The organism is Photobacterium sp. DNB23_23_1 (genome assembly GCF_052873815.1).
Map to the genome: position 1 here is coordinate 1 of NZ_JBNNXT010000032.1, position 57,671 is coordinate 57,671.

Below are 57,671 nucleotides of genomic sequence, written 5' to 3' on the forward strand. Positions count from 1 at the left end.
GTTACTGCAATATCTGCCTTGATAACAACGATTTTTCCAGTGCAAATACTTGATCAACTACTTATCCAGATTGGTATCATCAGTAAGTCTTGCAGCTAACGGCTTCGGGGCGGCAAAACATATCATCATGATCACTGCTGCACTGATTAATCACATTGCTTACCGCATGGATTGGCGTAGTAATGATTAGGCTGAGTGCCAACAGGGGGAGTATTTTCTTGAACATAGGTAGCTACTCTTATTAACTAAACGATGTTTTATTTTATTCTTATGTAGAAAAATACCCCCTTGGTTTGCAATGTTAAACACCCTGATTAGGTAGGGTAACGGGGTAGGATTGACTCTAAATTGACAAAAATAGCTGCGAAAAAGATGTGTTAGATGGTATCTTGTGGCTTTTTCAGGTTGAGTAAAATCGGAGTCACCATGCCGCACCTGCGTTTTCGAGCTGTTGAATTTGATCATGTGAAGGCGTTGTCGACCAAATTGGTTGATGATTTGGAGCCGTTAATGGCTTGTCCGCGAGAGGATTTTACTCTCGAGCATGTTTCAACCACTTTTATTTTTGACGGTGAGGTGTCGGATGCTTACCCATTTGTGGAAGTGCTGTGGTTTGATCGTGGCCAAGAGGTTCAGGATCAAGTCGCTCAGTTGATCACCGAGGCAGTCCGCGCTGAATTTGAAGAACCAGAACAGGATGTTGCAGTGATTTTCACTGCGCTGACAGCGTCAGCATATTATGACAATGGTAGTCATTACTAATACTCAAAGCGGCCGAAAGGCCGCTTTCCTTCATATCGTATCTCGTTAGTAATTGTTGTCAGTTAGGTAAGTTTGATGTCGCGTTATACCAAGGTTGTAGCAGGATTGGGGGTTGTCGCAGGAGCGCTGGGGATCAGTACAGGGGCCCTGAACTGGTCGTTTGAAGTGTCTGAAGTGCCTGAAGTTAGTGCCAATGTGTTGGCACCGCAGTTCTCGTTCAACTGTATAAAAAGCGATGTTGCACTGCCGCTGGATCAAGACGGTAATTTTTCGGTTTCAGTCTGGAACATCTACAAGCAACAAAAAGAAAACTGGCGATCAGAGCTTGAGAGGTTCAGCCAAGGTAGCGGGTTGGTTTTATTGCAAGAGGCTAGCCTGACCACGGAGCTGAAAGAGTATTTAGATGATACTCAGTGGAAGGTAAGAATGGCCAATGCCTTCAAATTCCTTAACACGCCGGCAGGGGTGATGAATTTGTCTTCGGTTAATGCCAAGACTACCTGCGCCTATCTGGCAATGGAGCCTTGGTTGCGCTTGCCAAAGTCCGCTTTGTTGTCCGAGTTCAACCTTTCGAATGGCCAAACACTGGCGGTAGTTAACCTGCACGGGGTGAACTTTGCTCTGGGGCTGGAAGAGTACAAAGAGCAGTTCCGTACTCTGAAACGGGTATTGGACAAGCATATCGGCCCAGTGATTCTGGCCGGCGATTTCAATACTTGGCGTCAGGCGAGATTGGATGTGGTAGATGATTTTGCCCGTAGTCTTGGTTTGGAGGATGCCGTATTGCGTCGTGATCAGCGGGTAAAGGTGTTTGGCAAGCCGCTCGATCATGTCTATTACCGCGGGTTAGCGCTGGTAAGCGCGGAGGCACCGACAACCGATGCCTCCGATCATAACCCGATCATTGCCAACTTTAGGCTGCAATAATCATGATTGGCCAGACGATCAGGGTCATCAGCCAAGGTAAGGCTGCGACGATGATACATTTGGCTCTATCATAGTCTGTCCAAGCAGCGACGGCGGCATAGCTCAGGGCGATATACCACGGTGCCAGCAGTGGCGCTGTGGTCGCAAAGGCAGACCAAGGATGATTCAACGGTAGCTTCAGGAAGCCATTGAGGCTGTTTAGATCAGCCGCATTAGGCAAGAAGTTACCGGTGTTGAATACGGCATTCAGATAGCTAGCAAAGTCACCGATAACCGCTGGCAGCATGATAAAGCACGCCGCAGCAAGCCACTTGCCGAAATTGTGCTTATATTTACTGCTCTTGGTGGACAGGTTAAGCCAAAGCGCCAAAACAAAAATAGCGGCTGTCCGGCCGAAGAAATCACTGAATACCTCACCGGCTAACAAGACTTCCTTGGTTAGCCAGGCCTCTTGTACTTGCTGCTCCACATTAGGCAGCTGCATCATCAGCGTTTGCTGCAACCAGTTCATATCGACATGATTGAAGTATCCCCCCCAAAAGAAGAACGGGCCGATAATGATTATCAAGTACGGCAAGAACGCCCATTTGGGGCGTTCGTGAACGGCTGCAAAGCAGTCGATCGGTGAACGAAAGGTATCGAGAACCGCAATAAACGGGTTTTTGGAAGGTGTCATACACTTACCTTGGTAACATCAACATAAAGTTTTAATTGCTGTCCCGGCTTGAGGTACTTCTGGCTACTGATTTGGTTCCATTTTACCACATCGGCTACTTTTACCTTGTAACGCTGGGCAATAGAACTCAGGTTGTCCCCAGAGCGAACCTTGTAGAAAACCGTACGGATCACCCCACCAGTCTCACTTGACTTCCATAGGGTCAGTTTCTGGCCAACGCGAAGGGGAGAGTTTTTATTGATCCCATTCCATTTGGTGATTTCGTCGATTGAGACTTTTTGTTTGCGGGCAATGGTCCATAAGCTATCGCCGGACTGGACAGTATACGTTGTACGATAACCGCTGCCATGGCTTTGCTGGGTGTTGTTGGCCATACGGGCAGCAACAGTCTCCCCGTCCTGCATCGCGACGGGGATCAGAATATGGCGACCGACACGAATACTGGTACCGTTCATGTTGTTGGCACGCTGGATCTGCTTGGTTGTTGTTTTATGCTTATGGGCAAGTACACTCAGGGTATCGCCAGGTTTAACCTCGTAGCGGATCACTTTCATGCCACGGCGGCCATTTTCATCAAAGGCGTTGTTGAATTTGTCGACTTTACTGATCGGTAGCAGTAGGTGGCTTGGACCTTCCGGTGCGGTTGCCCAGCGGTTGTAGCCCGGGTTCAGGCGCTGCAGTTCATCCAGTGAAACATTGGCGAATTTGGCGGCCATCGCCAAATCCATCTGGGTCTTTGGCTTAACAAGTTTTACAGCTGGTTCATTGTCGATAGCAGGAATACTGATCCCATATTTATCACGGTTTTGAATCACGTCGGAAACTGCGAGTAACTTAGGTACGTAGTCACTGGTCTCTCGAGGTAGGTCCAGCGACCAGAAGTCGGTCGGTTTGCCAGCCGCTTTGTTATTTCTGATTGCACGGAATACTCTGCCTTCACCGGTGTTGTAGGCCGCAAGGGCGTGGAGCCAGTTACCATCAAATTTACGGTTGAGGTATTCAAGTAAGTCCAGCGCTGCGCGGGTAGATTCTACTACGTCACGGCGACCGTCATACCACCAGTTTTGCTCAAGGCCGAAACTGCGGCCAGTTGGCGCGGTGATCTGCCAAAGACCTGCCGCACGGCCGTGTGAATAGGCAAATTGGTCGAAAGAGCTTTCAACGACCGGAAGCAAAGCAAGTTCCAGTGGCAGATCGCGCTTTTCGATTTCCTCGGTGATCATATAGAGGAAAGGTTCGGCTCGTTGGGCGACGGTATTGAGGTGGCTTGGGTGACGGAGGTACCAGTCACGGTAGTGAATGACGCGTTGGTCATTGGGGATATCCGTCTTCAGCTGCATGCTGATGCGTTGCCACACATCCTGCTGTTCCTGAGGGGTAGGAACTTTCTTAGGAATAACCACCTGCGGCTCAGGTGTTGGTGTTTTAGTGGTTGTTGTCGGAGCAACTTGGGCCGCAGGGTTATTATTTGTTGTGTTTGTTTGTTCTTCTTCTACTGTATTTGTCGTTTTTGTAATTTGGCAACCAGCCAGAAGTAGCGCACTCGCCAAAAAAAATCGGGATTTCATGTGTCCAGCCTATAGCCAAAATAGTTGGAGATGATACTTGTCCAACCACCTTAGTGACAAGTGACACAGGTCAAAATTCGTCTTTCCAACGGCGCAGTGCTGCAAAGGTTTCGACATCGCTATCGTTAACTGCTTTATTTGCAACTGATTTTTTAATGCTTGGCTGGTCGCAGCGCAGGAATGGATTGATCAATTTTTCTTGTTTCAAAGTGCTAGGAATGGTGCTAATCCCTTGTGCTCTCATTCGGCCGACCTCTTCACGGTAACGCTGAAGGTGTGGGTTGTCTTGTTCGGCAACAAGGGCAAAGGCCAGATTGCTGCTGGTATATTCATGGGCACAGTAGACTTCAGTTTCATCGGGTAGGGCACTGAGCTTTTGCAGCGAGGCATACATTTGTCCGGCGGTGCCTTCGAATAAGCGGCCACAACCAGCAGAAAACAAGGTATCGCCACAGAATAGCTTGCCGTCCCCGACATAGGCAACATGGCCTGCAGTATGTCCCGGCACACCAAGGACCATGAAGCGCTCACCAAAAATTTCAACTTGGTCGCCGTCATCGACCGACTGTGACACGCCCGGGATTGGTTCGGCAGAAGGGGCGACAATATGGATATTCGGGTAGCGGCGCTTGAGTTCGCTGATCCCGCCTATATGGTCATTGTGATGGTGGGTGATCAGGATGGCGTCTAGTTCAAGCTCTTCCTTTTCGAGGAATGCCAGGACTGGAGTGGCATCGCCGGGATCCACCACGACGCAATGGTTATCCGGACTGTGAATCAGCCAGATGTAATTGTCATTGAATGCAGGTATGCTTTTAATGGTCAGCATCTTTGTTTCTCCGGCTTTTTTGCTATTGAGCATCGACTTAGTTTGGAATTGCTATGAAGCCAGCCCGCATATTAAAACATATCGAACCACCACATACCTGGTCACAAGTTGTCAACGGTGAGTGGGCAGCAGAGCTATTACAGGCCCAGCTTGATGAGTGGTGGCCCAAACTGTTTGGCTACCATATGCTAAAGCTGGGTGGGCTAAGCTGCGAATTGGCCAGTGGCCATTGTAACATCCAGCATCAGATTTGCATTGATAAGTTCAACCCTCTGCATAACGTAGTTGCTGATCCTTTTGCTTTGCCGTTTGTCGAAAAGGCGTTCGATGCCTGTGTTATTACCCATCAGTTGGACTACTGCAGTGATCCCCACCGGTTGCTGCGCGAGGTTGACCGGGTGATTGTCGATGATGGTTATATTCTTATCAGTGGCAATAATCCGGTCAGTGCCTTGGGGGTACGAGGGCTCTTGCCGTGGAACCGTAAGCGCTTTCCGTGGAAAGGGCGGATGTTCATGCCTATGCGGATAAAAGACTGGCTCGGGGTGCTTAACTACGAAGTGGTGTTTCACGAAAATTTTGCGATACTGCCTGCGACGCGTCACCAAGCTTGTTCGGCTTGGGTCGAGGGAATGGTGTCGGACAGCTTATCGTCTGTCGGCAGCATGTACTTGATTGTGGCGAGAAAGCGCACTGTCCCGCTAAAGCCGATAAAGCCAACCTGGAAACTCAGGCGACAGCTGACACCGCTGGGAGTGAACTGCCGCACCAAGGCTTCCCGTAAGCAGAAATGCTAGGCTTAGATACTAACTGGCCTGATAGCCGGTATCATCTTGGGTTGGTGATTCTGCCGCGGCACGAGCCAGCTCATCGCAGCGTTCGTTTTCAGGATGGCCTGCATGGCCTTTTACCCAGTGCCACCTGACTTGATGACGCTGGGTTTCATTGTCGAGCCGTTGCCATAAGTCAGCGTTTTTAACCGGTTTTTTATCGGCAGTTTTCCAGCCGCGCTTTTTCCAGTTATGGATCCATTGAGTGATCCCCTGGCGGACATACTGGCTATCGGTGGTGAGATCGACCTGGCAGGGTTCTTTCAGGCTCGCCAAACCGACAATCGCGGCCAGAAGCTCCATGCGGTTGTTGGTTGTCATGAAAAAGCCGCCGTTGAGTTCTTTTTCATGCTGTTTATAACGTAACACGGTACCATAGCCGCCCGGCCCCGGGTTACCGAGGCAAGAACCGTCCGTGAAAATTTCTACCTGCTTCGTCATATTTGGTAGTATTCGTCTTAGTTAAAACTTGAGTCTGACACAATCGTATCTATGAAAGCCACAAATGAACGCATAATCGTATTCGATACTGAAACAACGGGTATGAATATGACCGGCCCTCACTATGAAGGGCACTGTATTGTCGAGATCGGTGCTGTGGAAATTATTAACCGTAAGTTAACGGGCAATACTTTCCATGTATATATCAAGCCGGATCGCGAAATCGATGCCGAGGCGATTGATGTCCACGGTATTACCGATGAATTCTTGGTTGATAAGCCGACTTACGGTGAAATCCATCAGGAGTTCATGGATTTCATCCGTGGGGCCGAGCTGGTCGCGCACAACGCGTCGTTCGATACCGGCTTTATGGATTACGAGCTTAGGAAGCTCGATCCTTCAATCGGCAAGACAGAAGATTTTTGTAAGGTGACCGATACCCTTGCGATGGCCAAGCGGTTATTCCCGGGTAAACGTAATAACCTTGATGTGCTCTGTTCCCGTTATGGTATCGATAACTCGCACCGAACGCTCCACGGGGCATTGCTCGATGCCGAGATCCTGGCCGATGTTTATCTGATGATGACCGGTGGCCAGACGTCCTTGGCCCTAAGCAGCGGCAGTGAAGATAGTGATGTTGGTGCAGAAAATGCAATCCGTCGGTTAGCTTCTGGGCGAAAAGCACTAAAGGTTATCCGGGCTTCTGCCGATGAAATACAAGCGCATGAAGCGCGTTTGGATATTATCGACAAGAAGGGCGACGTTATGTGGCGTCAGTAAGGGTATGATGAAGCGATTATGGTTGCTAATGCTAGTTTGGCCGCAGCTGTTGTTATGGCCACTATTATCATGGGCTGACGACAGCACGGTAATGTCATGGCTGGATAATCGCTTCCGGGTTGACCCGACGGTGCAGCAAGTCTCTTTTATGGTCACGCGCGATCAGAAAAGTAATTCGGTGGTCTTGGTTCGCCCAGACGGCCACAAATATTATGCCTGGCGCCATCCTGAGAGCGTCTCTTGGTACGAAGAGGCGGGGATGGATATCATTTCTATTGAAAACCCTATGCCAGGCCCATGGCAAGCAGTGGGAAAGGTTAGCCCGAAAAACCATATTACCGTCCTGTCTGATTTAAAGCTCGATGTTGATAACCTGCCCGCCAGGCTCTATCAATCGGAAACCATCAAATTTACCGCTCGCTTGACCCAAGCAGGTCAGCCGCTGGCCTTGCGTGATTTTCTTGATCGCGTGAACTTGTCAGTGGTGTTCTACGAATATATCGAAAACCCTGATGACCTTCCGAAAGAAGCGTTACCTATGCCTATACCAATGGGGACCTTTGCCGATGATGGGTACGGGTTCGATGAGGTTGCTGGTGATGGGGAGTTTACTGTTGCCCTGCCGATAGAGCTCCAGCCGGGTAAGTACACGGTTAAGATTAGCTCTGGAAATGGTATTTTTCTTCGTACGGTCGAGCAGGAAGTGTTGGTTTATCCACCCCCGATCAACGCGAGTTTTATTCAAGGTCGAGGCCAAACGGAAGATCATCAAGTGGTCGTTGCTGGTGAGGAAGGCACATTGAAAACAGGCTCATTGGCTGCTCATATTGAGCAAGTGAGTTTTGAAGGAGAGACCAGTATCAGCCAGCAGGCTGCCTTGCCGGATGAAGAAACCTTGACGGTGTGGCTGTCAAATGGTGAGCTGCCCGGACGATACACATGGTCTGGTTGGATTTATGCCACCGATAATTTCAGTAATCGCGAGCTTATTTTTCAAATTCCTGAAAGCCATTTTGCCATTCAAGCTGAGCTACAGCTTGACCGGAATCTTGCGACTTTTCGCGAGCAGCAAGAAGCCAAGGAACGGCAGATTGAATTCGCGAGACTAGATGTGGAGCGACAAGCTGCCCGTGCCAGGGCCATGAAAATTATTGCCCTGGCCAATGTACTGGTAATAGTTCTTATCGTTGTGGTAGCGGTGCTGTGGCGTAAGCGTAAAGTGAAGAAGGCGATGGAAAGCGCCGAAATCAGTGTGCCAAGCAGTTAACCCAAGTAGCTAAAGACAAGTAAGCATCTCTGAGATAGCCATATATCAATTTTTATTCTGAGCAGATAACAAAAAGGGAAGCCAGATAGGCTCCCCTTTGTCGTGTTGCGCTGTGGTTAATTTAAGCCGCTATTACCTTTGGTGTCGGCTGGTAGGGCTTGGCCGCCAGCTCTTGCGAGTCGAAGTCATCGACATTGATAGTGCGTAGTCGGCCTTCTTCCGCCCGGCATAGTAGCTCGGCTTCTTCCGGGTTTATCACATTAAGCTCAAGCCCTTTTTCTGCCACTTTATCCAATTGCATGAACGGCATGCGCTTACCGGCTGCTTTACAGACGCGATCGTAGATCGGCTCAGCAGCAAGGATATCATTCAGCGTTGCTTCAATCATACCGACCGCATTGTTGGCTGTTGCTTCCAAATATTGGTTGCGGCCAATACGGCTACGGGTTTCGCTTGGGGTCTGGATGATTCGTGCGACTTTATGATCCAGCCTATCCGATGGACGTACACGGCCTAGCCCTAAAGGGAACACCATGGTGCGTAGCACGGCTGCAATTGGGCGATTCGGGAAGTTGCGCAGAAACTCGTCCAATGCTTCCTGAGTCTGGTAGAGCGCATCTTGTAGGCCCCAGTGAACTAAGGGGAGATCTTCAGCCTTTGCCCCTTCGTCCGTATAACGTTTGAGTGTCGCAGAGGCAAGGTAGAGTTGACTCAGCACATCACCCAGTCGAGCTGACAGGCGTTCTTTACGCTTGAGAGACCCACCCAGTACTGCCATTGATATGTCAGCAAGTAAAGCCAAGTTGGCACTGTAGCGGTTCAGTTGTTGGTAGTAGCGAGCCGTTGGATCTTTTCTCGGAGCAGAAGAGCCACGGCCATCAGTCAGGCCGAACCAGAATGAACGCACCATATTGCTGATCACAAACCCGACATGACCGAACAAGGATTGATCAAATTCACGCAGTGCTTTTTCGGTATCTTCGTTGTAGGCGGCGTTTATTTCGTTAAGGACATACGGGTGGCAGCGGATCGCCCCCTGACCAAAGATGATCATCGATCGGGTCAGGATATTCGCCCCTTCTACGGTGACGGCTATTGGCGCCCCTTGGTAGCCTCGAGCCAAGAAGTTGCTTGGACCCATACAGATCCCTTTCCCTCCGACAATGTCCATCGCGTCAATAACACTGCGTTGGCCACGGTGGGTACAGTGGTATTTTACAATCGCTGAAATAACCGAGGGTTTCTCGCCGAGATCAATACCGGCCACGGTCAGATTACTGGCCGCATCCATGACATAGGCATTGCCAGTAATGCGAGCCAATGGCTCCTCGATCCCTTCCATCTTGCCGATTGGTAGTTTGAACTGGCGGCGGATACGGGCATAGGCACCAGTGGCCATCGCCGCAGACTTCAGCCCGCCAGTTGAGTTGGACGGCAAGGTGATCCCACGGCCGACCGATAGACACTCAACCAGCATACGCCAGCCTTGACCTGCCATTTCCTGACCGCCAATAATAAATTCGATAGGGACAAAGACTTTGTCACCTTGGGTTGGACCATTTTGGAACGGGACATTGAGAGGGAAGTGACGGCGGCCGATGTTGACACCATCAATGTCGGTTGGGATCAGGGCGCAGGTAATTCCTAGCTCTTCTTCATCACCCAAGAGGTGGTCCGGGTCAAACAGCTTGAAAGCCAAGCCAAGTACAGTGGCAATTGGTGCCAAGGTGATATAGCGTTTGTTCCAGGTCAGCTCCATCCCGAGCACTTCTTCTCCCTGCCAATAGCCTTTTTTGACGATCCCGAAGTCCGGGATAGAGCCGGCGTCAGACCCCGCTTCTGGACTGGTCAAAGCAAAACAAGGGATCTCCTTACCTTCGGCAAGTCGAGGCAGGTAATGGTCTTTTTGATCTTGGGTACCGTAATGCTGCAGTAGCTCACCGGGACCGAGTGAATTCGGTACCCCGACAGTCGAGGAAAGCACGGCAGATACGCCAGTTAACTTTTGTAGTACCAGAGACTGGGCATAAGCGGAAAATTCAAGGCCGCCATATTTCTTCTTGATGATCATGGCAAAGAACTTGTGATCTTTGAGGTATTGCCATACATCCGGCGGTAGGTCAGCCAGTTCGTGGGTGACCTGGAAGTCGTTGACCATTCGGCAGACTTCATTGACCGGTCCATCAAGGAACGCTTTCTCTTCGGGGCTCAGGCGCGGGGCAGGAATATCGTGTAGCTTATTCCAATCGGGAGCACCACGGAACAAGTCGGCTTCCCACCAAACGGTACCAGCGTCAATGGCTTCTTTTTCCGTCCGTGACATTTCAGGTATGACTTTCTTGAACGCTTCCAGTGCGCGGCGGCTCACTAACGAGCGGCGCAGAGACGTTATATTGAGCGGTAAAGCGATGATCAAAAAAGCTAACCAGCTAAACTGGCCAGTAATATCGAGTAGGGTGCCCACAGCCAGTGTAGCAGCAATGGCGAGGGTGAAGGTGCGTAGGTTTGCCCGGTGGTAAGCGAGCACACCGGTTATACCAACCAGCCCCAGTAGGTACACAAGTGTAACCATGTTCAATCTCCTTATTTGGGCGTTGTTTTATTATATTTTAGGTACAATTTATGCAAGGTAAGAGGTCTAACCACTTGAGCTAAGTGTAATGTGATCTTTAATGAAATGTAAAATAAATTTCTGTTGTGATGGCGTGTGATTACGTAAACATGTCTTGTCACTTGTTGTAAAACAAGGGATTGATCGAGATTGGTGGGAAGGAAAAAACGCCTGAGTTAATTTGTCACATAATTAAGAACGCGTGATATAGTTCACGTATTACGACGAATGCGGCATTGACGCAGCATTTACGTGAATTTTTTGTAGTGCAAGCGAGGCCGTGCAGAGTGGCGTTCCCTCATTATTGCCTTTCCCTAACTCCGACTGACAATTGCCCGCCGGATCCCTATGTCGGGATGATGGTTACTTACAATTTGTTAACTTGATCTCACTAAATGATAACGATTGTGTTTGGCTTTTGTCGTTCCCGTTTGGTTTGTAAGGGGTTTACCGTGTTGTTATTTGATGCGCTCAGACAGGCGTGGCGCGAAGGCTTTTCTCTCCCGGTGTTGCGTGCTGATGTTGTCGCAGGCCTGCTGGCAGGGCGGTGGATAATGTTGCCTGTTATGCCTGTGCAGAGTCATTACGTGAGCATTTGGCAATAAAGACTCACAATGTTCAGCCGAAGGAGTCGACACTTCCAAGCGTTTCTTTGTACACTGCGAGTTGATAATAATTTTTGACAAGTCAGAGAAGGTCCTATGTATCAAGACAACATCCGCGCCGAGTTGACGGAAGCGGCAGAAGTCCTCAACCGTTTCTTAAATGATGATAAGAACATTGCTGATATCGAAGCAGCTGCCAAACTTCTGGCCGAGTCGTTTAAGCAAGGCGGCAAGGTATTGTCTTGTGGTAATGGTGGCTCTCACTGTGATGCGATGCATTTTGCTGAAGAGTTGACAGGTCGCTACCGTGAAAACCGTCCGGGTTACCCGGGGATTGCGATTTCCGATCCGAGCCATCTGTCTTGTGTCAGCAATGACTTTGGATATGAGTCGGTGTTTTCCCGCTACCTTGAAGCGGTAGGTTCAAAAGGTGATGTGTTGTTTGGCTTATCGACATCAGGCAATTCCGGTAATATCTTGAAGGCTATCGAGGCTGCCAAGGCGAAGGGGATGAAAGTCATTGCCCTGACCGGTAAAGATGGTGGCAAGATGGCGGGTCTTGCGGATGTGGAAATTCGTGTACCGCATTTCGGTTATGCTGATCGCATTCAGGAAGTGCATATCAAGATTATCCATATTTTGATTATGTTGATTGAAAAAGAAATGGCGAAATAACCCAGTGTTTTTTACTGGAACATAGAGGAAGGGCATAAAGGACTATGTGTGAATTACTTGGCATGAGTGCCAATGTGCCGACAGATATATGCTTTAGTTTTACCGGCCTGATGCAGCGTGGGGGCAATACTGGCCCACACCGCGATGGCTGGGGGATCACCTTTTACGAAGGCAAGGGATTTAGGACCTTCAAGGATCCGAACCCGAGCAGCAAATCACGTATTGCAGAGTTGGTACAGGAATACCCGATCAAAAGCTGTGCGGTAGTCAGCCATATCCGGCAGGCAAACCGTGGTGGCGTGAGTTTGGAGAATACCCACCCGTTTACCCGCGAACTGTGGGGACAATACTGGACGTTTGCCCATAATGGCCAGTTGACGGGTTACGATGAGCTCGATACCGGCCGATTCAAGGCGGTAGGTGATACTGACAGTGAAATCGCTTTTTGCTGGCTGCTCAAACAACTTGATGATCAGTTCCCTGATACCCCTGATGACTTGGATGCGGTGTGCCGAGTACTGGCGGAAAGCTGTGATACATTACGCCAGCTTGGTGTTTACAACATGTTGTTGAGTAATGGTGAGTATGTACTTACCTACTGTACTAACAACCTGCATTGGATCACCCGTCGCGCCCCATTTGGTAAAGCGTCATTAATTGACGAAGATGTGACGATTGATTTTCAGCAGGAAACGACACCTAATGATGTGGTAACCGTGATTGCAACTCAGCCTCTGACCAATGATGAAAATTGGCACAAAATGGAGGTCGGGGAATTCAATGTTTTCCATTTTGGTGAGCAGGTATTCAATCGAACGTTGTAATGCTTATCTGAATAAAAAACGCGACCTCAGGTCGCGTTTTTTAACGTTTTGATAGGGCTTCACGCCTTACTCATCAGTCGCATAGCCGGACAGAGGTAATGGCGAACCATCAAGTACCGCTTTTCCGCCGGTCATCACAACACGGCTTTGCAGGCACCAGTTGGCGACCATCGGATAGATACGGTGCTCTTGCTCTTGGACTCGGGCCATCACGTCATCGGCATTATCGCCGGCAAAGATTGGTACCTTGGCCTGGAGGATCACCGGTCCGCCGTCAAGCTCTTCAGTGACGAAATGGACACTGGTACCATGCTCCTCATCACCGGCATCGATAGCCCGCTGGTGGGTATTGAGCCCGGTGTACTTCGGCAGCAGGGACGGGTGGACATTGAGCATCCGCCCTTGGTAGTGGCGGACAAAGTCACCGCTGAGGATGCGCATGAAGCCGGCCAGGATCACCAGATCCGGCTGGTAGCTGTCGATGCGATCGGCCATGGCCTGGTCGAAGGCTGCACGGTCAGCATAGTCTGCTGCACAAAGGTGCAGGGCATCAATGCCAGCTTGGCGGGCACGCTCTAATCCGTAAGCGTCAGCCTTGTTGGACAGCACCGCACTGATGCGGGCGTCCTTGATGATGCCTGACTCGCAGGCATCAATCATCGCTTGAAGGTTAGAGCCGTTGCCTGAGATAAGAACAACGATATTCTTCATCGCTTACAGGATCTCCACCTGCTCTTCGCCTTCGTTGGCATTGGCAATGTGGCCCAGGAGCCAAGCCTGCTCGCCTTCGGCATTGAGGATGCTGATCGCTTGCTCTGCCTGTGCTTTTGGCAGGGCAATCACCAAGCCAACACCACAGTTGAAGGTACGGTACATCTCGTAGGTATCAACGTTACCGGCTTCTTGTAGCCAGTTGAACACAGCAGGCCACTGCCAGCTGTTACCGTCAACAACCGCTTTCGTGCCTTGTGGCAGAACGCGCGGGATGTTTTCCCAGAAACCACCGCCAGTGATGTGGGAAATAGCATGGACATCACAGCTTTCCATCATCTTAAGGGTCGATTTCACGTAGATTTTGGTTGGCTCTAGCAGGTGATCAGAAAGCGCTTTGCCTTCGATTTCCTGATTAAGGTCGGCATTTGAAACCTCAAGGATTTTACGGATCAGCGAGAAGCCGTTTGAGTGCGGGCCGCTAGAGGCAACAGCAATCAGGGCATCGCCTTCTGCTACTTTGCTGCCATCAATGATGTCAGCTTTTTCAACAACGCCAACGCAGAAGCCAGCAACGTCGTAGTCTTCGCCGTGGTACATGCCAGGCATTTCCGCCGTTTCACCACCGATCAGTGCACAACCTGACTGGATACAACCTTCACCAATACCGGCAACAACATCAGCTGCGGTATCAACATCCAGCTTGCCCGTTGCGTAGTAATCCAGGAAGAACAGTGGCTCGCCACCTTGTACGATTAAATCGTTGACACACATCGCAACTAGATCGATGCCAATCGTGTCGTGCTTGTTCAGATCCATCGCCAGGCGCAGTTTTGTACCCACACCGTCTGTACCAGATACCAAAACTGGCTCTTTGTACTTGGTCGGCAGGCTGCATAGTGCGCCAAAACCGCCAATACCGCCCATCACTTCAGGACGGTGGGTGCGTTTTACCACCCCTTTAATACGATCAACTAATGCATTACCTGCATCGATATCAACACCAGCATCTTTGTAGCTAAGAGAAGAGTTATTGCCGCTCACAGGAGTTTCCTCAACGTATTAAAGTAAAAAAAGCGGGGGTATGATAACAGCAGTCTGGGCGGAAAGGAAAACGTTTGCGTCAATATTTGTCACTGAGTATTTCCTGAGCAAATAACCGTTCCACCTCTACCAGAGCACAAATGGTCTAGTGTATAATGGTGCGATTTTTTGAATTTAATTTGCCTAGGAGTCAAAGATGAAAGTCGTTGAGGTTAAACACCCACTAGTAAAACATAAGATTGGTCTTATGCGCGAAGGTGACATCAGCACTAAGCGATTCCGTGAGCTAGCGACGGAAGTAGGCAGCTTGTTGACATATGAAGCGACTTCAGACTTCGAAACAGAAAAAGTTACCATTGACGGCTGGAATGGTCCAGTTGAAATTGACCAGCTAAAAGGCAAAAAAGTAACAGTCGTGCCAATCCTGCGTGCTGGTCTTGGCATGATGGACGGCGTGCTTGAGCACATGCCAAGTGCACGTATCAGTGTTGTTGGTATCTACCGTGACGAAGAAACGCTTGAGCCAGTTCCTTATTTCAACAAGCTAGCATCTAACATTGATGAGCGTATTGCGCTTGTTGTTGACCCGATGCTGGCAACTGGCGGCTCGATGATCGCTACCCTTGATTTGCTGAAAGAGCAAGGTTGTAAGCAATTCAAGGTATTGGTATTGGTTGCTGCGCCTGAAGGTATTGCAGCGCTTGAAAAAGCCCACCCAGACGTCGAACTTTACACGGCGGCAATCGATGAGAAGCTGAACGACAAAGGCTACATCGTACCGGGCCTAGGCGATGCGGGTGACAAGATCTTCGGTACTAAATAAGAACTGTACTGCTAGAGTGAGTATGAAAGCAAAAAGCCGGATAGTTATCCGGCTTTTTTTATGGGCCTACTTAAGTTGACTATTTGCTAGATGTCTCTTCCATCTGAGCATTATCGACCACATGGCTCTCGCCCAAGTCATCAGGCAAGATCAGATTCAGCAAGATAGCCACGATACCACACAGGCTAACGCCCTGTAGGCTGAATTCACCGATACCGAAAGCCATACCACCGATACCAAACACCAATGTTACCGCGACAATCACCAAGTTGCGTGCCTTGTGCAGGTCGACCTGGTTTTTGATCAAGGTGTTGAGGCCGACCGTGGCAATCGAGCCGAACAGCAAGATCATAATACCACCCATGACCGGAACCGGAATGGTTTGTAGCATGGCGCCCAGCTTACCAACAAAGGCCAGTACTAGTGCCGTAACGGCAGCGTAGGTCATGATCACCGGGTTGAATGCCTTGGTCAGCATAACGGCACCGGTGACTTCAGAGTATGTGGTATTTGGTGGTGCGCCAAACATTGAAGCGGCGATGGTTGCGACCCCATCACCCGCCATGGTGCGGTGCAGGCCGGGTTTTTTCAGGTAATCTTTACCCGTTACGTTGGAAATCGCCAACATATCGCCGACGTGCTCAACGGCTGGAGCAATGGCCACTGGGATCATAAACAACACCGCGTTGATGTTGAATTCCGGGAAGGTGAAGTTAGGAAGTGCTAACCAAGCAGCCTGTTGAACCGGGGTGAAGTCAACAACGCCAAAGCCTAGGCTGACCAGATAGCCAGTAACGATACCCGCCATAATAGGAATAAGCTTGAAAAAGCCCTTAGCAAATACGCTGAAGGCAATGGTGACCAATAGCGAGATGGCAGAAATCCATAACGCAGCATCGCCATTAACGAGCTGTACTGCACCGTCCCCGGTTTTACCCAACGCCATATTCACAGCGGCTGGAGCCAAGCCTAGGCCGATAACCATGATCACCGGGCCAACAACAACGGGTGGTAGCAGCTTATGGATAATCGCAACACCACGTACCTTGATAATCGCTCCCATACAGACGTAAATCACGCCGGCCATCATCAGGCCACCCATGGTTGCGGGGATCCCCCAAGTTTGTACGCCATACATAATAGGAGCAATAAAAGCAAAAGAGGAGGCGAGGAAGATAGGGACGGAGCATTTGGTGATGACTTGAAAGAGGAGGGTACCGATACCGGCACCGAAGAGGGCAACGTTGGGATCCAGTCCGGTAAGAAGCGGTACCAGAACCAATGCGCCAAATGCGACGAAAAGCATTTGAGCACCCTGTAATATCTGCATCATGGTTAAAATCCACCCTAGCTATAAAAAAAATCGCGGAATGTTAGCACAGAGGCAACCGTTTACCTAAAGGTTATAGGCAAAATAGTCCAAAAAGGGATCTCAGCATTATTTTGTGATGTATAAGATAAAAAAATTGCAGAACATTGACGTTGAATAGTGTCTATTGGCAAAGACTTATAAAGCGTTGGGAACAGAAAAATACAATTGAATGAATTTTTTGTGTGTGAAGCAGTTGCTCCGCGAGATACGTTCAATTTATGATCGGGTATTAACTTTAGTGATAACGAGTACTTTATGTTGCGTATTGCATTACTTTTCTTGGCACTATTGGCTCTTCCGCTGAAGGCTGCCACGGTGACCAACCTTTATCAGGCACAGGTGGCCCTGCCTGATACGGATCGCCAATCCGAGCAAGCAGCCAGGAAGCAGGCTCTGGAACAGGTACTGATAAAAGTATCGGGGCAGAGCAACATCGTAGAAAACGAAATCGTTGCCAAGGCGTTGGGAAGCAGTAACCAATATGTCAGCCAGTTCAGCTATGCCAACCGTGATGGTCAGCGTACTCTATTACTGACTTTTGACCGAAGCCGCATCCGTACTTTATTGACACAGGCCAACTCGACCTTCTGGAGCGAGCTGCGACCGAGTGTTTTGGTATGGCTGGTGGAAGATGCTAACCGCAGCCGTAATATTATCTGGGATCAGTCGAGTAACGATTTAGCTAACCGCATCAAAGATGATGGTGATCGCCGTGGAGTACCGGTATTGATCCCCATCGGTGACTTTGAAGATGTAACGGCTATCAGCACGCCGGATATCTGGGGGGGATTTGTCCAGCCTATAGCGACAGCAAGCCAGCGTTACCAGCCTCAAGCGGTATTGGTGGTGCGAGCCCGTCAGCAGGACAATGAGCAGGTTACCCTGAACTGGCAGCTTTATTCTGGAAATGTTGAACAGCTAGGTCGTAACAAGGTTGCACCGTCAGAAGGCCGCAATAGCGGCGAGACGGCCACGTCAGTCGCTCAGATGATAGATAGCGTGGCAGATATTCTTGCTGCCAAATATGCCGTGCAGCTTGGCGGTGACACCAGCGGTCAGCTGGCGGTGGTGGTTGAGAATATCCAATCGTCGAAAGATTTCTTTACCCTTGAACGTATGATCACTAACCTGACATCGGTTGCTGCGGTTAATGCTTACCGTATTCAAGGTGACCGGGTTGAATTTACCGTTCAGTTGCTTAGTACCGAAGATGTGTTCCAGCGTGAACTGAGCCAGGATAGCCGTTTGTCAGCCGTGACTACGCCGGTGACAGAGCAATATGAACCGGCCCCTCAGCCAGAAGGCATGATAAGAGCAACGGATGTGTCAGCTTCTGGTGAGCCTTCTGTTCAGCCTGCCGACCAAGTAAATCCGGTGGCTGGTGAGGCATCGGGTGTGGATGTTTCAGACACAGAGCAGCTTAACAGCGATGCGCCAGTTGAAACTAAGCCAGCCAAGCAAGCTGCTGTGTTCAGCTGGTCTGATACTACGTCAGCAGCCTTGTAAGTGGTTACTTACCAATACTGACAAGGCAATAAAAAAACGGTGGCTTAGGCCACCGTTTTTGTTTATATCCACATTAGGTTTATACGTCCTAGCCGTTATTGCCCTTCATGCTGGGCTTTTTCTTCTTTCTCTACCTGAGAGAGCTTTTTCAGCTTCAGTCCCAACTCCCTGCCGCGGTAGCGGGTAAATAAAATATTGGCTATAAAGGCACTCGTTGTCAGTATCAGCTCAATCAATGCCAGCCAGCGTTCACCATCGTCGATCCACAGAATGGTCAGGGCGTGGAGGAAGTAGAACATCAGGATGAAGTTGGCCCAGGCGTGGGTATAAGGTTTACCGGCCAAAATGCCTTTGAGTGGAAGCAGTAGCGGTATGACCCAGACCACAGCCATTGCCATGGGGTTAATATGTGGGTGCGGCGATAGGCTTGCTTGCCACAGTACCACCCAGGCCAATAGGCCAAGATTGGCCGATATGGCAAAGTAGCGCAACAAGCGCGTTTTTTTCTGCATGACAGTCATAGCGCTATCCTTGTAATTTGCAGGCAACCTCTGCCAGCCGCTTGCCACAAGCTTGTGCCAGTTCGCATTCTTCAGCGCTTAGTTGACGGCATTGTTCATGGTTGAGGTGGGAAGGGCCGTAAGGGGTCCCTCCTGTACTGGTGGTATGCAGTGCAGGCTCTGAATACGGTAACCCGACAATCAGCATTCCGTGGTGCAGCAGCGGCAGCATCATTGATTGCAAGGTGGTTTCCTGACCACCATGCATGGATGACGAAGCAGTAAAGACACAGGCCGGTTTTCCTATCAGACTACCACTTAGCCATTCAGCACTGGTTGAATCAATAAAGTGCTTAAGTGGCGCGGCCATGTTACCAAACCTTACCGGGCTGCCTAGGGCTAGCCCTGCGCACTGCTGGATATCAGCTTTGGTAACCAATGGGTCACCGAATGTTTCAGGTTTTAGCTGGCCATCAATACCGAGTTCGGCGACAGTACGTAATACCGCTTCGCAGCCGACGACCTGTTCAATGCCACGGGCAATTTGCCGGGCGAGCTGACGTGTTGAGCCATGGCGGCTGTAATACAGAACGAGAATGCTATGCATGGACAGGTATCCTGATCACAGGATGTCTAGCACTTTCTCGGGCGGGCGGCCCATTGCAGCACGTTCGCCATTGACGACGATTGGACGTTCGATCAGCTTCGGATTGGCTGCCATTGCGTTGATCAGTTGCTGTTCGGTAACCTCAGCACCACCCAGATCCAACTCCTTGTATAGCGCTTCTTTAGTACGCATCATGTCACGAGCAGTGGTATAACCAAGCTGGCTCAGCAAGACTTGGATCTGTTCGGCTGAAGGGGTGTCGTCAAGGTATTTGACAACAGTTGGGTTGATCCCTTTCTCTTCCAATAGAGCGAGGGTCTGGCGGCTTTTCGAGCAACGAGGGTTATGGTAGATGGTGACAGACATGTTACTTCCTTCTTAAATGTAACCGGCGAGGTGTCCACGCCGGTTACTAATTGTTTTAATGATGTTGCCCCATTGTAGAACACCTGTCATCAAGAAGGAATGCTATAACCTCGGTTCTTGCTAGCTCGATCAGAGATTGGCAAAGCGTTGTCTGGCAAGACGAAGTTGATCTATGCGGGCATCATAGCGAGCCTGATCCAGTGAGTTGACCTCGACAATTTGGCTTGCTTGGATATACATTTGAATCGCTTTTTCCCACGCACCGCGCAAGGCCATCAACTCTGCTCTGGCGGCTAGTTCCGCATCACGGCGACCATTGGCGGCTTGGGCCTGAGCCAGTAAGTGCCAGCCGTTCGGATCGTTCGGGTTGTCATAGGTATAGCGAGTCAGGATCGGGATACTGTCACTGTTACGGTTCGCTTCCTGCAGGGCATTCGCTAGATTCAAACGCAGTACCTTGTTGTTTGGGTTGGCTTTTTGCGCGCTTTCCAGGCGTGCAATTGCACGATCATATTGTTTTTGGTGCAGGTCGAGATCCGTGGCCGAATCGATGTAGAAGCGGTTGTTGGGCTCTTTGGCCAACAATGGGTCAAGCAAGGCATGGGCTTGGTCATACTTTTCGGAATCAATATACACCAGTGCCTTGCCGTAATTGAGCGCATCTTTCATTGTGCCATTACTGTTTTTCATTTGGCGCTCAAACCAATCCAGTGCCGCTTTGTTATCGATACCGGCGTAGCGGGCAACAATGCGGGCGCGGGCAAGCTGGTAGCGCTTTGACGTCTGCACACTGCTAGCCGGGAACTGGTTGGCTCGGCTGCGGCTGTCGGTGATACGCGATTCAGGCAAGGGGTGAGTCAGCAGCATCGGCGGCGGTGTGCTGACATAGCGGTATTGATCGGCGAGGCGGCCAAAGAAGCGCGGCATCGCTTGCACATCGAAGCCAGATTTTGACAAGGTGGCAATACCGATACGGTCAGCTTCTTTTTCGTTGCTACGGGTATAGTTGATTTGGCCCTGGGCTGAGGCGGCGGTGGTGGCATGAATCGCCGCGATCCCTGCTTCTGGTGAGGCTATCGCCAGCATCATCGAGCCGATAAGAGCCGCCAGTGTGGCCGGCGATTTCCTGGCTTGGTCTTCCATGCTTCTTGCTAGGTGGCGTTGGGTGACGTGGGCGATTTCGTGGGCAACGACCGAGGCTAGTTCACTTTCGGTTTTAGCATGGAGAAACAGTCCTGAATGGATAGCAACATGGCCACCGAAAAAGGCGAAGGCGTTGATATCCCGGTTCTGGATCATGAAGAAGCTGAACGGGGTACGGACGTCGTTGGCATTGGCAACCAGGCGGTGGCCGAGATCACTGATATATTCAGACAGCAGCGGATCGCTGATCACTGGCATACTGGCCCTGATCATCCGCATGTAGGCATCACCGTACTCCATTTCTTTTTCAATGCTGAGCGTCGATGCTGCTGCGGTCCCTATATCAGGTAGACTGCTTAGGTCATTGGCCGGAGCTGCAATGCTAGTGCCGAGTAATGCACTGATGAGAAGATAGGCTGGCGCCTTAGCAAATCGAAACATAGTAATAATTAATACCGCCCTCTGTTGCGTGTTCCTGCATTCGCACTACTGCGAGGCTAAATCTGTCCTGAATAATGCTGTGTTTCACCAAGGTCTGACAGCGAAACCTTTGACAGGTTTCTTTTTTGTCACTCTAATAACCTTTACAATAACCCGATGGATGATAATTGTCAGTATATCGGAATGGAACCTGCATTGCTTAATTTGACGACGGAACGCTGCCCAATGGCTCTGCTTATTGCCAAAAGGGCGGTGCATGCGTTGGAAGTTGGCGACAAGCTTGAAGTTCATATCACTGACACTGGGGCAAGGCAGGATATCCCCCGCTACCTCTCAAACCATGGCTTTCTTATTGATGTACGGTTGGACAACCAACAGGTACTTGAAATTATTGTGACCAAAAGGCAGTAAACATTTTATGCTGGACATGCTGACTCGCTGGTATCAGCGACGCTTTTCCGACCCCCATGCCGTGAGCTTGATTGCTATTCTACTGGGTGGCTTCCTGACCATATACTTCTTCGGCAACCTGATTGCGCCATTGCTGGTGGCAATTGTTCTCGCATACCTGCTGGAGTGGCCAGTAATGCAACTGACCCGGCTGGGGCTGCCTAGAATGCTGGCAGTCATGGGCGTGTTATTTATCTTTGCCGGTTTGATGGTCATGGCAGTCTTTGGTCTGGTGCCGACAATTTGGCATCAGGTCGGCAATTTGATTGCTGATGTACCTAATATGTTCAATGGCCTGCAGGAATATGTCTCCAGCTTGCCTGAGCGCTACCCAGACTTTGTTCAGCCACACCAAGTGTCCACATTCATGATCACCTTGCGCGAAAAAGTGCTGGGTATGGGTGAGAGTGTGGTGAAAGGTTCACTGGCTTCTTTGGTAAGTTTAGCCACCTTGGCCGTTTACCTGATCTTGGTCCCTCTTTTGGTATTCTTCCTGCTTAAAGACAAGGAAGAGATGATGGAGATGCTCAGTGGGCTGCTACCGAAGAACCGTCGTCTGACCAGCAAGGTGGGGGCGGAAATGAACCAACAGATCTCCAACTATATTCGTGGCAAGGTAACCGAAATCTTCATTGTCGGTATTGTCAGTTATGTCACCTTTGCGGTCATGGATCTGCGCTATGCGGTTTTGCTTGGTGTATTGGTGGGGTTCTCGGTACTGATCCCATATATTGGGGCGGCAGCGGTTACTTTACCGGTGGCGATGGTAGGTTTGTTCCAGTGGGGGATCAGCCCAGAGTTTTGGTGGCTGCTGGTTGCCTACGGTATTATTCAGGCCCTAGATGGTAACGTATTGGTGCCGATCTTGTTCTCGGAAGCGGTCAACCTTCACCCAGTGGCAATTATCGTGTCGGTGTTGGTATTTGGTGGTTTGTGGGGCTTTTGGGGGGTCTTTTTCGCCATCCCGTTGGCGACGCTGGTCAAGGCGGTATGGAATGCCCTCCCCTCTACGGAGTTGCAGTCGCAAGAGCAGATCGAAGAGTAGTGGGTGCCTGAATAAAACAGATGCAATATAGGAAAAAGCCGCGTTTGCGGCTTTTTTCATATTTGAAAATCTATTGTGTTTTCCTTGAGGTAAGCAAGCACTACTTCATGGTGATTCTTGGTCTTGAACTTATTGAAGACATGTTCAATCACACCATTTTCATCTATCAGGAAGCTAATACGGTGCAGGCCGTCGTATACTTTTCCCATAGAACTCCACCCTTGGAAAAAAATTATGAAGAAAATCTTGACTATTTTCAGAAAAGTCTTTCTTTAATAGTGGGTTAGATTAATATTTTCTCTTGTTCAACTACAAATATAGCAGTTGTCATAATTTTTTGTCAATTTGGCTCTATTTGCCGACTTTCCAAGTGAAAACCTGTCATAAAAACCTTAGGTAATGTATGACTTGATGCCACTAGTATATATGACAGAATCGCTTGGTGATCACACAAGTATGACTGAACCTGTAACTCATTTTTGGACATTTTCGCGTTAGAGTTGAGGCTCTAAGTCAGCAACTTTGGATAATCTGATCTTAGGTAAATATCCAATTCAAGCATGTCTAGCAAGTCGGAGGCTATTCATGCAGCAGGTTGACCCATATCTATATGAGGCAACTGTTGAAGACTTTAATTGAAGTTAAGCTTCATCAAGAGTAAATGGTATGACTTTGTTAGAGCCATCTAACACCTTTAATCAAGGAGTTAGGGTGAATACATCATGCCCAATTTCTCAATGCATTGTTTTGAAAGTTAAACTGCCAATGTACAGCCTCCCAAAAAAACTAACAACTCATGTTTACCAAACTAGGTACTCACTTCTGATGCAAATAATGCCCATTACGAAAGTCGTGCTTAGACCAAAGCAAAGGTTCTAAGCGTAATTGGCCCAGTATGAGAAAAGACAAATGTCGACCAAATACTCGCAAGTTATTGCTATATAAAGGCTTTTTACCGCTTCGCTTTGTGTGTTTTCATGCGTTATTCCATTATTTTCATGATCACGCTCATATGTCACTGGTTGCTGTTACTGTCTGGCTTTCTATACAATGCACACGGGGCGTAGCTCTTATTAAATAGTTAAATCAGTTGGCAAAATGCCACTACTGCTTCGAATAAAACAAGTAAAGGGAAATTAATAATAATGAAGTATTTAATTACAGCCGCAGGAGCAATGGTCTTGTTTGTCCTGTCAGGTTGCTCGTCGCTCATGAAGTCCGAGGGCGAAGTGCTCTATGAGCAATACAGGCAAGAACGAAACCCACAACAGAAGCACGTGTTGCTCAAACAATCGAGCGATGCGGGCTATCCGATGGGGCAAATCGAGTATGCCGAGTATATTTTCAAGGAAACATTCGACTTGGCCCTACACCAAGAGGCGATAGAAATTGGTAACGCACTGTATGGCCCCGAGTACCCCCGTGCGATGCGTATGCTCGATGCGAATAAGACCTACCTGAGCCAAAAAGGAAAAGCCTTAAATGGCGACAAGCCAATGGCCACTGAATTGTGTAGGCGTTATCTATCTTCTAGGGACAAACTTTCTGAAATAGCTTGTGACCATGCAATCGACATCGGCGCGGATGTTAACATGCAGGCGTATGGAACTTATCTGTATACGCGTGGAGGAAAACGCGACAAGGGCTTCAAGATATTAACCAAATCGGCTGAAGCAGGCGATGCAGGCTCACAATATGAACTTTACAATATTACCCGGCGCTCTGAAGGTTTCCTTGCGAATAAATGGTTAACAAAATCCGCAGAGAACGACTATGCCGATGCCCAGTACCAGCTCGGTATGAACTTGGTTAAAGGAAGGGGGGCAACATACCCAGAAGGAGTTGAGTGGTTGGAGAAAGCGGCAGCCAATGACCACAGAAAGGCGGCGGAGTATCTTAGGGAGAACGCACTATACATCAAGTTGCGCCCCAAAATTCAGGCAAATGATCCTGCGGCATTGTATGAGTATGGTAAGCATACTGTTAGAGCAAGTAATAACTACTCCCCGGCTGGTGGCGTGAAGCACATCAAAAAAGCCGCAGGGCTTGGCCACCAACCCGCGAAGGCGTTCCTCGCTGAACACCACCAAGAAATTAGTTATGACACTATCCTAAGTGGTAGTGATAGCGGGGCCCAGATCGACCTTGGTATACAATATTATCATGGAAGGGGCGTGTCCAAGAATGTTAACAAAGCGGAAGCATTGTTTAAGAAGGCATCGAAAGATGGCAACTCGATCGCAAGCCGAAACCTTGCCATCTTGTATGAAAAACGCGGGCAGTTCTCATCAGCCGTCGATCACTACCAGAAGGCGGGAAGACAAGGAGATGCTGATTCTTATAATGATGCAGCGGCCATGGTCTATGAGATCAAACACAATAGCTTTGGTTACAATGGTGCTTCCCGTGACATCCGTCAATATGTCGATAGAAACGGGGATAGATGGGTGGATTGGCTTCGTCAAGGGGCGAGAAGTGGCAGCCAAAAGGCAGCGGCTAACTTGAACTTATGGGCTAATTACCTCAATACGGCGTGTAGCAGCTTTACCTGTAGCATGACGGTTCCTACCCCAACCTTCTACCGTTGAACCACTGAAGGCACCATCGCCTAGTGCGGTGGTGCTCTTTAATTGTGACCAATTCCCAGCTTTCTAATCCAATACGAAATTAGTGCTGTTCTCATAGTACTAAAGTAACTGTGATGACATAAAAAATGTAAGTCAAATTACGTTCGAGTGTGATAAAGGTTCAAGCAAGACTAACAAACTTTGGGGCATAACTGTGCTATCTACGGGAATGAGTTTAAGGAGGATAACTTTCTAGCTGAAGTCTCCGTATTTGAGTTTGTATAGTAGTTGTCTTACTTGTTCATGCCCATTTACATCTTCGAGCAAGTCGCTTGGTTTACGCCCTGACAGTGCTGGAATGGGCGTCTGAAACCATTCTTCAACCAATGAATCACTACCAAACACTTCAAGCGCTAGTGTTCGAATGTCACTATGCTCGGACAAAAACGCTTCTTCCATACTGGCTAACCTTACAAATACATGTGATTCAAAAGTATACCTGAGAGATGCGTTTCTGGCACACTTCGGGGCAAAAACGAGTCTGCGATAAGTGAGGGAGGTTAGTTAGGTTATTCAAAGAGCATATCAGTCTGAAACTCAGCTTTCTTGTTATGCAGCCCCCTAGCTTCCAACCACGAGTAAAATCTACTTCTAGAAATCGAAACACCGCGTTCGTTTAGTTTTCTTAGGATTTCAGCTTTGGAGGTCTTGGTGTCGAGGAGGTTCAATATAAATGCCGTATGCTCATCAAGCCTGGACTTAACCTTCTGTCCCTTCTGCCGGCCAGATGATAGCCCTTTGGCCCTTCGTTTAGCGTGACCTGCTTTGGCTCGTTCAGAGCGTTTCTGAGCCTCTACAGCGCTGGCAAAAGACTGCCCAATAACTGTAAAAATGATTTCAGCATTATCAACGTTCTCAGAGTTAATGATGGTGTCGTTGTATGCTAAGTGCAGCTCACCGTATGAGGCTATTTGGCCGATAGCGCCGACCAACTCCATAACCTTGTGGCGACCCAGTCGAGTGATATCCGATACAATGATGCTTTGTTGAGAGGTAATGAGGGAAGATAACTTCCGCTCACTAAGTTCTGTCTTGGTGGCAGACACATGTTCTTCTATCCAATCCGATATTTGTATTCCACGTTTAGCGGCATACGCCTTGATAGCTTCTCTTTGCGATTCGCCATCGGCTCTTTGTGAATCTGATACTCGAATGTAGCCAATCATGCCTGCCCCCATGTTGAAGAGTTAATTGCTCATGGACGGTTATTTGCTGTTTAGGTAGTCCAATACAACTTCATGGTGATCTTTGGTCTTAAACTTGTTAAACACATGCTCAAGGTTGCCTGACTCGTCAATCAGGAAGCTTGTTCTTACAACGCCCATGTTTTCACGGCCCATGAACTTCTTGAGTTGCCAAACACCGTACTTCTCACACACTTCGTGTTCTTCATCGGCTAGTAGAGTGAAGTTTAGCTCTTGCTTGTTGATAAAGTTGGTCAGCTTTTTCGGGGTGTCTGGGCTTAAACCAAGCACAACAACGTTGTGGGCATCTAGTTCAGCTTTCGTGTCACGCAGTCCTTGAGCCTGAACGGTACAGCCAGGAGTTGAAGCGCGTGGGTAGAAGTAGAGCAGTACCTTCTTACCTTGAAGCTCAGAGAGCGTCACAGGGTTATTGTCTTGGTCATTCAGAGTGAAATCTGGTGCAGTTTGTCCGGCTTCGATTGCCATTGGTTTTGTCCTTACTTTCTCAATTAATTGTATTTGGCGTAGCGTTCTTCGCTACGTCCTTTTTAGAGCATTTTTATTACGTTAGAGTGTACACTTTTATCGAAAATTCAGTGTCCTGTCTAGTGATTACACTAAACAGGACGCTCTTACCTAAAATCTCCCTTGATAAGGTTATCTGGTCTTGCTTTGACGACTTTGTCCATCGCCTTCTCTCGCTGACTTTCGTGCAGCATCTCCATGAGTTCCTGAACCATTTTTATATGGCTTGCTGCTTGTTTGGCTAGAGCCTCTTCATGACTTCTAGCGAGGTTGAGGTACTCCTTTTTTTTCTTATTTGCTTGGGTCTTGTCGACTTTTAGCTGTTTCACTTCCGCCTGTAAAACATCAATAGGTGACTGGCTTAAATCATCTTGTGCTACACGAAACTCCAGTGACTTATTCTTCACCATATCCTGAACATCTTTATGCCTGCGCAATGCCCCAACAGAAAGCCCCGCTTCTTTCTCGACGCTAATGTTGTTGATTTTTAGCTTACCTTCTCGGGCTTTCTTCCTTAACTCTCGGTTTTCTGGACTGCCTTCCAACAGCCGCTCTAGGGCATTGATAAGCCTATTCTTAGTTGCTTGTGTCATGACGCAGTCACTCCGCAGGGTATCAGCAGGTCTTGAACTTCTTGAGGTATTACAACGGGGTCATAGCTGATATCTAAGTCTTTCATAATGCGTTCAGCAGCCGTGATTTTGATATACACTTCTGATGCTGTTTGAGGCGTTAATTCATCATGCTCAATGTCCCATAACATATGAATTTCAGCTTCCTTGCGCTTCGCTTCGGCAAAAACAGCATCGACAATATAGTCGTTCTTACAGTCCACACACTCTAATAGGTTGACTTGTGTACGTAGGCTACAACCTGTTGAAGTGCAGTAAACTCCGGGGGCGACGGCGTGAATGTGGCGCTTTTGATCTCGGATTTGCTTTTTCCAGTAGTTGAGCGAGAGCATGTCGTGATCGACTTTATCTTTAAACAGGTTACGCTCAGCCTTCATCATGTTTTTGGCAAACTCTTTGCCCTTGCCGCCAGCCACACGTTCTTTGTTCGCCAATTTCTTATAGATGCTTAGGTAGACTTGTGCTTGTTGGTCAATCCTTTCCTCATCAATGGCGTGAGCCAAGTTTTGTTTTTTCTTTCTGATTTTCTGGAATTTACTGGCGTTCTTAGCGTAGTGGCGTGTCATCGCCATCGATACATGGCTGAACTGCTGCTTGAGTTGGGGGAACGCACAAAGCTCGAAGCCGATCAGGTAGTAGGCAAACGAGCGCCGGAGCTGATGCCCTGTAAATGCATAGTCATCCCCCACACTAAACGAAAGGTTGGGGTCGGAAACTTTCAAATCGATGACATCGTCATTGGTTAGCGCGAGCTTTTCACCCAATGCATTATTAAACCAACTAACAAGATGTTTAGATAGGGGCCTTTTTTTGATAGCACTACAGCCCTCTTTTATCTTGTGGAAGAATGCTTGGCTATTAGGGTGACGTTTTCTTAGTGGCGAATGTAGCGCTTGCAGTATTTCGTAAGCCTTTTTCCCTACCTCAGTGGTGACAAACTCATCCTGTTTTGACTGAGAGCCTTTGGTGGTTTTTGATAGGTCTGCATGAATAACGTGAATGGTTTGCCCTGATATGGTTTCTGTTGTGAACCCATTTGCGGTATGTAGGTGAAAGGTTTCATCAGAGCGCATACCTGAGCGGGACATTAACGCCCAGAGGCAACCACCATTGAGTTGTTTAAATAATGATTGTGCCTCTTTAAGCCTGCTTACAACCCTGTTGCCAACTTTCAACCACCGCTCTGGGTGGAGTTTGTCAAAGTAATCAGATTGAAAGGTAGGTTTGTGCTTGTTGAGCAGTTCAAGCACCGACTCTTGTGTCGGGTGATTGAGTGCTAGAAAAGCAGCTTGAAAGGCTATTTTCTTTTCCCTCTCTCCTTTACTTGTAGAAGCTAAATTCCACCTGAGCCTGCCATTTTTGAGCTTTGCCTCATCGCTAACAAGGTATTTAGCATACCCTTGGTAGGCTTTGTCATGGTAGTCAGCAATGTAATCTGAAAGCTTGCCAAGCTCATCACGAATGGGGTATAGCTCGTTCACTAATGCTTCTGATTGTTGAAGTCCCAAATAGTACAGCCGCTGCGGGATAACCGTGTTCTGCTCATGCTCTTTATAGGCTAAACCAAAATCCGAGGCAGATAACGTTTTGGTCAGACTAACGTTAAAGGGTAGCCTCTTGGCTTCAATGTACAGTTTGTTGAGTGGTATATAGGTGAGTTTTCGTTCGAAGTCCAAATCGGTAACATCACCTAATATCCAAGTCTCTAACAGCTCAAAACTTAATAACTCAAAGCTATTATGGCCTTCATTCAGTAGCGCAGAGGCGACTTTCTTTAACCCAGTGATAGCCTGCACAATGCTCTCAAAAGAATAATCTTTGGGCGAAAGCCACATCATACTCAATGCTAGCGCCCGCAACTGGTTTGTTAGGTTGCGCTCCATCACCTTTCCGTCAAGAAAGAAGTCTAGAGTACTTGGTTTGGTCGCATTAGGTTCAAAGAAGGGTTGGAGCTGACGCCAAGCGTTGTTGTCCCCAATTTTACCTAGCGACTCACCAGTGACGCTAAAGCTAATATCTAGCAATTCAAGCTCATCCCACTCTCCCGATTTAATGGCAGGCTCTAACACATCCTTCAGGTAGTTTGTGTAGCCTCCAACATGATTTTGCGCGTCTATGAGGGCATCTTGTTGGCCAAGGTTGTACATAGGTAACTTTATCATGGCAGACTCCAAATTAACGGTGTAGGGCTAAAATGGCGTGATCCATCGATACCCGAGGGTGACGCCCGTTTTTGTTAAATAACGCCATTGCACCGTCGTACACATCCTTGCTGGCGCCATCGAGGGTAAACTCAAAAGCAGCGATTCTTTCATGGACTTCTTCTTGCGCGTTAGGGTACAGGTTTACTGCCTCCCTCAGCACATCTATGAAAGAGATAAGTTTATAGATGTGCTGAGGCTCATCGACGGCTTTGGCTGATTGGCATTTATGGCACATGTCGTATTCAGCACAAGGTAGCTGTAGCTTCATAGCGTTATTGGTTTCACGCTGGGTGTTTTTTCCACCTGCAATGTTTTGTTGTCCATTGCAATGAATGCCATTGGGGTTGGTTTTTGCCCTTTCTTCCTCTTGCACCTTTTTCCATTCATCATGCGTCAGCATTGTGATGCCAAGTTTGGCTGCAACTATCTCTTTTGCCAGCTCTAACCCCGTGTCTTCATCCAATAGCTCCATCACTTGTAGCGCTTGTGAAATGATGATTTTGTTGAGTCTTGGGTCACCATTGGCATAGTGTTTATCAACGGTTTGGAGAAGATTTTGCAGCAGGCTTTGAACGCCGCCAGCGCCACTTACGGAGTACACTTGGTTACTGGTCATTTCTCGCCAGCGGCTTGATTGCAGTGAAATGAAGTATTCGTTGGGTTCAATTGACCATGTATTCATTAGATGAGAGCTGATAGGGCTAATTCCGTCCCAGTCTTTAGGGGCTTGCCTATGGTTACTTCGCTTGAGCAGCAAACGCTCATAGTTTTTAGAGTCTTGTTTATCGGCTAACTCTGTGGCGAAGTGTTCTATATCTTCGATTAACGCCTTGTCAGCAGCAGGAACAGAGAAGTGGTGGCTCTCGCCATTGCGGTATTTGAACGACACACTGATGTTGCCCTCAGCGTCTTTATCCGAATACGTTAGCGGCAGTAAGATGCCTTTGAGTGGTAAGTCTGTGTAACACGATAAAATGCAGTAGGCTGCATTCTTTGCGCCTTTTGTGGCTATGAGTTTTGCGCACGGGCGAGAGATTTTACTGACTAAGACTCGGCCTAGCGTATTCTTTTCTGTTTTTAGCTCGATAACACGGTGGTTTCGATAGCTGTAAAACAACTCCTTAAACCATGGCAGGCAAGGTGCACGAGTGGGTGATAGTAGGTTTAGCTCCACCATTAGATGCTTGTTTACTTGTCGCAAATCGAACGAGCTACTTTTCTCCCCTTGGTTATTCAGCGTGAACAGTAACTCAGACCCTTCTTCGCCACCGCCATATAAAGCTGAAAGCGTTTCAAGGGTTTTAATAAACTTCACTCCGTCCCGTTTATCAACATCGAAGCCCTGGTTGATCAGTACCGCGTCTACTTCTTTATTTGCGCGTGGCTTAAAGCTCGTGACCTTTACCACCTTTAAGCTTTTATCTCGCTCATCAGTATGAATCGTGATTGGATGAGCGATGCTCTGTACGTCGCTATCGTTTAATGAGGTAAAAAAGCACATAAGGTGATAAGCCGCCCCCATCACCATGTTAAACGCGGCGGCAGGCTTTACCGATGTGCCCGTTTTACTCGGTCCATGGGTTTGGGTCTTGAGCGACGTTTTAATTGAAATGACTTCTTGGTAACCACCTAAGTCCACAACGACAGGCAACTCATCAGGCAGGCTAAGGTTTTCTTTTTTTGCCGCAATGAGCTGTGGGGCTAGGATGAAAAATAACTCACTCAACCGAGCAACAAGCACTTCTTCTTCAGCGTCGGAGTAACCCTTGATTGGTGTACTTTCGCCAGAGAACCCTCGGTGATGGGTTGCCCATGTGTCAGCGGGTAATCCACACCATGAAAGGGCGGTGCGAAGCGTTGTAGTTATTTGAGCTGCTGTGCTCTCTTGGATGCCCAGTTCATCACCGTGGCTCATCTCCCGTAACTTCTTTGAAGGGCTGTACATTTTTATGCGGTGCCGCAGTTCGCCATCATTCCCTGCGTATTTTAAATAACCAGCTTCAGAAAAGGGGTCAACGTTTACAGCGTCACAAAAGGCAATGAAGGGCTTTAATGCCTCGTAGATATTCGTGACGGTTGATGCCTTCCTGCCATTATCAACATACTGGTTGGCTTTTTTACAAAAGCTCCTTAAAAAAGGAATACGGCTGTCGATTTTGACATCATTGCTATCTGTACCAAGGTGTAACAGGTGTGATATATCAAACTCGGTTACCTTCCTGCTTCTGGCGGCCTTATAGGGGATGGTAAGGTGCAACGGAACCACATTCTTACTGTTTCTGACGTGCTTAACCGTCTTTGAGTTCTTCGCGAGTGGGCTTTTGGGCATACTACAGTCCTTTGTTGATCTTGTTATTTTTGCTCTCTGCAACCCGTAACTGCTCATCAAACTTATTCATGAACTTAATGTACTTTTCCGTCGTTGCGGTGCTTTCATGTCCCATTAGCGAGGCTAATTCGTCCATTAGGTACTCATAGGCAACCTGCCGCTCCCTAGACTCACACCAAAGCCAATGCGTGGCATAAGTTGATCGCAGGTCATGGATTCGGTAGTACCAGTCAGGCTCTATTGCCCGGATACGCTGTCGCAGTTCACTAAAATGTGCCTCTAGAGTTTTTACTGTGTATGGCCGTCCTTTATTGGAAAGAAAAAGGTAGTCAGTAGTGTCCTGTTCTTCTTTGGACCTAATCAACTCATTTCGTCGAGTCAGGTTCTTTTGTCGCTGGCTACATTCTTTGTATTGCTCTAATTCCTCATACAGTGCGATAGGGATTTCAATCGTGCGCTCCTTACTGCCCTTGGTACGTGTAATGGTCAATGGCACGACGTCTAATCCACTAAAGTCCTTACCACCAATATCGTGAGCAGGGAGGTGGGTGGCTTCATCAATCCTAAGCCCTGCCTCTTCACATAGTATCAGTATCAGGGAAGCAGCTTTTGGCAACGTATCAATGTGCTGGGAGAACAGTTCTTTATGATCTAACGACATAGGCTTCAATTTTTGATGAGCAGGCGTTTTATCGACTTTGGGGAACTCCTTCATGATGTTTGATATCTCATAGACTCGCGTTGTACCAGACTTAGTATGAGCAAGCATGTCATGCTGGTTGGTGCCATCTAGGTAAGCCTCAAACTTGGAGAAGTGTGTCAGGACATGTTCATCATCATTTTTGAGGTAACCGTGTTTCTGCATCCACTTATAAAACCCAATAACAGCACCCATATAGCTTCTTGCTGTGTTAAGCGAGTATGCTTCGTCCCCAGTTGCCTCCTTCCGAGATCGACAGTTTGCCAAAAGGTGCTGTGCAAATTGCCAAGGTGCGCCTTCTTCTTCATGCTTCGTCAGTGTTTTATAGGTTAGGTACTGAGGTGGTATCGGCTTCCCATCATCATCAACTTGAGATTTGTGGGTGGAGTCTAAATATCGAGTAAAGGCCAATAAGCCTTTGGCTATTGATTTGGTTTCTTTAATTTTTCCTTCACCGCTGAGTTTTGACACGAGGTAAAGAGATTGTGGATAAACAACACGCCCATCTGGTGCAAGGATAATATCGGTCTTCTTTAGGCGAGACTGTAAGCTGGATGGGGAAAGGTAGGGTGAGTGGGTCACTTCTCCAGAGTCACTATCGATGATCTCTGAGATTCTCAGTTTAGCTAATGTATCTACCTCTATGGAGAGCAATCGGTAGTCATCATAAACATCGTTTTCATCATGCTTTTCTATCACAAAACAACCCTCAATATGTTACCCACATATCAAAGGTAGACTGTCATGAAAAATTATCGAGGGTTTTTGTCATAAAAAATTTCTAAGGGTGAATGACTTTTTTCCCCAGACACCAAACTGGTCGGCGACTGAGTGATCTTCGTCTGACAATAGGGTGAAGTTTAGATTGTCACGTTCGATAAACTTCGGCAGGCGCTTAACTGCATCAATACTGATCCCGAGTACTTCAACATTGAAGGCATCAAGTTCCGCTTTGCTATCACGCAGGCCACATGCCTGAACGGTACAGCCGGGGGTCATGGCTTTCGGATAGAAATAGGCAAGAACTTTCTTGCCTTTGAAATCGGCCAGGCTAACCGGCTCGTCATTTTGGTTATGTAGTGTGAAGGCTGGCGCAGGCGTACCGGCGGTCAAAGTCTTCATAGTGGATTCCTTATTGATTATGGCCGACAAAAGTCACGTTGCCGCTGACCAGCAGATCTTGGCAAAGTGCTTCAAATTCTTCTTGTAAGCTCATTAGGTTACAGCCTTCAGGTAAATTTGTCCCGATTTGCAGCTGAAATCTATTAGGCGATCCGGTTTGTGTACTTTCTTGGGTGTGGGCGCTGAGCGAGGCGATATCGATGGCGCGCAAGGCGAGGAAGCCGGTAAATTGCTCTATCAGACCAGGGCTGTCATTGGCTTCAATGTGGAAGTCCGCGGTATAGGTAAAATGGCGATATTCATGCTTGGTTGTGCGCTTCATAACCGTTAGCAAGTCATGTTCGCTGGCCTTTAGCGGTAAGGTCGATTCAACCCGGGAGATGGCATTGGCTGAGCCCGAAAGTAACATTATAAGGGTGAACTCTTGACCAAACAGGGCCAGGCGGCTGTCAACAATGTTGCAGTCGCATTGGGTAATAAGCCGGGTGACGTCATCAGAAATTCCAGGGCGGTCTGTGCCAACCGCGGTAACGACGAGATAATGCTCCATATTTATCCATCACATTTTGAATACCTTCTGCATGTTAGCACAGACCCATGGTCCGCCAAGGGATATCTCCAGCAGATGCTAAATGTGGATAAATGCTTGTTTGGCCGTAGTGTTGTTTTACACCCCATGGAAGCGAAAAATAAGATGTAAAAGTGAGCTGTTGGCAGAGAGTTAGCCTTCACTGATTTACATACTTCTGTCTTGAGTTTACTGTAACTGAAACGTAGTATGGTTTTCTTGGCCGCTTGATAATTCGCTAAACCAGCATAAATTCATGATGAAGCCAGGATATATTTTTTCAGGGGAGATGGACATGTTTACAGGAAGCATGGTAGCGCTAATTACACCGCTTGATGAAGCTGGTGAAGTCGATTACGCCAGTTTGGCGTCACTTGTAGAATACCACATTGCCGCGGGCACCGATGCCATTGTTGCGGTTGGTACCACCGGAGAGTCAGCAACGTTGACCGTTGATGAGCATGTGAAGGTGGTATTGAAGACCCTGGAATATGCACAGGGTCGAATTCCGGTCATTGCAGGCACAGGGGCCAATGCGACTCATGAAGCCATCACCTTTAGTAAACTCTTTTCTGGCACTGGTGTTGCGGGCTGTTTGACGGTAACGCCGTACTATAATAAGCCAACACAGGAAGGCTTGTATCAGCATTTCAAAGCGATTGCAGAGGCGACAGATCTGCCTCAGATCCTATACAATGTGCCAGGGCGTACTGCTGTTGACTTGTTACCGGAGACGGTGGCCCGATTGGCGAAGATTGACAATATTGTTGGTATTAAGGATGCGACAGGGGATCTTTCTCGTGTGAAGATAACTCGGGAACTTTGTGGCGATGATTTTATCCAACTAAGCGGTGATGATGTCACTGGGTTGGATTTTGTGGCCGAGGGTGGTCACGGCGTGATCTCTGTAACAGCCAATATTGCGGCAGCGGATATGGCGCAAATGTTTAAGTTGGCCCTGTCCGGCCAAATTGAAGCGGCGAATGAGATCAATCAACGTTTGATGCCGCTTCATAAGCAATTGTTTGTTGAATCCAACCCTATCCCGGTAAAATGGGCGGCACATCAGCTTGGCCTCGTCTCGTATGGCACTCTTCGCCTGCCGTTGACTGAGCTGAACGAATCTGCCCAACCAGTAGTTGCCGAAGCACTCAAGGATGCGAACGTACTACTGTAATTTGCTAGAGCGTAGGAGCGCAGAAGCGTAATGAATTATAAGTATAAGCTGGTGGCGGCTGCCGTTGCGGTTGTTACACTGGCTGGCTGCTCTGATGGCGCGGAGCGCCGCCGTCAGGCAAACCAGGATTTTAATTACCTCGATACTCAGCAGCTAGAGAGCTGGACGTTGCCAAGTGATGCACAGTCTTCGCAAGTTAGCGACTATGCGATTCCGGCAGGGGAATATCAGGGAGCGATTGGTGCCGGGGTTGATATCCGTCCTCCGCAGCAAGTGCTTGCCTTGATCCCAGGGGCGCGAACGCTGCAAGACGCTGACGGTGTGACTTTGGTAATGGTCAAGCAGGAAGATCTTTCTGATGTTTGGTCGGTAACCCAAAAGTTGATCACTGAGCAGAACATCGGTTTGAGAAACCAGACGGCCAATACCATAGAAACCGACTGGATCAGCTGGAATAACGAAGATGAAGACACCGAGATCGGTAGTCGCTACCGTATCGAGAAATCGGCTGAAGCAGGGCGTTACAGCTACCGCATCATGTTGGTTGACTGGCGTGAAGGCGGTACTGAGCAAACTGTAAGCGTTGAGAACAAAGAGCGCTACAGTATTCTGATGACCAATCTGGTGACATCGCGTTTTGATGAGCGAGAGCGTGAGCAAGCACGTTTGCGTGCTCAGGAGCTGGTGAAACAGATCCCGATTTCAATGGGCCAAGATCGCAGCGGTCTACCGGTGATCATTGCCCGTGCACCGTACAATGTGTTCTGGGAACGTCTACCTGACGTCTTGGGGCAACTGGGCTTTACCGTGGAAGGTCGTAACCGTTCACAAGGTGTGGTTGAGGTACAGTTCAAGTCTCCGGATGATGAGTTTTGGGACGATCTGGGTACGCAGCCGGTTGAACTTGATAACCGTGCTTATAATTTACAGCTAGGTGACTTGGGTAACCGTACGTCTATCAGTATTACCGATACCGATGGCAAGCCTGTTACCGAGCAAGCGCTGAACAGCCTTGCGCCAGTTATGGCAGCCGCTATTGAGCGAGCCAATCAAGGCTAAGCGATAAAATAGTGGCAATAAAAAACGCAGCTGATTTATCAGCTGCGTTTTTTTATGTTCTTTATAAGCGATTTTAATTACTCAGCGGCTTGTAGGGAGGGCGCTGGTTATTTCACTTCTTCGCCTTTGGCCTGCATATCTGCATGGTAAGAAGAGCGAACAAATGGGCCACAAGCGGCATGGGTAAACCCAAGCTCAAGGGCGATCTCTTTTAGCTCATCGAACTCTGAAGGCGGCACATAGCGCTCAACCGGAAGGTGGTGGCGGCTTGGTGCCAGGTACTGGCCCAGTGTCAGCATGGTTACACCATGGGCACGCAGATCTTTCAGTACTTGGACGATCTCTTCTTTGGTTTCGCCCAACCCCATCATCACGCCAGACTTGGTAGGCACTTCAGGGTGCATTTCCTTGAACTTCTTCAGCAAATCCAACGACCACTGGTAGTTAGCGCCTGGCCGTGCCTTACGGTACAGACGGGGTGCTGTTTCCAGGTTGTGGTTGAATACGTCTGGCGGACTGTCGCGAAGGATATCCAGCGCGCGATCCATACGGCCACGGAAATCAGGGACTAGCGTCTCGATCTTTATTTCTGGATTTAGGGCGCGGATTTCACGAGTACAATCGGCAAAATGCTGGGCACCGCCATCTCGAAGATCATCACGGTCAACTGAAGTGACAACGACATAGCGCAGATTCATGTCTGCGATGGTTTTAGCCAGGTGCTGTGGTTCTTCGGCGCTTGGCGGCAACGGGCGGCCATGGGCAACATCGCAGAAAGGACAACGACGTGTACAAATTGCACCGAGGATCATAAAGGTCGCCGTACCGTGGTTGAAACACTCGGCCAGGTTCGGGCAAGAGGCTTCTTCACAGACTGAGTGCAGCTTGTTTTTACGCATTGCTGATTTAATATCTTGGATACGTTTGCTGTCTGAAGGCAGTTTTATCTTCATCCATTCAGGTTTACGCAGCACTTCTTTCGGCGCTTCCTCAACCTCTACATTGCGAGTAGGGATGAGGGCCATTTTGTCGGCATCACGGTATTTGACACCTTTTTCAATTTTGATTGGTTTACTCATGAATTGCTTTCCGTTTTCCACTCAATGCTCTGGTAATCGAGCAGGTTGACTAACTCTTCTACGAGTACTGGCTGAATTTCCTCTAGTTCAGAAGGCCCATTCAATAACGCGGTTTGCGTCATTTCCATCCCAGCATAACCGCATGGATTGATGCGTAGGAAAGGTGCCAGATCCATATTGATATTGAGTGCCAGACCGTGAAAAGAGCAACCACGTCTAATGCGTAATCCGAGTGAGCATATCTTCTGACCGGAGACATAGACACCTGGCGCATCAGGACGGGCATTGGACTCAATCCCGAAATGGGAAAGGGTCTTGATGATAGTATTTTCTATATGCGTGACAAGATCGCGCACACCCATTTTTTTCCGACGTAAGTCAATGAGGATATAGGCAACCAATTGGCCTGGCCCGTGAAAGGTGACCTGGCCACCGCGGTCGCTTTGCACCACAGGGATATCCCCTGTGTTGAGCAGGTGCTCAGCTTTGCCTGCCTGGCCTTGGGTAAACACGGGATTGTGCTCAACCAACCAAACTTCGTCCGTGGTTTCCGGGCTACGTTCGTCGGTGAACTTATGCATGGACTGCCAAATAGGTTGATAGTCTTGGCGGCCGAGGTTGCGAATTATAATCTTATCTTGCAATGTCACACCCTTTTAGTCGTTTGACGAAGCCGGAACAACTGATACCCCTATATGGGGCCTCAATACCAATGGGTATTATAAAACTTGGCGGCTGAATTTACAGCCGCCAATTTTGTAGGGGAATTGAGAGGTGCTTACAGCACAACGCGGACAATGTCGATTTCACCTAACTCTTTGTACAGAGTTTCTACCTGTTCAATAGAGGTTGCTGTGATTGACACAGACACGGCACTGTAGGTCCCTTTGCCACTTGGCTTGACGTTCGGGGTGTAGTCACCCGGTGCGTGACGCTGGATCACGCCAACAACCAGATCTGGGAGCTCAGGTTTGTTGTAACCCATTACCTTGTAAGTGAACTTACAAGGAAACTCTAGAAGATCTTTTAGTTTTGGCTGCTCTTGCTGCTGCATGCTGAACTCCGAGTATTTTGCATTCATTTTGCGATGTTAGCCGAGCATATTAATGGGTATGTGGCTTTTTCACAAGCCATCTGGTGTCTTCGGTATAGGCAGGAAAAAAAAGAGGCAACCTTAGGTTGCCTCTTCTCTTTATTTATCGGTATGTTATACCGCGCTTAGCTTAACCAGCCCTTGAACAGTAGCATGATGTAATCAATCAGGCGGCTGAACATACTGCCTTCGTTGATATCATCCAACGCCAGCAGCGGGTATTCGGCAATATCTTCGTCGCCGACACGGTAGTAGAGCTTACCAACCACATCGCCTTTTTGGATTGGCGCTTTCAGCTCTTTTTCCAGCACGAAGCTTGCCGTTAGATCTTTGGTTTGGCCACGTGGCAGGGTTACGAAGGTATCTTCGCTCACGCCCAGTGACACTTCAGCCTTGTCGCCCATCCATACTTTTTCAGTCACAAATGTCTCGTTTGCTTTATGCGGAGACACGGTTTCGAAGAAGCGGAAGCCGTAGTTCAGTAGCTTTTTGCTTTCAGCCTTACGGGCATTAGGGTTGCTGGTGCCCATAACAACGGAAACAAGGCGCATTTGACCTTCGGTCGCAGTACTTACCAAGCTGTAACCTGCATTGTTTGTGTGGCCAGTTTTCAGGCCATCAACGTTGAGGCTCTTGTCCCAAAGAAGGCTGTTACGGTTGTATTGGGTGATACCGTTATAAGTGAAAGATTTCTCTTTGTAGATAGCAAACTCATCGGGAACATCACGGATAAGCCCCTGAGCAAGCAGTGCCATGTCATACGGCGTCGTGTAGAGATCTGGATTATCCAGGCCGTGGACATTGGCAAAATGGGTCGAGTCCATACCGAGGGTCTTGGCCCAGGCATTCATCAGGTCAACGAAAGAGCTTTCCGAACCTGCTACATGCTCAGCCATTGCAACACACGCGTCGTTACCTGATTGGATGATGATGCCACGGTTAAGGTCAGCAACTTTTACTTCGCTACCGACTTCGATGAACATTTTAGACGATCCCGGGAAGTTCTTGGCCCAGGCATTTTTGCTGATCACCACGGTGTCATCCATGTTGATATTGCCACGGTTAACTTCTTGGCCGATGACATAACTGGTCATCATTTTGGTCAAGCTGGCTGGTGGGATCTGATCGTATTCTTTATTGCCAGCCAGGATCTTGCCTGAATGAAAGTCCATAAGGACATAGCCCTTGGCAGCAATCTGAGGGGCTTCAGGCACTACAGCTGGGGCAGCCGCTGCTGATGCTGAAGCCAGCAAGGTTGCTGAAATAGCAACAGAGCGAAAAAGTGCAGCAGATTTTTTCATGTTGGTTGTAACTTAATTTGTCTAATGTAAAAAACTTCACACACTATATCAGATTGTCAATATGAGACCAGTCTTGGACTCGGATATGTTGTGCGGCAAGGCGACTCTTGGCGAATCTTGACATTATACCAAGTTGTATAATCGTCTGGACGATGAAACAGCTTGGTATAACCAGAGTCAATAAAGCCAAAGTCAAAAAAATACCAGAGTAGTGGTTCGCTCTGGCATTTATTTATGACTGTGAGTTAGGATTTTGGTTCCAACTCGCGTTTAGATGTGATGATGAAGGCCTGTGGATACTGCCCGGCTTTGGCTTTATCACGTTGGCTGGTCGCTTCGTCGCGGTCGATGTAAGGCCCGAGACGTAGGCGGTAAATTTCAGCAGAGTCCGCTTTTTTCAAATCAACGGCGGTATCGAAGTCTTGCTCCAGCTGCTTGGCGATTTGTTCGGCCTTGCCTGCATCGGTGACTGCTGCCAGTTGGACAAAGTAAAGGTTGGGGTTGGCACTTTGCCATTCGTTCGGGTTGTCGGGTTTCGCGACTTGGATCAACTCGATTTTGACTGGTGCGGTGCCGTGTTTGATAACATCCAGCCGTGCCGCCGCTGCCATGCTAAGGTCGATAATTCGCCCGTCGTGGAAAGGACCACGGTCATTAACCCGGACAATCGCGCTCTTACCGTTGTTGGTATTCGTCACTTTGACATAGCTCGGTAGCGGCAGTGTTTTATGCGCCGCTGTCATCGAGTACATGTCGTAGATCTCACCGTTGGAGGTTTTGTGGCCGTGGAATTTCTTGCCGTACCATGAGGCATTACCTTGTTCGGCGAATGGCTGCTCACCCTGCACAATTTTGTAGCGCTTTCCGCGTAGCGTGTAATCCTTGTTACCAGCCAGGCTATGGGGCTCATAGCGCGGTTGAGCGTCTTCAATATGATCCAGTGTTGGGGATGACTCCGGTGCGACATCGTCAGCCAGATCGTAGCGCTCGGTATTGGGTGCCGAGCTACATCCCGCAAGGATAAGAACAAGGAATAAGGATGATATGCGCATTTAGGTCGCCTTGGACAACATTTTTCTGTGGGTATGGATAGACATCAGGATCCCGAAACCGGCCATCAAGGTGACCATGGAGGTGCCCCCGTAACTGACCAGCGGTAGGGGAACCCCTACGACCGGCAATAATCCGCTGACCATCCCGATGTTTACGAAAATATAGACAAAAAAGCTCAATACAATACTACCTGCCATCATTCGACCGAACGCAGTTTGGGCCCGGCTGGCAAGGAGCAAACCCCGGCCGATAATAAACAGATAGATAGCCAACAGGCAAAGCACACCTATCAGCCCCCATTCCTCTGCGATCACCGCGAAGATGAAATCGGTGTGTCGCTCTGGCAGAAACTCAAGCTGGGACTGGGTGCCTTGCAGCCACCCCTTGCCGGAAAGGCCGCCGGAGCCGATTGCAATTTTTGACTGGATGATATGGTAGCCAGCGCCAAGTGGATCGGACTCAGGGTTGAACAGGGTCAATACCCGAGTGCGTTGGTAGTCACGCATCAGGAAAATCCACAGTACCGGGATGAAAGCCCCAACCAGAACACCGGCAGCCCCGATGATTCTCCAGCTCATACCGGAGAGGAACAGCACAAAGACTCCAGACGCTGCGATCAGGATCGAGGTACCCAGATCGGGTTGCTTGGCAATTAAGATGGTTGGGACAAACACCATCACCAGAGCGATAACAATATTCTTCAGGCTCGGTGGCAGTGGGTTGTTACCGATAAAGCGCGCTACCATCAGGGGGACTGCCAGTTTAATCAGCTCTGAGGGCTGGAAGCGGACAAAACCCAGGTTCAGCCAGCGCTGGGCACCTTTGGATGACTCACCAAAAAACAATACGCCAAGCAGCAGGACTAAGCCGACTCCAAATAAATAAGGCGCCCAGGTTTCATAATGGCGTGGGGAGATCTGGGCCAGGATGAACATGATCCCTAATGACAACACCATACGCATCGCCTGGCGCTCCATCATGGCGATTTCCTGTCCGCTGGCACTGTACATTACCATCAGGGCAAAGCCCATGAGAGCAAGGATCCCCATCAGAAGCGGAAAGTCCAGATGTAGGCGGTCACTCAAGCTCCGCTTGTTGCCTGTGGCGGCCATGATACTCATTGTGATACCTCGGCTATTTTCTTGTCGACTAGCTCTACCAGCGGATCGGGCGTTTCCGGTTTGAGCAACATGTGGTCAAAGATCCTGCGGGCGACCGGGCCACCGTTGGAAGAGCCACCACCGGCGTTTTCCAGTACCATGGATACGACCACTTCTGGCTTCTCAAATGGGGCAAAGGCTGTGAACAAAGCATGATCGCGCAAGTGCTCTTCCAGCTCTTCGGCGTTGTATTCCTGATCTTCGGCCAAACCAAAGACCTGAGCAGAGCCTGATTTACCACCGGCTTTGTATTCACTGCCGTAGAATGACCGGCGTGCCGTACCACGAACGCCATGAAGTACCCGGTACATGCCTTCTTTGGCTACTTGCCAATTCTTCGGATCGACATTATCAATGGGTGGGAAGTCCTCGTACTGAGCGGGCTTTTCCACATCATCATCAATGATGTCTTTTAGCAGGTGCGGAGCTTGTACTCGGCCGTCATTGACCAGTACCGTGGTGGCTTTGGCTATTTGCAACGGTGTCGCGGTCCAATACCCTTGGCCGATCCCAACGGGAATGGTATCCCCCTGATACCAAGGCTGGCGGAAACGGGCTTGCTTCCATTCACGGGTTGGCATATTGGCCTTGCTCTCTTCATGAATATCGATACCGGTGTATTCACCGAAACCGAAGCGGCTCATCCAGTCGGATAGGCGATCAATGCCCATGTCATAGGCGACTTGGTAGAAGAAGGTATCGACCGATTCTTCTATCGCTTTGTAAATATTGACCTTGCCGTGCCCCCAGCGCAGCCAGTCACGGAACGGGCGGCTGTTGGAGTTAGGGATCCGCCAGTAGCCAGGATCGTTGCGGGTTGTGCGAGTGGTGATCACCCCTTCGCTTAGGGCGGCAACCGCAATCATCGGCTTAATCGTCGAGGCTGGCGGATAGATCCCGAGGGTAACCCGGTTGACCAGCGGACGATTTTTATCATTCAGTAATGCCCGATACTGGGGACCGGAAATGCCATGGACAAACAGGTTAGGGTCATAGCTTGGGCTCGAGACCATCGCTAACACTGACGAGTCACTCGGATCCATAACAATGACTGAGCCACGTTTGTACTTGATTTGCTCTTCCCCCGTATCTGGGTCGAGCTTGCGTTCGGTCAGTAGTTCTTTGACATAGAGCTGGAGCTCAATGTCGATATTGAGTTTGATGTCGTTGCCAGGAATTGGCGGGACATATTTCAGGGTGCGGATGATCCGCCCACGGCTGTTGACTTCGACTTCCTGGTAGCCGGAGGTACCGTGCAGCATATCTTCGTAATAGCGCTCAACACCCAGCTTGCCGATATCTCGGGTTGCTTTGTAATTGTTTATTTTCTCGTCGCGCTCAAGGCGCTGGAGATCTCGGTCGTTGATTTTCGCAACATAGCCCAGTACATGGGTCAGGGCTTCACCGTAAGGGTAATGCCGTTTCAGGTAGGCTTTGACTTCGACGCCAGGGAAACGGTGTTGGTTGACCGAAAATAGCGCGACCTGCTCTTCGGTGAGCTGGTTGAGGATTGGAACCGATTTGAAGCGTCGGGTGCGACGGCGCTCGCGCTCGAAGCGTTCGATCTGCTCGTCGGTGACGCCCATCAATGTCTTGAGGCGATCGAAGGTATCTTGCCTGTCAGGCACTTTTTCCGAGGTGATTTCAAGTGAATATACCGGGCGGTTCTCGGCAAGGAGAATACCGTTACGATCATAGATCAGGCCGCGGTTAGGGGCGACAGGAACAATTTTGATCCGGTTATCGTTCGACCGTGTCTGGTAGTCTTCGTGCTCTTGGATCTGGATGTGATATAGGTTAGTGAGCAGAATACCGACCAGCACGACGATGCCGATAAATGAGACAAGAGCCCGGCGAAAGAATAACGCCGACTCAGCCCGGTGGTCGCGGATCTGCGTTCGCTTTTGTCTCATTGCCCATTATTCCCTATGGTACGGGTGGTTCGCTGTGATGCTCCACGCACGGTAAAGGCTTTCGGCCATGACAACACGCACCAATGGATGGGGTAAAGTCAGTGGCGACAGTGACCAGCTTTGATCGGCCGCTGCCTTACAAGCCGGTGCCAAGCCTTCCGGACCGCCGATCAGGATAGACACATCTCGGCCATCCAATTTCCAGCTTTCCATTTGATCGGCCAATTGCTCGGTATCCCAGCGCTTGCCCGGGATATCCAAGGTGACAATACGGTTCCCTTTTGGCACCGCGGCCAGCATCGCCTCGCCTTCTTTTTGCAAGATACGAGCGATATCGGCATTTTTACCGCGCTTGCCAGCTGTGATTTCAACCAGCTCGAGCGGCATGTCTTTTGGGAAACGGCGGCTATATTCTTTGTAGCCTTCCTCGACCCATTTCGGCATCTTGGTGCCGACAGCAATTAGTTGAAGCTTCATTGTCGGTTAGCCCCAAAGCTTCTCCAGTTGGTAAAGGTTACGTGCATCTTCTTGCATGATATGTAGCATGACACTGCCCATATCAACGATTACCCACTCACCGTCTTCTTCGCCGCTGATCCCAAATGGCGGGTAATCAATTAGCTTCGATTCCTTGTTAACGTGATCGGCAATCGAGGCTACGTGGCGGTTTGAGGTACCAGTGCAAAGCACCATGAAATCAGTGATGCTGGATTTACCGCGAACATCTAGGGTAATGATGTCCTGTGCTTTGATGTCATCTACTTTATCAACAATAAAATCGTGTAGTTCTTGAACCTGCAAAAGGGGATCCTCTTTTGTGTATTTGGTGTCATTACTGTAGACCCAGATAGTGCTGGGTCCCAATGTAGCGGCGCAGTATACCATGCTCAAGCTTGTCGATGACAAGTTGGCAGTAACTTTACATAGCCTGCGCCTAACTTGTGCCGGATGGCTAAAATTTACCCGGTATAGCGGTCGTCACACCGCACATTTCGGCACACAGGGCCGATAGGGCATCCCATGGCTGGTAGTCAAAGTCGGTTTTTACCCGCAACTCCAGTTCAGCCAGTTGCCGGAGCAGTCTGATTATCGTGGGTAGTGGCAAACGGTGTAGCGCGCCAATGTACACTTCCCGCCGGCTTTGCCAAATCCGAAAGTTCTCGAAGATATTGTTGAGCGAGGTGCCCTTGCTACCCATTTCCTGCATTTTATACAGCTGGGTCAGTTCGCGCTGTAAAGTACGTAACAAGATCACCGCTTCAACACCTTCGCCCTGCAACTGGCGCAATACACGCTGGCTGCGCTTGGCTTGGCCTGCCAATACGGCGTCAAGTAATTGGAATGGGGTGTAGTGGTTATGGCGGCTCAGTGCGTCTTCAAGGCGGATGATAGTCAGGTCGCCATCAGGGTAGAGCAGCACCAGCTTTTGCAGGCTCTGGGCCAAGGCTAGCAGGTTGCCCTCATGCCACTGGGCCAGTAGTTGTACCGACTCATGATCCGGCTTCAGCCCAAGCTGCTGGCAGCGTCTCTGAATAAACCGCGGCAGATGGCGGGCATCGGGGGTGTTGCAGGGAATATACAGCCCTTGTGCGTCAAGCGCCTTGAACCACTTGGTGCTTTCCTGCTTTTTGTTGAGGCGGGGCCCCTGGATCAGCAGCAAGATGTCCTCGTGCAGAACGTCAATCACTTCCTGGAACGACTTGACCTGCTGGGCATTGAGGCCGTTTTCTGGTAGTTCCAACTCAATGATCTGGCGAGCAGAAAATAGACTCATGGCCTGGCAGCAGTCGAGCACTGTATTCCAATCCAGTTGGGCGTCGATCGTAAAGCTGTGGCGTTCATCAAAACCCGCTTGCTGGGCTGCCTGCTTGATGTGGTTACTTGATTCGAGTTTGAGCAGCGGTTCATTACCGCATAGCAGGTAGGCTTGGCGCAGCCCTTTACTTAACTGCTGCGCCAGTTGTTCCGGGAAAATCCTCATTGCGCCGTTTCAACCTGCTCAATCTGCACATCTTGCATTGTCGCCTGGTTGGCATTGTCGCTCGCAGGATCGCTCTCGGCTTTGATGTCCAAGCCAAGATCTGTGGTGATGCGTTCCTCATTGCTGTCGGCGTTCTTGCTTTGTTCCAGCAGGGCTTGTAACTCTTCTTCTTCCATCTGGTTGAAGACTGCTGTCAGGCGGGCTAGCTGACGCATGATCTGCTTGGCGGCCTGCTCGCGCATTTCTTGCTCTATCATGTCGCGCTCGACAGATTTTGCCAGTGCTGTCAGTGGGTTATCAAGGAACGTACGGTTGACGCGGGTGGTAAACGTCTGGCTGCCTTTTTCTGGCACCACAATACGGTAGCGTACGGTATAGGTTAGCTCGTATTCGGCAGCACGAGCATTTTGGTACAGCGACAGGGTGCGCTCACCGGTCGATTCGCTGATCAAATGCAGGTTCGGCACTTTACTTGACGGTGCAACGGGCTCGATACCGTGCAGTTGGAATTGTGACTTTACCTGACGGTGTAGCTGGCCGTATCGGTCAAAACTGGTCAGAGAAAGCTTGGCAATGTCGTCGGGCAACATATAGTTACCACGGAGGTGAAAACCGCAAGATGCAGTTGCCAGCGCCATGAGGACAACAAAGAAGGTTCGGATAATGCTTTTTGGAGAAATGAAAGCTCTCACCGAGTCTGCTCCATGAAAAAAAGTGAAAACTGACCGGCTGACGTGGATGGTTCTAGTTAGGGTGTGTGAGCCGGATTAAACTGTGGCTCCAAACTGGAGCCACAGGTTAGGCACTAGGAAATTGCTTTAGTTCGATGCGAAATTAATTCGCAACGATGTTCAGCAGTTTGCCCGGTACATAAATCACTTTACGAATGGTTTTTTCGTTTGTGAATTTGGTCACGCCTTCATCGGCCATCGCCAAGGCTTCGACTTGCTCTTTGGTTGAGTCTGCCGCAACCGTTAGTTTAGCGCGAAGTTTACCGTTCACCTGTACGATGATCAGTTTTTCGTCTTCAACCATGGCTTTGTCGTCGGCAACTGGCCACTGTGCGTCATCGATGTTGCTCTCGCCCAGCGTTTCCCACATTTCGAAACAGATATGCGGTGTCATTGGGTATAGCATACGAACGATAGCTTTCAGGGCTTCGTCAAGTAGGGCACGGTCTTGTGCTGATTCTTGAGAGGCTTTAGCCAGCTTGTTCATCAACTCCATGATAGCGGCAATTGCGGTGTTGAACGTTTGGCGGCGGCCAATATCGTCACCCACTTTAGCAATTGTTTTGTGCACATCACGGCGTAGGGCTTTCTGATCGGAAGACAATGCCGCTACATCGACAGCGTCCGCTGCACCATTGCTCGCATGTTCGTTAACCAGTTTCCACACACGTTTCAGGAAGCGGTTGGCACCTTCAACACCAGACTCTTGCCACTCAAGTGTCATGTCTGCAGGTGATGCAAACATCATGAATAGACGGACGGTATCTGCACCGTATTTGTCTACCATCTCTTGTGGGTCGATACCGTTGTTTTTCGACTTAGACATTTTGATCATGCCTGAGTGAGTTACATCGCGGCCTTTGTCATCGGTCGCTTTTTCAATGCGGCCTTTGTTGTCACGCTCGATTTCAACGTCAGTTGGTGCGATCCACTCTTTAGTGCCTTTATCGTTAGTGTGGTAGAAAGCATCGGCCAGTACCATACCTTGACATAGCAGCTGCTTGAACGGCTCGTCTGAGGTTACGTAACCTGCGTCACGTAGCAATTTGTGGAAGAAGCGCGAGTACAATAGGTGCATACAAGCGTGCTCGATACCACCAATGTACTGATCGACGGGTAGCCAGTAGTTCGCTTTTTCTGGATCTAGAATGTCGTCAGCCTGTGGTGAACAGTAACGCGCGTAGTACCAAGACGATTCCATGAACGTATCGAAGGTATCTGTTTCACGCAGTGCCGGCTCGCCGTTAAAGGTGGTTTTTGCCCACTCTTTATCCGCTTTTATTGGGCTGGTTACGCCGTCCATGACCACGTCTTCCGGTAGGATTACCGGTAGCTGGTCGGCTGGAACAGGGCGAACTTCACCGTCTTCAGTGGTTACCATTGGGATTGGAGCGCCCCAGTAACGCTGACGAGAGACACCCCAGTCACGTAGACGGAAGTTTACGGTCTTCTTACCTTTACCTTCCGCTTCAAGTTTCGCTGCAATAGCATCGAATGCTGCTTGGAAGCCCAGGCCGTCGAATTCACCAGAATCAAACAGAACGCCCTTCTCGGTGTAAGCCACTTCAGATACGTCTAGCTCGCTGCCGTCTTCAGGCTTGATCACAGGGATGATGTCTAGGCTGTACTTAGTCGCGAATTCGTAGTCACGTTGATCGTGAGCTGGAACCGCCATTACCGCACCTGTGCCGTAATCCATCAGTACGAAGTTCGCTACGAATACCGGTACTTCACGGCCGTTAAGTGGGTGGATAGCTGTTAGGCCGGTATCCATCCCTTTCTTTTCCATGGTTGCCAGTTCAGCTTCAGCAACCTTGGTGTTACGGCATTCTTCAACGAAAGCCGCTAGCTCTGGGTTATTCTGAGCGGCTTTCTCTGCAAGAGGGTGACCAGCAGCGATACCTACGTAAGATACGCCCATAAGCGTGTCTGGGCGCGTTGTGTAGACTTCCAGTGGCGCTTCTTCACCGTTAACAGCGAAAGATAGCTCAACACCTTCAGAGCGGCCGATCCAGTTACGCTGCATGGTTTTCACCATATCAGGCCAACCTTCAAGGTTGTCTAGGTCATCAAGCAGCTCTTGAGCGTATTCAGTGATCTTAATGAACCACTGAGGGATTTTCTTTTGTTCTACCGGCGTATCACAACGCCAGCAGCAACCATCTTCAACCTGCTCGTTAGCCAGTACGGTCTGGTCATTCGGACACCAGTTTACTGAAGAGGTCTTCTTGTATACCAAGCCTTTTTCGTAAAGCTTAGTGAAGAACTCTTGCTCCCAGCGGTAGTACTCAGGTGTACAGGTTGCGAATTCACGGTCCCAGTCGTAGCCGAAGCCCAGCAGTTTTAGCTGGTTCTTCATGTATTCGATGTTCTCGTATGTCCAAGGCGCTGGCGCAGTCTTGTTCTTAACCGCGGCATTTTCAGCCGGTAGACCGAATGCATCCCAACCGATTGGTTGCATCACGTTCTTGCCTTGTAGGCGTTGGTAACGAGAGATCACATCACCGATGGTGTAGTTACGCACGTGACCCATGTGCAGTCGACCACTTGGGTACGGGAACATGGAGAGACAGTAGAATTTTTCTTTATTAGGGTCTTCACTTACAACAAAGGTCTTTTTGTTGTCCCAATGTTCTTGAACTTTCTGTTCAATGTCCTGTGGACGATATTGTTCTTGCATCGATGACATCCGGGATTTTGTGAGTTGAGTACAAACACATTCAATATAATCGACATAGAATAACTAAAGGTAAAGGTGTCAACAATAGCTGAAACCACTTCGGGGACGAATTGTTGGCCTATATTGGTGCCAATTACGCAGAAGGCAGGCGGATGCCGGTGAATTAGCGGATAGGAGGTGACCTATGACAACAAAGAAAACGGATTATGAGGGGCTACTCGAGCAAGTCACAGAAACCCTCAAGCACAGTCCTGATGAGCTAAAACACTGGGCAGAAGTGACGGAAAAGTACCGTCAAGCGGCCAGTGACATGACCAAAGACGAGCTGGCATTGATTTCTGCATACCTCAAACGGGATTTGCAGGAGTTCGGCCAGAATGCTGACGAGAGCCCGGCGCCGTTCAGCGACAGCCCATTCTACCGGGTCGTGAAAGAGACGATTTGGGAAGGACTTGCCGAGGCAACGGACAAAACCCAGATTGAGTGGCATGAGGTGATGGATGATCTCAAGCATCAAGGGGTCTATGAAGCTGGTGAGATGGTTGGTCTGGGGCATTTGGTGTGCGAAAAATGCGGCCACGATGAGGTCATCACTCATGTTAAAGAGATTTCGCCTTGCCTCAAATGCGGCCATAACCGCTTTACCCGCAAGCCGCTGTCGCCTTAGGCCGTATATTTACTGACATGAAGTCAACAAAAACGGGCTGAAAGGGCCCGTTTATTTGTCGTAGATGACTCTGATAGGCGCAGAGTATTACTCTATAGGCTCTACTGTCTCAACCACAACGGTTGTCGGTGCCAGTTCTGGGAGTTGAGCAGGGACGGCTGCCGAAGGTTGAGAGGCTCCTTGGATCGGCGTGACACTGAATTTTTGACCAGCAATGGCAGCTTCCACCATCATTCCACCTTTGGCAGCAGTGAAGACGGCCACACCGTTGGTGTAGTCGGCATCGATAAATTTATCCCCGGCACTGGCACGAAAGCCTGACGTGCCAGCATTGGCTTGGGCGCCCTCGGTCAAAGCCACCGCAGAGGCTGAGGCATCAAGCTCGAAATTACCGTTCATGAAACGCTCGTAAGCTCGTTTGTCCTGGAAGAAGATAATCTCGCTGTACGATTGACCACCAAACTGCAAACCGAAAGACACTTGGTATAACTTGGCATGGCCGGTGATATCGCCATTTTTGAAGACGGTGCCGCTGCCATAGGCGCCACCGACCCAGAATCCGCCTTTACCGACAGAAGGAAAAACCGCATAGCCATAAGCGGTGTGGAAAAAGGGCTGGGTTTGCGAAGCGGCTTGGAACTGGGTGAGGGCCGCTTGGGTCTCAAGACTTTCTTTGGCTACCGAGCCTGTTGCCACGCAAAGCATCGCGACGCTGTATAGCATGGCAAAGAGTTTGTTGATCGATTTCATTGGCATTCCCCAAATAGACATTGTGCTGTTGTTATTCCAAGCTTTTGATCGGTACGGGCTGTACGTACACAGCGCTTTGGCGAACTCTAATATACACCACTTGGTTATCTGTCCAATATATTAACAAGGTGAATGAAAAGGCGAAGGGGTTACCTTCGCCTTTCGGGGGAATTGTCAGCGTTGATTCAGCGTTATGCTGGCTAGCCGTTAGTCGTGGTAATTGACTTGCGGCTGTTCGTCACGGAATCGACCAGCCCGGCGACGGATCAGGATCCATGACATGGCGACAGACCACAGGATGTAGATATACAGTGGCCAGCTTCCGAGGGTGGTAAACGGCGTCATGCCAATTGTCGGTACCACTTCAGCCCTGAGGACTCCGGTCTCGAACTGCGGGATCTGCTCAATGATCTTGCCCTTGTGATCGACAATACCCGTCAGGCCACTGTTGGTTGCGCGCAGCAGTGGTTTGCCAAGCTCAAGCGATCGCATCTGGGCAATTTCCATATGCTGGAACGGGCCAATGGATTTGCCGAACCAGGTATCGTTGGACAGGGTCAGCAAGAACTCGGTATCGATATTGACGTTGCGACGTACCTGTTCGCTGAACGCGACTTCGTAGCACAGTGCCGGTGCCAGCGAGTAGCCATTGGCCTCGAGGTTCGGCTGGATGTAATCACCGCGACTGAACGAAGACATCGGCAGGTTGAAGAACGGCGCGAGTGGACGCAGGATATCGCCGAACGGTACGAACTCACCGAACGGTAGCAGGTGGTGCTTGCTGTAGCGCTCTGCCTGATCGTACTGGTACGGGCCGACGGCATTGACACCAAGGGTCAGGATGTTGTTGTAAAATTCCCCTTGCTCATTCTGATCCAACACACCAGTGATCACTGTGCTGCTGTTATTGCGCGCCGCTGCATCGAGGTTCTGCAAGAAGGTGGTGACCTGGTCCTCTAACGCTGGGATCGCCGCTTCTGGCCAGATGATCAGATCGGCGTCCCAGTTCTCACGGGTCAGGTCCGTGAACTTCATCAGGGTCGGCCAGCGCTGGCTTGGCAGCCATTTGATTTCTTGCGGCACATTACCCTGGATCATTGCGACATCAAGGGGATTGTCAGTGTCCGGCTTGACCCACTGTTTTTGGCCTGCAAACAAACCCAGCGCCAAAATGCATACCGGTACCAGCAATGGACGCCAGTTCCGGTAGTAAGTGGCTGCCACGAGGGCGCCGCAGCTAAGCAGCAGTGCCAAGGTGATCCCTTCTACGCCCAATATAGGAGCGAAGCCGGCATACGGGCTGTCAATTTGGCCGTAGCCCAACCACAGCCATGGAAAGCCGGTCATCAACCAGCCGCGGATCCAGTCGAGCAACAGCCAGATCACCGGGCCGCTCAGCATCAGCTGGTGGAATGGGCGGCCACGGTTGAATTTGTTGAATAGGGCACCGAAAACGGCAGGATACATGGCAAGGTAGCCAATCAGCAGGGCCATCAACGCCCAACCGGCCAACCATGGCATGCCGCCGAAGTTGGCGATACTGACATGTACCCAGCTGATCCCGGTTCCAAATAAACCCAAACCCCAGAGCAAACCGATCAGGGCGGAGCGCTTGACGGATTGATTCTGCAGCAGGTACAGAAAAATAAAGAGGGAAAGTGGGGCAAGGTACCAGTGATGGTAGGGAGCAAATGATAAGGTGGCTAAAGCGCCTGCTGGGACAGCCAGCAATGGCTGTCCCAACTTCTTAAAGGTATTTTTCGTCATTCGTTATGATGTTGTCGTCGGTTGAGGTGCTTCGTGAGGAACGGTCACTTGCAACTGGATAACCCGGCGGTTGTCGGCTGACGTTACCTTGAATGAGTAGCCCGCCAATTCAACGATTTCCCCTCGGGCAGGCAGGTGACCAAAGCTGGTCATCACCAAGCCGCCGACGGTATCGACTTCTTCATCGCTAAATTGGGTATGGAACATTTCATTGAACTCTTCAATGGTTGTCAGCGCTTTCACCGCATATGTGTGTTTGCTTAACTGACGAATATCCTGCTCTTCCTCGTCGTCGAACTCGTCCTCGATTTCGCCAACGATTTGTTCAAGGATATCTTCAATGGTGATAACACCGGATACCCCACCAAACTCATCGACCACAATCGCCATGTGGTAACGTTCTTCACGGAACTCCTTGAGCAGGCGGTCAACCCGCTTGCTTTCTGGCACAACGACCGCAGGTCGCAGTACTTTCTCCATGTTGAACGGTTCGCTGTTCGGCTGTAGGTAACGCAAAAGATCTTTGGCCAGAAGGATCCCTTCGACGTGGTCTTTGTCGTCACTGATCACCGGATAGCGTGAGTGCTGGGCATCAACAATTAAATTAATTAGATCCTCTACCTTCTGAGAACGCTCGATAGTGACCATCTGAGAGCGCGGGATCATGATGTCACGGACACGCATCTCGGAAATTTCCATGACCCCTTCGAGCATGTCGCGGGTGTCGTGGTCGATCAAATCGTTTTCTTCTGAATCACGGAAAACTTCTACAAGCTCTTCGCGGTTCTGTGGCTCGCCCTGGAACAGCTGGCCAATTCGTTCAAAGAAGGACTTTCTACTCGGACCTTCAGAATTTTGTGAGTTATCTTCGTTCATTGTTTGTAAGAATTACTTCTCTCAGTTAAGTGGCTGTGCCACGGGAATATACGGCACCTCAATGTGCCGTATTAGTTTGACAACAATATAATGAAAAGTTTACTGCTTTTCTTCGGCATACGGATCGGCATAGCCCATTTGCTGCATGATTTCCGTTTCCAAGCCTTCCATTTCTTCTGCTTCGTCGTCCTCTATATGGTCATAACCTAGCAGATGAAGACTGCCGTGTACAACCATGTGCGCCCAATGGGCATTCAGAGGTTTATCCTGCTCCTTGGCTTCTTTTTCGACGACCTGTCGGCAAATGATCAAGTCGCCCAGTAATTCCAGCTCCACGCCCGGAGGAGCTTCGAACGGAAAAGAGAGGACATTGGTGGGTTTGTCCTTGCCGCGATAGTCATGGTTCAGGGTTTGGCTCTCTTCCTCGTCCACCAAGCGGATAGTCAGTTCGGCATCGGCTTGGAAAGGAGTCACTGCGGCATCCAGCCATTGCTGGAATTGCGCTTCGCTAGGCATACCGCTTGTATTTTCAGTGGCTACCTGGAGATCAAGATAAATCGCCATTAGTTTGTTTTTTCCGTTTCGACTGCTGGTGCGGCAACTGGTGCTGCGGCAGCAGCTTGCATGGCGGCTTGTTCTTCACGTCGGCGTTGTTCTGCAAGCTTACGTTGCTTCTGATCTGCGCTCTCCCATACCTCGTAGGCCTGTACAATTCGTGCAACTACAGGGTGGCGGACGACATCGTCGGCCTGGAAGAAGTTAAAGCTGATCTCATCGACATCGGACAGTACCTCAATCGCATGGCGCAGGCCTGAACGGGCACCGCGAGGTAAGTCGATCTGGGTAACGTCACCGGTGATCACTGCACGGGAGTTGAAACCGATACGAGTCAGGAACATCTTCATCTGCTCGACGGTGGTGTTCTGGCTTTCATCAAGAATGATGAAAGCGTCATTGAGGGTACGGCCGCGCATGTAGGCGAGCGGTGCGACTTCAATTACGTTACGTTCAATCAACTTCTCAACACGCTCGAAACCCAGCATTTCAAACAGGGCATCGTAGAGCGGACGTAGATACGGGTCGACCTTCTGGCTCAAGTCACCCGGTAGGAATCCCAGCTTCTCACCGGCTTCAACGGCTGGTCGGGTCAGTAGAATACGACGGATTTCCTGACGCTCTAGCGCATCAACCGCTGCGGCGACGGCGAGGTATGTCTTACCGGTACCTGCTGGGCCAATACCGAAGGTAATGTCATGGCGGACCATGTTGGCAATGTACTGGGCCTGGTTAGGCGTACGTGGTTTGATCACCCCTTTTTTGGTTTTGATCACCACTTCCTTGCCATAAGGAATACTTGATTCGGTCGACTGCTCCAGGACACCGGATTCTTTGATCGCCAAGTGAACTTGATCAGGTTCGATGTCAGGAATGGTGTTGCGAACCGGGGCGGTATCGACATACAGGTTTTTGATAATATCGGCGGCGGCTTCGGCTGTGTGGGGTTGGCCGACCACGCTGAAACTGCTGCTGCGGTGGTTGATTTCTACACCCAAACGGCGTTCAAGTTGTTTGATGTTATCGTCGAAAGGGCCACAAAGGCTGGAAAGGCGCAGGTTATTGGCGGGTTCCAGATTAAATTCAATAGTTATAACTTTGCTCAAGATTTGCCTCTCAATAGGGCCACCCGTGTGGGTGGCCTAGGGTTCAGGGCGCGTCCTACTTGTGTTCAGACGGGCGTCTTACTATGGAGTATATACGCCAACACCCAATTCATCTTCTTTGCGTGTTTTTTCCATCACTTCAGCTGGAGACATGGCTACACGTAGATCCATTTCCGCTTCGGTGCGAACCAGCTCACCACGAAGTGAGTTGGTGAAGACATCAGTGATTTTCACGTCAACGAACTGGCCGATCAGCTCTGGAGAACCTTCAAAGTTCACCACGCGGTTGTTTTCGGTACGGCCACGCAATTCCATCACGTTCTTCTTCGATGGGCCTTCAATCAAGATACGCTGCTCGGTACCTAGCATCTGGCGAGAATAGCGCATAGCCTGAGTATTGATCTGTTGCTGCAATTCATACAAGCGTTCTTTCTTTACTTTTTCAGGCAGATCACATGGGTAATCGGCAGCTGGCGTACCAGGACGGGCTGAGAAGATAAAGCTGAAGCTGATATCGAAGTCCACATCGCGGATCAGTTTCATCGTATCTTGGAAGTCCTGATCTGTCTCACCCGGGAAGCCAACGATGAAATCAGAGCTGATGGTGATATCCGGGCGCGCTTTGCGCAGCTTGCGGATCTTCGACTTGTACTCGATCGCTGTATGTGGACGCTTCATGTTCGTCAAAATACGGTCTGAACCACTCTGTACCGGTAGGTGCAAGAAGCTCACCACTTCAGGGGTGTCTTGGTACACTTCGACAATGTCATCGGTAAATTCGATCGGGTGGCTGGTGGTATAGCGGATACGGTCGATACCGTCGATAGCCGCAACCAGACGCAACAACTCCGCGAACGTCGCGATCTCATCGTCGTGGGTCGCACCACGGTAAGCATTGACGTTCTGGCCAAGTAGGTTGACCTCACGTACGCCTTGTTCTGCCAGCTGGGCGATTTCGAATAGTACGTCATCCAGCGGACGGCTCACTTCTTCACCACGGGTGTAAGGAACCACACAGTAGGTGCAGTACTTAGAGCAGCCTTCCATAATCGAAACGAACGCCGTTGGACCTTCAGCACGAGGCTCTGGTAGACGATCGAATTTCTCGATTTCCGGGAAGGAAATATCCATGACTGGTGCATGGTCGCTCTGCGATTGTTTGATCATCTCAGGCAGGCGGTGCAGGGTCTGTGGGCCGAAAATGACATCGACATACGGTGCACGCTTGCGGATTGAATCGCCTTCCTGGGTTGCTACACAACCACCCACGCCGATCACGAGCTCAGGTTTTTTGTCTTTTAGGGTTTTCCAGCGACCAAGCTGGTGGAACACTTTTTCCTGGGCTTTTTCACGGATGGAGCAGGTGTTAAGCAGCAGAACGTCTGCTTCTTCTGGTTCTTCCGTTAACTCGAAGCCATTGGCTGCATTAAGAAGATCGGCCATTTTCGATGAATCGTATTCGTTCATCTGGCAACCCCAGGTTTTGATAAGCAGTTTCTTAGCCATGTCTAACTCTTCACTCGTAGTGTTTATTCATTGCATTTCACATTGCTTCATTCCGCATCGACGGTCAAAAACAAGGCCGCCTGCGGGAGCAAGCCGCGTATTGTACTGCTTTAAGGCGTGCCTGACTAGATCATCACCACCCCGAATATTTTGTGGTTTTTCATTCTGCCGCTACCGGTTTGAGTTTATTGAGGGTTTGGGGACCCAATTGACGCATTTGTTGACGGATCCATTGGCTGCGCTGCTGAATATAGGGAGTCATGGGGGCGGGTTGCATCCGATAAGGGTTGGGTAATACCGCAGCCAATTGCGCAGCTTGCTGAGCGCTAAGTCGACGGGCGGAAATACCGAAAAAGGTCTGGCTGGCCGCTTCCACGCCGAACAGGCCGGGGCCGAACTCAACGATGTTGAGGTATACCTCTAAGATACGTGTTTTGTCCCAGAGTAATTCCATCCACAGCGCAAAGTAGAGCTCGACGCCTTTGCGCAGGAAAGTACGGGATGGAAATAGGAATAGGTTTTT

General features: G+C 49.5%; 54 protein-coding genes and 2 pseudogenes (1 of these 56 running past the window's edge). 15 read left to right on the forward strand and 41 right to left on the reverse strand.

Annotated elements, in window-relative coordinates; genetic code table 11:
- Positions 1–426: 426 nt before the first annotated feature.
- Together ACVA53_RS17805 and ACVA53_RS17810 are read left to right on the forward strand one after the other, a co-directional pair.
- Positions 427–762: a DUF1904 domain-containing protein gene (locus ACVA53_RS17805; RefSeq protein ID WP_446505835.1), complete on the forward strand. Its 336-nt coding sequence runs from the start codon at positions 427–429 to the stop codon at positions 760–762.
- Positions 763–837: 75 nt separating this feature from the next.
- Positions 838–1,689 carry an endonuclease/exonuclease/phosphatase family protein gene (locus ACVA53_RS17810; protein ID WP_255043478.1) on the forward strand — a complete coding sequence of 284 codons (852 nt, stop codon included), beginning with the start codon at positions 838–840 and terminating at the stop codon, positions 1,687–1,689.
- On the opposite strand, the gene ACVA53_RS17815 is transcribed toward ACVA53_RS17810, so the two are convergent.
- From ACVA53_RS17815 to gloB, 3 genes are all read right to left on the reverse strand, one after another.
- A complete protein-coding gene (locus tag ACVA53_RS17815; RefSeq protein ID WP_255043479.1) occupies positions 1,676–2,365 on the reverse strand; it encodes a Yip1 family protein in 690 nt (229 codons plus the stop codon). The two genes, ACVA53_RS17810 and ACVA53_RS17815, sit on opposite strands and share 14 nt — an antisense overlap.
- Positions 2,362–3,933 (reverse strand): LysM peptidoglycan-binding domain-containing protein, encoded by a 1,572-nt coding sequence (locus ACVA53_RS17820; protein ID WP_446505836.1) that lies wholly within the window; start codon positions 3,931–3,933, stop codon positions 2,362–2,364. Before ACVA53_RS17820 ends, ACVA53_RS17815 begins: the two co-directional genes overlap by 4 nt.
- Before the next feature lie 70 nt (positions 3,934–4,003).
- The gene (gene gloB, locus ACVA53_RS17825; RefSeq protein ID WP_255043481.1) at positions 4,004–4,762 is read right to left on the reverse strand and encodes a hydroxyacylglutathione hydrolase; all 759 of its coding nucleotides are present in this window, start codon (positions 4,760–4,762) and stop codon (positions 4,004–4,006) included.
- Between the two features lie 53 nt (positions 4,763–4,815).
- On the opposite strand from gloB, the gene ACVA53_RS17830 reads away from it, so the two are divergent.
- A complete protein-coding gene (locus tag ACVA53_RS17830; protein WP_255043482.1) occupies positions 4,816–5,559 on the forward strand; it encodes a methyltransferase domain-containing protein in 744 nt (247 codons plus the stop codon).
- A 9-nt stretch (positions 5,560–5,568) separates the two neighbouring features.
- Here the strand turns inward: ACVA53_RS17830 and rnhA are convergent, their stop codons facing one another.
- The gene (gene rnhA, locus ACVA53_RS17835; RefSeq protein ID WP_255043483.1) at positions 5,569–6,033 is read right to left on the reverse strand and encodes a ribonuclease HI; all 465 of its coding nucleotides are present in this window, start codon (positions 6,031–6,033) and stop codon (positions 5,569–5,571) included.
- Positions 6,034–6,084: 51 nt separating this feature from the next.
- Here rnhA and dnaQ point away from each other — a divergent pair, with 51 nt between their 5' ends.
- A complete protein-coding gene (gene dnaQ, locus ACVA53_RS17840; protein ID WP_446505837.1) occupies positions 6,085–6,813 on the forward strand; it encodes a DNA polymerase III subunit epsilon in 729 nt (242 codons plus the stop codon).
- Between the two features lie 4 nt (positions 6,814–6,817).
- Entirely contained in the window at positions 6,818–8,080 is a 1,263-nt protein-coding gene (locus tag ACVA53_RS17845; protein WP_446505838.1) for a TIGR03503 family protein, read from the forward strand.
- Between the two features lie 121 nt (positions 8,081–8,201).
- Here the strand turns inward: ACVA53_RS17845 and fadE are convergent, their stop codons facing one another.
- Positions 8,202–10,652 (reverse strand): acyl-CoA dehydrogenase FadE, encoded by a 2,451-nt coding sequence (fadE, locus tag ACVA53_RS17850; RefSeq protein WP_446505839.1) that lies wholly within the window; start codon positions 10,650–10,652, stop codon positions 8,202–8,204.
- Between the two features lie 740 nt (positions 10,653–11,392).
- Between fadE and lpcA the strand changes: the two genes are divergently transcribed.
- Entirely contained in the window at positions 11,393–11,971 is a 579-nt protein-coding gene (lpcA, locus tag ACVA53_RS17855) for a D-sedoheptulose 7-phosphate isomerase (RefSeq protein ID WP_255043488.1), read from the forward strand.
- A gap of 44 nt (positions 11,972–12,015) precedes the next feature.
- On the forward strand, positions 12,016–12,795 hold the full coding sequence (locus ACVA53_RS17860; protein ID WP_255043489.1) for a class II glutamine amidotransferase: 780 nt from the start codon (positions 12,016–12,018) through the stop codon (positions 12,793–12,795).
- 66 nt (positions 12,796–12,861) lie between these two features.
- Here the strand turns inward: ACVA53_RS17860 and purN are convergent, their stop codons facing one another.
- Both purN and purM read right to left on the reverse strand, forming a co-directional pair.
- A complete protein-coding gene (purN, locus tag ACVA53_RS17865) occupies positions 12,862–13,506 on the reverse strand; it encodes a phosphoribosylglycinamide formyltransferase (RefSeq protein ID WP_255043490.1) in 645 nt (214 codons plus the stop codon).
- Positions 13,507–13,509: 3 nt separating this feature from the next.
- Positions 13,510–14,550 (reverse strand): phosphoribosylformylglycinamidine cyclo-ligase, encoded by a 1,041-nt coding sequence (purM, locus tag ACVA53_RS17870; protein WP_255043491.1) that lies wholly within the window; start codon positions 14,548–14,550, stop codon positions 13,510–13,512.
- Between the two features lie 196 nt (positions 14,551–14,746).
- Between purM and upp the strand changes: the two genes are divergently transcribed.
- Positions 14,747–15,373 carry a uracil phosphoribosyltransferase gene (gene upp / locus ACVA53_RS17875; RefSeq protein WP_107350335.1) on the forward strand — a complete coding sequence of 209 codons (627 nt, stop codon included), beginning with the start codon at positions 14,747–14,749 and terminating at the stop codon, positions 15,371–15,373.
- 79 nt (positions 15,374–15,452) lie between these two features.
- Here upp and ACVA53_RS17880 read toward each other — a convergent pair whose 3' ends face one another.
- A complete protein-coding gene (locus tag ACVA53_RS17880; RefSeq protein ID WP_446505840.1) occupies positions 15,453–16,706 on the reverse strand; it encodes a uracil-xanthine permease family protein in 1,254 nt (417 codons plus the stop codon).
- Between the two features lie 294 nt (positions 16,707–17,000).
- Between ACVA53_RS17880 and ACVA53_RS17885 the strand changes: the two genes are divergently transcribed.
- A complete protein-coding gene (locus ACVA53_RS17885) occupies positions 17,001–18,251 on the forward strand; it encodes a DUF2066 domain-containing protein (RefSeq protein WP_255043494.1) in 1,251 nt (416 codons plus the stop codon).
- Positions 18,252–18,346: 95 nt separating this feature from the next.
- On the opposite strand, the gene ACVA53_RS17890 is transcribed toward ACVA53_RS17885, so the two are convergent.
- The 4 genes from ACVA53_RS17890 to bepA form a co-directional block, all read right to left on the reverse strand.
- The gene (locus ACVA53_RS17890) at positions 18,347–18,772 is read right to left on the reverse strand and encodes a DUF2069 domain-containing protein (RefSeq protein ID WP_373689571.1); all 426 of its coding nucleotides are present in this window, start codon (positions 18,770–18,772) and stop codon (positions 18,347–18,349) included.
- 4 nt (positions 18,773–18,776) lie between these two features.
- Positions 18,777–19,358, reverse strand: a complete 582-nt coding sequence (gene wrbA / locus ACVA53_RS17895) for an NAD(P)H:quinone oxidoreductase (RefSeq protein ID WP_255043495.1) — start codon at positions 19,356–19,358, stop codon at positions 18,777–18,779.
- Between the two features lie 15 nt (positions 19,359–19,373).
- Positions 19,374–19,724 carry an arsenate reductase (glutaredoxin) gene (arsC, locus tag ACVA53_RS17900; protein ID WP_255043496.1) on the reverse strand — a complete coding sequence of 117 codons (351 nt, stop codon included), beginning with the start codon at positions 19,722–19,724 and terminating at the stop codon, positions 19,374–19,376.
- A 129-nt stretch (positions 19,725–19,853) separates the two neighbouring features.
- Positions 19,854–21,308: a beta-barrel assembly-enhancing protease gene (bepA, locus tag ACVA53_RS17905; RefSeq protein WP_255043497.1), complete on the reverse strand. Its 1,455-nt coding sequence runs from the start codon at positions 21,306–21,308 to the stop codon at positions 19,854–19,856.
- A 183-nt stretch (positions 21,309–21,491) separates the two neighbouring features.
- On the opposite strand from bepA, the gene ACVA53_RS17910 reads away from it, so the two are divergent.
- Together ACVA53_RS17910 and ACVA53_RS17915 are read left to right on the forward strand one after the other, a co-directional pair.
- Positions 21,492–21,719, forward strand: a complete 228-nt coding sequence (locus tag ACVA53_RS17910; RefSeq protein ID WP_255043498.1) for a sulfurtransferase TusA family protein — start codon at positions 21,492–21,494, stop codon at positions 21,717–21,719.
- A 7-nt stretch (positions 21,720–21,726) separates the two neighbouring features.
- Complete coding sequence (locus ACVA53_RS17915) at positions 21,727–22,803, forward strand: AI-2E family transporter (RefSeq protein WP_255043499.1); 1,077 nt, start codon at positions 21,727–21,729, stop codon at positions 22,801–22,803.
- A 56-nt stretch (positions 22,804–22,859) separates the two neighbouring features.
- On the opposite strand, the pseudogene ACVA53_RS17920 reads toward ACVA53_RS17915, so the two are convergent.
- Positions 22,860–23,012 (reverse strand): annotated as a pseudogene (locus ACVA53_RS17920) (hypothetical protein); the annotation flags it as partial.
- Between the two features lie 936 nt (positions 23,013–23,948).
- Here ACVA53_RS17920 and ACVA53_RS17925 point away from each other — a divergent pair.
- Positions 23,949–25,391: a tetratricopeptide repeat protein gene (locus ACVA53_RS17925; protein ID WP_446505841.1), complete on the forward strand. Its 1,443-nt coding sequence runs from the start codon at positions 23,949–23,951 to the stop codon at positions 25,389–25,391.
- Between the two features lie 231 nt (positions 25,392–25,622).
- Here ACVA53_RS17925 and ACVA53_RS17930 read toward each other — a convergent pair whose 3' ends face one another.
- From ACVA53_RS17930 to ACVA53_RS17970, 9 genes and pseudogenes are all read right to left on the reverse strand, one after another.
- Positions 25,623–25,829, reverse strand: coding sequence for an antitoxin Xre/MbcA/ParS toxin-binding domain-containing protein (locus tag ACVA53_RS17930; protein WP_446505842.1), 207 nt, complete (start codon positions 25,827–25,829; stop codon positions 25,623–25,625).
- Positions 25,830–25,939: 110 nt separating this feature from the next.
- Complete coding sequence (locus ACVA53_RS17935) at positions 25,940–26,596, reverse strand: recombinase family protein (protein WP_446505843.1); 657 nt, start codon at positions 26,594–26,596, stop codon at positions 25,940–25,942.
- A 39-nt stretch (positions 26,597–26,635) separates the two neighbouring features.
- Positions 26,636–27,100 carry a thioredoxin-dependent thiol peroxidase gene (gene bcp / locus ACVA53_RS17940; RefSeq protein ID WP_016792134.1) on the reverse strand — a complete coding sequence of 155 codons (465 nt, stop codon included), beginning with the start codon at positions 27,098–27,100 and terminating at the stop codon, positions 26,636–26,638.
- A 146-nt stretch (positions 27,101–27,246) separates the two neighbouring features.
- Positions 27,247–27,732, reverse strand: a complete 486-nt coding sequence (locus ACVA53_RS17945) for a bacterioferritin comigratory protein (protein WP_446505844.1) — start codon at positions 27,730–27,732, stop codon at positions 27,247–27,249.
- The gene (locus tag ACVA53_RS17950; protein ID WP_446505845.1) at positions 27,729–29,933 is read right to left on the reverse strand and encodes a site-specific integrase; all 2,205 of its coding nucleotides are present in this window, start codon (positions 29,931–29,933) and stop codon (positions 27,729–27,731) included. Before ACVA53_RS17950 ends, ACVA53_RS17945 begins: the two co-directional genes overlap by 4 nt.
- Positions 29,934–29,946: 13 nt before the next feature.
- On the reverse strand, positions 29,947–32,304 hold the full coding sequence (locus ACVA53_RS17955; RefSeq protein WP_446505846.1) for a hypothetical protein: 2,358 nt from the start codon (positions 32,302–32,304) through the stop codon (positions 29,947–29,949).
- Between the two features lies 1 nt (position 32,305).
- A complete protein-coding gene (locus ACVA53_RS17960) occupies positions 32,306–33,703 on the reverse strand; it encodes a tyrosine-type recombinase/integrase (protein WP_446505847.1) in 1,398 nt (465 codons plus the stop codon).
- A gap of 90 nt (positions 33,704–33,793) precedes the next feature.
- Positions 33,794–34,126, reverse strand: a pseudogene (gene bcp / locus ACVA53_RS17965) (thioredoxin-dependent thiol peroxidase); the annotation flags it as partial.
- 10 nt (positions 34,127–34,136) lie between these two features.
- Positions 34,137–34,676, reverse strand: coding sequence for a glycine cleavage system protein R (locus tag ACVA53_RS17970; RefSeq protein WP_446505848.1), 540 nt, complete (start codon positions 34,674–34,676; stop codon positions 34,137–34,139).
- A 313-nt stretch (positions 34,677–34,989) separates the two neighbouring features.
- On the opposite strand from ACVA53_RS17970, the gene dapA reads away from it, so the two are divergent.
- Both dapA and bamC read left to right on the forward strand, forming a co-directional pair.
- On the forward strand, positions 34,990–35,871 hold the full coding sequence (dapA, locus tag ACVA53_RS17975; protein ID WP_255043502.1) for a 4-hydroxy-tetrahydrodipicolinate synthase: 882 nt from the start codon (positions 34,990–34,992) through the stop codon (positions 35,869–35,871).
- 30 nt (positions 35,872–35,901) lie between these two features.
- Positions 35,902–36,930: an outer membrane protein assembly factor BamC gene (bamC, locus tag ACVA53_RS17980; RefSeq protein ID WP_446505849.1), complete on the forward strand. Its 1,029-nt coding sequence runs from the start codon at positions 35,902–35,904 to the stop codon at positions 36,928–36,930.
- Positions 36,931–37,037: 107 nt separating this feature from the next.
- On the opposite strand, the gene lipA is transcribed toward bamC, so the two are convergent.
- The 12 genes from lipA to leuS form a co-directional block, all read right to left on the reverse strand.
- Positions 37,038–38,009, reverse strand: coding sequence for a lipoyl synthase (gene lipA / locus ACVA53_RS17985; protein ID WP_255043505.1), 972 nt, complete (start codon positions 38,007–38,009; stop codon positions 37,038–37,040).
- Positions 38,006–38,653 (reverse strand): lipoyl(octanoyl) transferase LipB, encoded by a 648-nt coding sequence (gene lipB, locus ACVA53_RS17990; protein ID WP_255043506.1) that lies wholly within the window; start codon positions 38,651–38,653, stop codon positions 38,006–38,008. Before lipB ends, lipA begins: the two co-directional genes overlap by 4 nt.
- 134 nt (positions 38,654–38,787) lie before the next feature.
- The gene (ybeD, locus tag ACVA53_RS17995; protein WP_107350349.1) at positions 38,788–39,063 is read right to left on the reverse strand and encodes a DUF493 family protein YbeD; all 276 of its coding nucleotides are present in this window, start codon (positions 39,061–39,063) and stop codon (positions 38,788–38,790) included.
- Between the two features lie 164 nt (positions 39,064–39,227).
- The gene (locus ACVA53_RS18000; protein WP_446505850.1) at positions 39,228–40,403 is read right to left on the reverse strand and encodes a serine hydrolase; all 1,176 of its coding nucleotides are present in this window, start codon (positions 40,401–40,403) and stop codon (positions 39,228–39,230) included.
- A 245-nt stretch (positions 40,404–40,648) separates the two neighbouring features.
- Positions 40,649–41,455 (reverse strand): septal ring lytic transglycosylase RlpA family protein, encoded by an 807-nt coding sequence (locus tag ACVA53_RS18005; RefSeq protein ID WP_255043508.1) that lies wholly within the window; start codon positions 41,453–41,455, stop codon positions 40,649–40,651.
- The gene (mrdB, locus tag ACVA53_RS18010) at positions 41,456–42,577 is read right to left on the reverse strand and encodes a peptidoglycan glycosyltransferase MrdB (protein ID WP_255043511.1); all 1,122 of its coding nucleotides are present in this window, start codon (positions 42,575–42,577) and stop codon (positions 41,456–41,458) included.
- Positions 42,574–44,529 (reverse strand): penicillin-binding protein 2, encoded by a 1,956-nt coding sequence (mrdA, locus tag ACVA53_RS18015; RefSeq protein ID WP_255043519.1) that lies wholly within the window; start codon positions 44,527–44,529, stop codon positions 42,574–42,576. The genes mrdB and mrdA overlap by 4 nt, the downstream gene beginning before the upstream one ends.
- A 6-nt stretch (positions 44,530–44,535) precedes the next feature.
- Positions 44,536–45,006, reverse strand: a complete 471-nt coding sequence (gene rlmH, locus ACVA53_RS18020; protein WP_255043523.1) for a 23S rRNA (pseudouridine(1915)-N(3))-methyltransferase RlmH — start codon at positions 45,004–45,006, stop codon at positions 44,536–44,538.
- A 6-nt stretch (positions 45,007–45,012) separates the two neighbouring features.
- Positions 45,013–45,330, reverse strand: coding sequence for a ribosome silencing factor (gene rsfS, locus ACVA53_RS18025; RefSeq protein ID WP_107350486.1), 318 nt, complete (start codon positions 45,328–45,330; stop codon positions 45,013–45,015).
- A gap of 151 nt (positions 45,331–45,481) precedes the next feature.
- Positions 45,482–46,510 (reverse strand): DNA polymerase III subunit delta, encoded by a 1,029-nt coding sequence (gene holA, locus ACVA53_RS18030; RefSeq protein WP_255043528.1) that lies wholly within the window; start codon positions 46,508–46,510, stop codon positions 45,482–45,484.
- Positions 46,507–47,202 (reverse strand): LPS-assembly lipoprotein LptE, encoded by a 696-nt coding sequence (locus ACVA53_RS18035; RefSeq protein WP_255043529.1) that lies wholly within the window; start codon positions 47,200–47,202, stop codon positions 46,507–46,509. The genes holA and ACVA53_RS18035 overlap by 4 nt, the downstream gene beginning before the upstream one ends.
- A gap of 142 nt (positions 47,203–47,344) precedes the next feature.
- Positions 47,345–49,921, reverse strand: a complete 2,577-nt coding sequence (leuS, locus tag ACVA53_RS18040) for a leucine--tRNA ligase (RefSeq protein WP_255043531.1) — start codon at positions 49,919–49,921, stop codon at positions 47,345–47,347.
- Positions 49,922–50,105: 184 nt separating this feature from the next.
- Here leuS and ACVA53_RS18045 point away from each other — a divergent pair, with 184 nt between their 5' ends.
- Positions 50,106–50,588, forward strand: coding sequence for a zinc ribbon-containing protein (locus tag ACVA53_RS18045; protein ID WP_255043532.1), 483 nt, complete (start codon positions 50,106–50,108; stop codon positions 50,586–50,588).
- An 87-nt stretch (positions 50,589–50,675) separates the two neighbouring features.
- Here ACVA53_RS18045 and ACVA53_RS18050 read toward each other — a convergent pair whose 3' ends face one another.
- The 7 genes from ACVA53_RS18050 to mtgA form a co-directional block, all read right to left on the reverse strand.
- The gene (locus tag ACVA53_RS18050; protein ID WP_255043533.1) at positions 50,676–51,338 is read right to left on the reverse strand and encodes a lipid-binding SYLF domain-containing protein; all 663 of its coding nucleotides are present in this window, start codon (positions 51,336–51,338) and stop codon (positions 50,676–50,678) included.
- A gap of 207 nt (positions 51,339–51,545) precedes the next feature.
- Complete coding sequence (gene lnt, locus ACVA53_RS18055) at positions 51,546–53,105, reverse strand: apolipoprotein N-acyltransferase (RefSeq protein WP_255043534.1); 1,560 nt, start codon at positions 53,103–53,105, stop codon at positions 51,546–51,548.
- A 3-nt stretch (positions 53,106–53,108) separates the two neighbouring features.
- Complete coding sequence (gene corC, locus ACVA53_RS18060) at positions 53,109–53,981, reverse strand: CNNM family magnesium/cobalt transport protein CorC (protein ID WP_255043535.1); 873 nt, start codon at positions 53,979–53,981, stop codon at positions 53,109–53,111.
- A gap of 99 nt (positions 53,982–54,080) precedes the next feature.
- Positions 54,081–54,545 (reverse strand): rRNA maturation RNase YbeY, encoded by a 465-nt coding sequence (gene ybeY / locus ACVA53_RS18065; protein ID WP_255043536.1) that lies wholly within the window; start codon positions 54,543–54,545, stop codon positions 54,081–54,083.
- Positions 54,545–55,642: a PhoH family protein gene (locus ACVA53_RS18070; RefSeq protein WP_303629417.1), complete on the reverse strand. Its 1,098-nt coding sequence runs from the start codon at positions 55,640–55,642 to the stop codon at positions 54,545–54,547. The genes ybeY and ACVA53_RS18070 overlap by 1 nt, the downstream gene beginning before the upstream one ends.
- A gap of 81 nt (positions 55,643–55,723) precedes the next feature.
- Positions 55,724–57,148, reverse strand: coding sequence for a tRNA (N6-isopentenyl adenosine(37)-C2)-methylthiotransferase MiaB (gene miaB / locus ACVA53_RS18075; RefSeq protein ID WP_255043537.1), 1,425 nt, complete (start codon positions 57,146–57,148; stop codon positions 55,724–55,726).
- Between the two features lie 160 nt (positions 57,149–57,308).
- Positions 57,309–57,671, reverse strand: partial view of a monofunctional biosynthetic peptidoglycan transglycosylase gene (gene mtgA, locus ACVA53_RS18080; RefSeq protein ID WP_446505851.1) — the 3' portion only. The gene runs 339 nt beyond the window's last position; 363 of the gene's 702 nt are visible here — the last part of the coding sequence; the start codon falls outside the window, past its right edge; it ends in the stop codon at positions 57,309–57,311.

Bases quoted from the DNA above. Each gene is read 5' to 3' on its own strand.
- ACVA53_RS17910 (WP_255043498.1), top strand. From the start codon at position 21,492: ATGGAACCTGCATTGCTTAATTTGACGACGGAACGCTGCCCAATGGCT.
- ACVA53_RS17815 (WP_255043479.1), bottom strand. From the start codon at position 2,365: ATGACACCTTCCAAAAACCCGTTTATTGCGGTTCTCGATACCTTTCGT.
- ACVA53_RS17830 (WP_255043482.1), top strand. From the start codon at position 4,816: ATGAAGCCAGCCCGCATATTAAAACATATCGAACCACCACATACCTGG.
- ACVA53_RS18005 (WP_255043508.1), bottom strand. From the start codon at position 41,455: ATGCGCATATCATCCTTATTCCTTGTTCTTATCCTTGCGGGATGTAGC.
- ybeY (WP_255043536.1), bottom strand. From the start codon at position 54,545: ATGGCGATTTATCTTGATCTCCAGGTAGCCACTGAAAATACAAGCGGT.
- dnaQ (WP_446505837.1), top strand. From the start codon at position 6,085: ATGAAAGCCACAAATGAACGCATAATCGTATTCGATACTGAAACAACG.
- lnt (WP_255043534.1), bottom strand. From the start codon at position 53,105: ATGACGAAAAATACCTTTAAGAAGTTGGGACAGCCATTGCTGGCTGTC.
- ACVA53_RS17890 (WP_373689571.1), bottom strand. From the start codon at position 18,772: ATGACTGTCATGCAGAAAAAAACGCGCTTGTTGCGCTACTTTGCCATA.
- upp (WP_107350335.1), top strand. From the start codon at position 14,747: ATGAAAGTCGTTGAGGTTAAACACCCACTAGTAAAACATAAGATTGGT.
- ACVA53_RS18045 (WP_255043532.1), top strand. From the start codon at position 50,106: ATGACAACAAAGAAAACGGATTATGAGGGGCTACTCGAGCAAGTCACA.
- rnhA (WP_255043483.1), bottom strand. From the start codon at position 6,033: ATGACGAAGCAGGTAGAAATTTTCACGGACGGTTCTTGCCTCGGTAAC.
- holA (WP_255043528.1), bottom strand. From the start codon at position 46,510: ATGAGGATTTTCCCGGAACAACTGGCGCAGCAGTTAAGTAAAGGGCTG.
- miaB (WP_255043537.1), bottom strand. From the start codon at position 57,148: ATGGCTAAGAAACTGCTTATCAAAACCTGGGGTTGCCAGATGAACGAA.
- ACVA53_RS17860 (WP_255043489.1), top strand. From the start codon at position 12,016: ATGTGTGAATTACTTGGCATGAGTGCCAATGTGCCGACAGATATATGC.
- bepA (WP_255043497.1), bottom strand. From the start codon at position 21,308: ATGTTTCGATTTGCTAAGGCGCCAGCCTATCTTCTCATCAGTGCATTA.
- ACVA53_RS17805 (WP_446505835.1), top strand. From the start codon at position 427: ATGCCGCACCTGCGTTTTCGAGCTGTTGAATTTGATCATGTGAAGGCG.
- gloB (WP_255043481.1), bottom strand. From the start codon at position 4,762: ATGCTGACCATTAAAAGCATACCTGCATTCAATGACAATTACATCTGG.
- ACVA53_RS17885 (WP_255043494.1), top strand. From the start codon at position 17,001: ATGTTGCGTATTGCATTACTTTTCTTGGCACTATTGGCTCTTCCGCTG.
- ACVA53_RS17820 (WP_446505836.1), bottom strand. From the start codon at position 3,933: ATGAAATCCCGATTTTTTTTGGCGAGTGCGCTACTTCTGGCTGGTTGC.
- ACVA53_RS17935 (WP_446505843.1), bottom strand. From the start codon at position 26,596: ATGATTGGCTACATTCGAGTATCAGATTCACAAAGAGCCGATGGCGAA.
- ACVA53_RS17925 (WP_446505841.1), top strand. From the start codon at position 23,949: ATGAAGTATTTAATTACAGCCGCAGGAGCAATGGTCTTGTTTGTCCTG.
- ACVA53_RS18050 (WP_255043533.1), bottom strand. From the start codon at position 51,338: ATGAAATCGATCAACAAACTCTTTGCCATGCTATACAGCGTCGCGATG.
- leuS (WP_255043531.1), bottom strand. From the start codon at position 49,921: ATGCAAGAACAATATCGTCCACAGGACATTGAACAGAAAGTTCAAGAA.
- ACVA53_RS17810 (WP_255043478.1), top strand. From the start codon at position 838: ATGTCGCGTTATACCAAGGTTGTAGCAGGATTGGGGGTTGTCGCAGGA.
- ACVA53_RS18000 (WP_446505850.1), bottom strand. From the start codon at position 40,403: ATGAAAAAATCTGCTGCACTTTTTCGCTCTGTTGCTATTTCAGCAACC.
- ACVA53_RS17955 (WP_446505846.1), bottom strand. From the start codon at position 32,304: ATGCCCAAAAGCCCACTCGCGAAGAACTCAAAGACGGTTAAGCACGTC.
- bamC (WP_446505849.1), top strand. From the start codon at position 35,902: ATGAATTATAAGTATAAGCTGGTGGCGGCTGCCGTTGCGGTTGTTACA.
- mrdB (WP_255043511.1), bottom strand. From the start codon at position 42,577: ATGAGTATCATGGCCGCCACAGGCAACAAGCGGAGCTTGAGTGACCGC.
- wrbA (WP_255043495.1), bottom strand. From the start codon at position 19,358: ATGCATAGCATTCTCGTTCTGTATTACAGCCGCCATGGCTCAACACGT.
- rlmH (WP_255043523.1), bottom strand. From the start codon at position 45,006: ATGAAGCTTCAACTAATTGCTGTCGGCACCAAGATGCCGAAATGGGTC.
- corC (WP_255043535.1), bottom strand. From the start codon at position 53,981: ATGAACGAAGATAACTCACAAAATTCTGAAGGTCCGAGTAGAAAGTCC.
- ACVA53_RS17945 (WP_446505844.1), bottom strand. From the start codon at position 27,732: ATGACACAAGCAACTAAGAATAGGCTTATCAATGCCCTAGAGCGGCTG.
- arsC (WP_255043496.1), bottom strand. From the start codon at position 19,724: ATGTCTGTCACCATCTACCATAACCCTCGTTGCTCGAAAAGCCGCCAG.
- fadE (WP_446505839.1), bottom strand. From the start codon at position 10,652: ATGGTTACACTTGTGTACCTACTGGGGCTGGTTGGTATAACCGGTGTG.
- lpcA (WP_255043488.1), top strand. From the start codon at position 11,393: ATGTATCAAGACAACATCCGCGCCGAGTTGACGGAAGCGGCAGAAGTC.
- ACVA53_RS17845 (WP_446505838.1), top strand. From the start codon at position 6,818: ATGATGAAGCGATTATGGTTGCTAATGCTAGTTTGGCCGCAGCTGTTG.
- mrdA (WP_255043519.1), bottom strand. From the start codon at position 44,529: ATGAGACAAAAGCGAACGCAGATCCGCGACCACCGGGCTGAGTCGGCG.
- ybeD (WP_107350349.1), bottom strand. From the start codon at position 39,063: ATGCAGCAGCAAGAGCAGCCAAAACTAAAAGATCTTCTAGAGTTTCCT.
- purN (WP_255043490.1), bottom strand. From the start codon at position 13,506: ATGAAGAATATCGTTGTTCTTATCTCAGGCAACGGCTCTAACCTTCAA.
- ACVA53_RS17880 (WP_446505840.1), bottom strand. From the start codon at position 16,706: ATGATGCAGATATTACAGGGTGCTCAAATGCTTTTCGTCGCATTTGGC.
- ACVA53_RS17950 (WP_446505845.1), bottom strand. From the start codon at position 29,933: ATGATAAAGTTACCTATGTACAACCTTGGCCAACAAGATGCCCTCATA.
- bcp (WP_016792134.1), bottom strand. From the start codon at position 27,100: ATGGCAATCGAAGCCGGACAAACTGCACCAGATTTCACTCTGAATGAC.
- lipA (WP_255043505.1), bottom strand. From the start codon at position 38,009: ATGAGTAAACCAATCAAAATTGAAAAAGGTGTCAAATACCGTGATGCC.
- ACVA53_RS17930 (WP_446505842.1), bottom strand. From the start codon at position 25,829: ATGGAAGAAGCGTTTTTGTCCGAGCATAGTGACATTCGAACACTAGCG.
- dapA (WP_255043502.1), top strand. From the start codon at position 34,990: ATGTTTACAGGAAGCATGGTAGCGCTAATTACACCGCTTGATGAAGCT.
- ACVA53_RS17970 (WP_446505848.1), bottom strand. From the start codon at position 34,676: ATGGAGCATTATCTCGTCGTTACCGCGGTTGGCACAGACCGCCCTGGA.
- ACVA53_RS17915 (WP_255043499.1), top strand. From the start codon at position 21,727: ATGCTGGACATGCTGACTCGCTGGTATCAGCGACGCTTTTCCGACCCC.